The sequence below is a fragment of the Streptomyces sp. NPDC104307 genome, assembly GCF_055584045.1.
In genome coordinates, this window is the sequence record NZ_JBVJMU010000015.1 from 56437 (window position 1) to 111384 (window position 54948).

At 71.8% G+C, this 54948-nt stretch carries 57 protein-coding genes and 2 pseudogenes (3 of these 59 running past the window's edge); 38 read left to right on the plus strand and 21 right to left on the minus strand.

What is annotated here, in order from left to right; genetic code table 11:
• From ACZ601_RS29585 to ACZ601_RS29605, 5 genes are all read right to left on the minus strand, one after another.
• On the minus strand, positions 1-53 hold the 5' end (the start) of the coding sequence (locus tag ACZ601_RS29585; RefSeq protein ID WP_440576887.1) for a response regulator transcription factor. Its footprint begins 679 nt before the window's first position; 53 of the gene's 732 nt are visible here — the first part of the coding sequence; it begins with the start codon at positions 51-53; the stop codon falls past the left edge of the window.
• Between the two features lie 89 nt (positions 54-142).
• Complete coding sequence (locus ACZ601_RS29590; protein WP_469543682.1) at positions 143-1240, minus strand: S1C family serine protease; 1098 nt, start codon at positions 1238-1240, stop codon at positions 143-145.
• Between the two features lie 123 nt (positions 1241-1363).
• The gene (locus tag ACZ601_RS29595) at positions 1364-2101 is read right to left on the minus strand and encodes a DUF4232 domain-containing protein (protein ID WP_469543685.1); all 738 of its coding nucleotides are present in this window, start codon (positions 2099-2101) and stop codon (positions 1364-1366) included.
• Between the two features lie 192 nt (positions 2102-2293).
• On the minus strand, positions 2294-3340 hold the full coding sequence (locus tag ACZ601_RS29600) for a LacI family DNA-binding transcriptional regulator (RefSeq protein ID WP_440576890.1): 1047 nt from the start codon (positions 3338-3340) through the stop codon (positions 2294-2296).
• Positions 3341-3364: 24 nt separating this feature from the next.
• A complete protein-coding gene (locus ACZ601_RS29605) occupies positions 3365-4165 on the minus strand; it encodes a response regulator transcription factor (RefSeq protein ID WP_469543689.1) in 801 nt (266 codons plus the stop codon).
• A gap of 302 nt (positions 4166-4467) precedes the next feature.
• On the opposite strand from ACZ601_RS29605, the gene ACZ601_RS29610 reads away from it, so the two are divergent.
• The 8 genes and pseudogenes from ACZ601_RS29610 to ACZ601_RS29645 all read left to right on the plus strand — a co-directional run.
• Positions 4468-5364 carry an alpha/beta hydrolase family protein gene (locus ACZ601_RS29610; RefSeq protein ID WP_469543692.1) on the plus strand — a complete coding sequence of 299 codons (897 nt, stop codon included), beginning with the start codon at positions 4468-4470 and terminating at the stop codon, positions 5362-5364.
• A gap of 62 nt (positions 5365-5426) precedes the next feature.
• On the plus strand, positions 5427-5681 hold the full coding sequence (locus tag ACZ601_RS29615; protein WP_440576893.1) for a MoaD/ThiS family protein: 255 nt from the start codon (positions 5427-5429) through the stop codon (positions 5679-5681).
• A gap of 10 nt (positions 5682-5691) precedes the next feature.
• The gene (locus ACZ601_RS29620) at positions 5692-7242 is read left to right on the plus strand and encodes a hypothetical protein (protein ID WP_469543695.1); all 1551 of its coding nucleotides are present in this window, start codon (positions 5692-5694) and stop codon (positions 7240-7242) included.
• A gap of 163 nt (positions 7243-7405) precedes the next feature.
• Positions 7406-8101, plus strand: a complete 696-nt coding sequence (locus tag ACZ601_RS29625) for an LmeA family phospholipid-binding protein (RefSeq protein ID WP_469543698.1) — start codon at positions 7406-7408, stop codon at positions 8099-8101.
• A gap of 209 nt (positions 8102-8310) precedes the next feature.
• Positions 8311-8418 (plus strand): putative leader peptide, encoded by a 108-nt coding sequence (locus ACZ601_RS29630; protein ID WP_353962123.1) that lies wholly within the window; start codon positions 8311-8313, stop codon positions 8416-8418.
• Between the two features lie 154 nt (positions 8419-8572).
• A complete protein-coding gene (locus ACZ601_RS29635) occupies positions 8573-9418 on the plus strand; it encodes a sulfurtransferase (RefSeq protein WP_440576896.1) in 846 nt (281 codons plus the stop codon).
• 50 nt (positions 9419-9468) lie between these two features.
• Positions 9469-9756 (plus strand): DUF1416 domain-containing protein, encoded by a 288-nt coding sequence (locus ACZ601_RS29640; protein ID WP_018490348.1) that lies wholly within the window; start codon positions 9469-9471, stop codon positions 9754-9756.
• Positions 9757-9903: 147 nt separating this feature from the next.
• Positions 9904-10101 (plus strand): annotated as a pseudogene (locus ACZ601_RS29645) (DUF3099 domain-containing protein); the annotation flags it as partial.
• 223 nt (positions 10102-10324) lie between these two features.
• Here the strand turns inward: ACZ601_RS29645 and ACZ601_RS29650 are convergent.
• Positions 10325-10687, minus strand: a complete 363-nt coding sequence (locus tag ACZ601_RS29650; RefSeq protein ID WP_024489658.1) for a DsrE family protein — start codon at positions 10685-10687, stop codon at positions 10325-10327.
• Between the two features lie 181 nt (positions 10688-10868).
• Here ACZ601_RS29650 and ACZ601_RS29655 point away from each other — a divergent pair, with 181 nt between their 5' ends.
• The 6 genes from ACZ601_RS29655 to ygfZ all read left to right on the plus strand — a co-directional run bounded on the left by ACZ601_RS29655 (position 10869) and on the right by ygfZ (position 15659).
• Complete coding sequence (locus ACZ601_RS29655; RefSeq protein WP_469543705.1) at positions 10869-11603, plus strand: hypothetical protein; 735 nt, start codon at positions 10869-10871, stop codon at positions 11601-11603.
• The gene (locus ACZ601_RS29660; protein WP_469543708.1) at positions 11600-12421 is read left to right on the plus strand and encodes a hypothetical protein; all 822 of its coding nucleotides are present in this window, start codon (positions 11600-11602) and stop codon (positions 12419-12421) included. Before ACZ601_RS29655 ends, ACZ601_RS29660 begins: the two co-directional genes overlap by 4 nt.
• Positions 12418-13302, plus strand: a complete 885-nt coding sequence (locus ACZ601_RS29665; protein ID WP_469543712.1) for a hypothetical protein — start codon at positions 12418-12420, stop codon at positions 13300-13302. Before ACZ601_RS29660 ends, ACZ601_RS29665 begins: the two co-directional genes overlap by 4 nt.
• A gap of 263 nt (positions 13303-13565) precedes the next feature.
• A complete protein-coding gene (locus ACZ601_RS29670) occupies positions 13566-14138 on the plus strand; it encodes a heme-binding beta-barrel domain-containing protein (protein WP_440578371.1) in 573 nt (190 codons plus the stop codon).
• A 39-nt stretch (positions 14139-14177) separates the two neighbouring features.
• A complete protein-coding gene (locus ACZ601_RS29675; protein WP_469543716.1) occupies positions 14178-14666 on the plus strand; it encodes a Fur family transcriptional regulator in 489 nt (162 codons plus the stop codon).
• A 24-nt stretch (positions 14667-14690) separates the two neighbouring features.
• Entirely contained in the window at positions 14691-15659 is a 969-nt protein-coding gene (gene ygfZ / locus ACZ601_RS29680) for a CAF17-like 4Fe-4S cluster assembly/insertion protein YgfZ (protein WP_440578369.1), read from the plus strand.
• A gap of 48 nt (positions 15660-15707) precedes the next feature.
• On the opposite strand, the gene dtd is transcribed toward ygfZ, so the two are convergent.
• A complete protein-coding gene (gene dtd, locus ACZ601_RS29685; protein WP_440578368.1) occupies positions 15708-16157 on the minus strand; it encodes a D-aminoacyl-tRNA deacylase in 450 nt (149 codons plus the stop codon).
• Between the two features lie 114 nt (positions 16158-16271).
• On the opposite strand from dtd, the gene ACZ601_RS29690 reads away from it, so the two are divergent.
• From ACZ601_RS29690 to ACZ601_RS29735, 10 genes and pseudogenes are all read left to right on the plus strand, one after another.
• The gene (locus ACZ601_RS29690; RefSeq protein WP_440578367.1) at positions 16272-16895 is read left to right on the plus strand and encodes an RsiG family protein; all 624 of its coding nucleotides are present in this window, start codon (positions 16272-16274) and stop codon (positions 16893-16895) included.
• Between the two features lie 46 nt (positions 16896-16941).
• Positions 16942-17937 carry an asparaginase gene (locus ACZ601_RS29695; protein WP_469543722.1) on the plus strand — a complete coding sequence of 332 codons (996 nt, stop codon included), beginning with the start codon at positions 16942-16944 and terminating at the stop codon, positions 17935-17937.
• Positions 17938-18079: 142 nt separating this feature from the next.
• On the plus strand, positions 18080-19333 hold the full coding sequence (locus tag ACZ601_RS29700) for a GNAT family N-acetyltransferase (RefSeq protein WP_469543725.1): 1254 nt from the start codon (positions 18080-18082) through the stop codon (positions 19331-19333).
• Positions 19334-19366: 33 nt separating this feature from the next.
• Positions 19367-19912 (plus strand): GNAT family N-acetyltransferase, encoded by a 546-nt coding sequence (locus tag ACZ601_RS29705; protein ID WP_469543728.1) that lies wholly within the window; start codon positions 19367-19369, stop codon positions 19910-19912.
• A 39-nt stretch (positions 19913-19951) separates the two neighbouring features.
• On the plus strand, positions 19952-20593 hold the full coding sequence (locus ACZ601_RS29710; protein WP_469543731.1) for an HAD family hydrolase: 642 nt from the start codon (positions 19952-19954) through the stop codon (positions 20591-20593).
• Between the two features lie 100 nt (positions 20594-20693).
• A pseudogene (locus ACZ601_RS29715) lies at positions 20694-20885 on the plus strand (helix-turn-helix domain-containing protein); the annotation flags it as partial.
• A gap of 198 nt (positions 20886-21083) precedes the next feature.
• Positions 21084-21881 carry a transcriptional regulator gene (locus ACZ601_RS29720; RefSeq protein ID WP_469544043.1) on the plus strand — a complete coding sequence of 266 codons (798 nt, stop codon included), beginning with the start codon at positions 21084-21086 and terminating at the stop codon, positions 21879-21881.
• Positions 21882-22235: 354 nt separating this feature from the next.
• Complete coding sequence (locus tag ACZ601_RS29725; RefSeq protein ID WP_469543734.1) at positions 22236-22553, plus strand: hypothetical protein; 318 nt, start codon at positions 22236-22238, stop codon at positions 22551-22553.
• Positions 22550-22813, plus strand: coding sequence for a DUF7848 domain-containing protein (locus ACZ601_RS29730; RefSeq protein WP_469543737.1), 264 nt, complete (start codon positions 22550-22552; stop codon positions 22811-22813). Before ACZ601_RS29725 ends, ACZ601_RS29730 begins: the two co-directional genes overlap by 4 nt.
• Positions 22814-22856: 43 nt before the next feature.
• On the plus strand, positions 22857-23066 hold the full coding sequence (locus ACZ601_RS29735; protein ID WP_469543740.1) for a hypothetical protein: 210 nt from the start codon (positions 22857-22859) through the stop codon (positions 23064-23066).
• A gap of 33 nt (positions 23067-23099) precedes the next feature.
• On the opposite strand, the gene ACZ601_RS29740 is transcribed toward ACZ601_RS29735, so the two are convergent.
• Entirely contained in the window at positions 23100-23876 is a 777-nt protein-coding gene (locus tag ACZ601_RS29740) for an ABC transporter permease (RefSeq protein ID WP_469543743.1), read from the minus strand.
• Entirely contained in the window at positions 23869-24813 is a 945-nt protein-coding gene (locus ACZ601_RS29745) for an ATP-binding cassette domain-containing protein (RefSeq protein WP_469543746.1), read from the minus strand. Before ACZ601_RS29745 ends, ACZ601_RS29740 begins: the two co-directional genes overlap by 8 nt.
• Positions 24814-24949: 136 nt before the next feature.
• Here ACZ601_RS29745 and ACZ601_RS29750 point away from each other — a divergent pair, with 136 nt between their 5' ends.
• Together ACZ601_RS29750 and ACZ601_RS29755 are read left to right on the plus strand one after the other, a co-directional pair.
• Positions 24950-25750, plus strand: a complete 801-nt coding sequence (locus tag ACZ601_RS29750) for a TetR/AcrR family transcriptional regulator (protein ID WP_469543749.1) — start codon at positions 24950-24952, stop codon at positions 25748-25750.
• Between the two features lie 42 nt (positions 25751-25792).
• Positions 25793-26476 carry a TetR/AcrR family transcriptional regulator gene (locus tag ACZ601_RS29755; protein ID WP_469543752.1) on the plus strand — a complete coding sequence of 228 codons (684 nt, stop codon included), beginning with the start codon at positions 25793-25795 and terminating at the stop codon, positions 26474-26476.
• A 77-nt stretch (positions 26477-26553) separates the two neighbouring features.
• Here ACZ601_RS29755 and ACZ601_RS29760 read toward each other — a convergent pair whose 3' ends face one another.
• The 3 genes from ACZ601_RS29760 to ACZ601_RS29770 form a co-directional block, all read right to left on the minus strand.
• Positions 26554-27072: a DUF2199 domain-containing protein gene (locus tag ACZ601_RS29760; protein WP_469543755.1), complete on the minus strand. Its 519-nt coding sequence runs from the start codon at positions 27070-27072 to the stop codon at positions 26554-26556.
• 63 nt (positions 27073-27135) lie between these two features.
• A complete protein-coding gene (locus ACZ601_RS29765) occupies positions 27136-28716 on the minus strand; it encodes an MFS transporter (RefSeq protein WP_469543758.1) in 1581 nt (526 codons plus the stop codon).
• Positions 28717-28859: 143 nt separating this feature from the next.
• Entirely contained in the window at positions 28860-29348 is a 489-nt protein-coding gene (locus ACZ601_RS29770) for a MarR family winged helix-turn-helix transcriptional regulator (protein WP_469543762.1), read from the minus strand.
• 177 nt (positions 29349-29525) lie between these two features.
• Here ACZ601_RS29770 and ACZ601_RS29775 point away from each other — a divergent pair, with 177 nt between their 5' ends.
• Positions 29526-30644, plus strand: coding sequence for a DUF4037 domain-containing protein (locus ACZ601_RS29775; RefSeq protein WP_469543765.1), 1119 nt, complete (start codon positions 29526-29528; stop codon positions 30642-30644).
• Positions 30645-30837: 193 nt separating this feature from the next.
• On the opposite strand, the gene ACZ601_RS29780 is transcribed toward ACZ601_RS29775, so the two are convergent.
• The 3 genes from ACZ601_RS29780 to ACZ601_RS29790 form a co-directional block, all read right to left on the minus strand.
• Positions 30838-31794, minus strand: a complete 957-nt coding sequence (locus tag ACZ601_RS29780) for a formylglycine-generating enzyme family protein (protein WP_469543768.1) — start codon at positions 31792-31794, stop codon at positions 30838-30840.
• Between the two features lie 110 nt (positions 31795-31904).
• A complete protein-coding gene (locus tag ACZ601_RS29785) occupies positions 31905-34112 on the minus strand; it encodes an arylsulfatase (protein ID WP_469543771.1) in 2208 nt (735 codons plus the stop codon).
• Complete coding sequence (locus ACZ601_RS29790; protein ID WP_469543774.1) at positions 34099-35586, minus strand: sulfatase-like hydrolase/transferase; 1488 nt, start codon at positions 35584-35586, stop codon at positions 34099-34101. The genes ACZ601_RS29785 and ACZ601_RS29790 overlap by 14 nt, the downstream gene beginning before the upstream one ends.
• 154 nt (positions 35587-35740) lie before the next feature.
• On the opposite strand from ACZ601_RS29790, the gene ACZ601_RS29795 reads away from it, so the two are divergent.
• The 4 genes from ACZ601_RS29795 to ACZ601_RS29810 all read left to right on the plus strand — a co-directional run bounded on the left by ACZ601_RS29795 (position 35741) and on the right by ACZ601_RS29810 (position 45450).
• Positions 35741-37222: an MFS transporter gene (locus tag ACZ601_RS29795; RefSeq protein WP_469543777.1), complete on the plus strand. Its 1482-nt coding sequence runs from the start codon at positions 35741-35743 to the stop codon at positions 37220-37222.
• A 61-nt stretch (positions 37223-37283) separates the two neighbouring features.
• On the plus strand, positions 37284-38024 hold the full coding sequence (locus ACZ601_RS29800; protein WP_469543780.1) for a GntR family transcriptional regulator: 741 nt from the start codon (positions 37284-37286) through the stop codon (positions 38022-38024).
• Between the two features lie 206 nt (positions 38025-38230).
• On the plus strand, positions 38231-42031 hold the full coding sequence (locus ACZ601_RS29805; protein ID WP_469543783.1) for a S8 family serine peptidase: 3801 nt from the start codon (positions 38231-38233) through the stop codon (positions 42029-42031).
• A gap of 98 nt (positions 42032-42129) precedes the next feature.
• Positions 42130-45450: a S8 family serine peptidase gene (locus tag ACZ601_RS29810; protein WP_469543786.1), complete on the plus strand. Its 3321-nt coding sequence runs from the start codon at positions 42130-42132 to the stop codon at positions 45448-45450.
• Between the two features lie 73 nt (positions 45451-45523).
• Here ACZ601_RS29810 and ACZ601_RS29815 read toward each other — a convergent pair whose 3' ends face one another.
• A complete protein-coding gene (locus ACZ601_RS29815; protein ID WP_469543789.1) occupies positions 45524-46432 on the minus strand; it encodes an NAD(P)-dependent oxidoreductase in 909 nt (302 codons plus the stop codon).
• A gap of 54 nt (positions 46433-46486) precedes the next feature.
• On the opposite strand from ACZ601_RS29815, the gene ACZ601_RS29820 reads away from it, so the two are divergent.
• Positions 46487-46837 (plus strand): winged helix-turn-helix transcriptional regulator, encoded by a 351-nt coding sequence (locus ACZ601_RS29820; RefSeq protein WP_440578751.1) that lies wholly within the window; start codon positions 46487-46489, stop codon positions 46835-46837.
• 134 nt (positions 46838-46971) lie between these two features.
• On the plus strand, positions 46972-47949 hold the full coding sequence (locus tag ACZ601_RS29825; protein ID WP_469543792.1) for a nitronate monooxygenase: 978 nt from the start codon (positions 46972-46974) through the stop codon (positions 47947-47949).
• Positions 47950-47970: 21 nt separating this feature from the next.
• Here ACZ601_RS29825 and ACZ601_RS29830 read toward each other — a convergent pair whose 3' ends face one another.
• A complete protein-coding gene (locus ACZ601_RS29830) occupies positions 47971-48444 on the minus strand; it encodes a winged helix-turn-helix transcriptional regulator (protein ID WP_469543795.1) in 474 nt (157 codons plus the stop codon).
• Between the two features lie 102 nt (positions 48445-48546).
• Here ACZ601_RS29830 and ACZ601_RS29835 point away from each other — a divergent pair, with 102 nt between their 5' ends.
• Positions 48547-49854: an MFS transporter gene (locus ACZ601_RS29835; RefSeq protein WP_469543798.1), complete on the plus strand. Its 1308-nt coding sequence runs from the start codon at positions 48547-48549 to the stop codon at positions 49852-49854.
• Between the two features lie 123 nt (positions 49855-49977).
• Here ACZ601_RS29835 and ACZ601_RS29840 read toward each other — a convergent pair whose 3' ends face one another.
• On the minus strand, positions 49978-50490 hold the full coding sequence (locus ACZ601_RS29840; RefSeq protein WP_440575470.1) for a tetratricopeptide repeat protein: 513 nt from the start codon (positions 50488-50490) through the stop codon (positions 49978-49980).
• Positions 50491-50619: 129 nt separating this feature from the next.
• Positions 50620-51564 carry an NADP-dependent oxidoreductase gene (locus tag ACZ601_RS29845; RefSeq protein ID WP_469543801.1) on the minus strand — a complete coding sequence of 315 codons (945 nt, stop codon included), beginning with the start codon at positions 51562-51564 and terminating at the stop codon, positions 50620-50622.
• 130 nt (positions 51565-51694) lie between these two features.
• Between ACZ601_RS29845 and ACZ601_RS29850 the strand changes: the two genes are divergently transcribed.
• Positions 51695-52111, plus strand: a complete 417-nt coding sequence (locus ACZ601_RS29850; RefSeq protein ID WP_440575472.1) for a winged helix-turn-helix transcriptional regulator — start codon at positions 51695-51697, stop codon at positions 52109-52111.
• Between the two features lie 148 nt (positions 52112-52259).
• Here ACZ601_RS29850 and ACZ601_RS29855 read toward each other — a convergent pair whose 3' ends face one another.
• Positions 52260-53156 carry an aminoglycoside phosphotransferase family protein gene (locus ACZ601_RS29855; RefSeq protein ID WP_469543805.1) on the minus strand — a complete coding sequence of 299 codons (897 nt, stop codon included), beginning with the start codon at positions 53154-53156 and terminating at the stop codon, positions 52260-52262.
• Between the two features lie 207 nt (positions 53157-53363).
• On the opposite strand from ACZ601_RS29855, the gene ACZ601_RS29860 reads away from it, so the two are divergent.
• From ACZ601_RS29860 to ACZ601_RS29870, 3 genes are all read left to right on the plus strand, one after another.
• Positions 53364-53819, plus strand: a complete 456-nt coding sequence (locus tag ACZ601_RS29860; protein WP_311304116.1) for a helix-turn-helix domain-containing protein — start codon at positions 53364-53366, stop codon at positions 53817-53819.
• A 27-nt stretch (positions 53820-53846) separates the two neighbouring features.
• On the plus strand, positions 53847-54503 hold the full coding sequence (locus tag ACZ601_RS29865; RefSeq protein WP_469543808.1) for a hypothetical protein: 657 nt from the start codon (positions 53847-53849) through the stop codon (positions 54501-54503).
• Positions 54504-54626: 123 nt separating this feature from the next.
• A protein-coding gene (locus tag ACZ601_RS29870; protein WP_123527654.1) for a DUF2516 family protein crosses the window boundary here: on the plus strand, positions 54627-54948 show its 5' portion. Its footprint extends 14 nt past the window's final position; only the first 322 of its 336 coding nucleotides appear in the window; it begins with the start codon at positions 54627-54629; the stop codon falls past the right edge of the window.
• A protein-coding gene (locus ACZ601_RS29875) for a PP2C family protein-serine/threonine phosphatase (protein WP_469543810.1) crosses the window boundary here: on the minus strand, positions 54944-54948 show its end. Its footprint extends 1339 nt past the window's final position; only the last 5 of its 1344 coding nucleotides appear in the window; the start codon falls outside the window, past its right edge; it ends in the stop codon at positions 54944-54946. The genes ACZ601_RS29870 and ACZ601_RS29875 overlap by 19 nt on opposite strands.

Here is a 54948-nt window from a genome sequence, read left to right on the forward strand (position 1 = left end):
GGCTCGTCGTCGACGATCAGGATGCGCTGCGGATCGTCTTCGGCGGGGCTCATCGCTGCTTCGTCCTCTTCTCGATCCGTACGGGGCGGGGCGCTGCCCTCCAGTTTCTCAGCCTCGCACGGCCCGGCTGCGGCGGCGCGGGTCAGGAGCTGTCGCCCGCCCGCAGGGTGTCCAGGTCGGCCTTGAGGGTGTTCACCGGGATGGCGAAACCGAGGCCGACGCTGCCCGCGCCGGAGCTGCCCGAGCCTTCGGCGGAACTCGCGGAGTACATCGCGGAGTTGATGCCGATGATCTCGCCGTTCATGTTGATCAGCGCGCCGCCGGAGTTGCCCGGGTTGAGCGAGGCGTCGGTCTGGAGCGCCTTGTACGTGGTGGTGGAGTCGCCGGTGTCGCCGTTGAACTGCTTGCCGCCGAACTCGAACGGCCACTGCTGCCCGCCGCCCTGGCCGCCCTGCCCCTGTCCCTGTCCCTGGCCCTGTCCCTGGTCCTGGCCGCTGTCACCCTCCTTGGCGACGGTGACGTCCCGGTCGAGCGCGGAGACGATGCCGCTGGTGACGGTGCCGGTGAGGCCCTCGGGCGAGCCGATCGCGACGACCTGGTCGCCGACGGCCACCTTGGAGGAGTCACCGAGCGTCGCCGTCTTCAGGCCACTCGCGCCCTGGAGTTTGATCAGCGCGAGGTCCTTGTCGGGGTCGGTCCCGACGACGTCCGCGGTGTACTTCTTGCCGGTGCTGAGCGTCACCTTGACCGAGGAGGACCCCGCGACGACGTGGTTGTTGGTGATGATCTCGCCGTCGGACGTGATGATCACACCGGAGCCGGTGGACTGGCCCGCGTTCGAGGTCGCGCTGATCTCGACGATGGTCGGTGACAGGGCGGCGGCCACCCCGGAGACGGTGCCCTTGCTGCTCTGCGAGACCGTGGTGCCCGGGATGACGCCGCCGCCGGTGGTGTTGGTGCCGTGGTCGGTCAGCTGCCCGATCACGGTGGCGGTGCCGCCGCCGATGATCGCCGCCGCGATGGCGACCGCCGCGAGCAGCGCGACCGGGCGGCGGGCCCGGCGCCGGGCCGCGGGCTGCTCGGGCGCCGACTGCTCGGGGGCGGGCCACACGGGGTGTCCGGAGTCCGGGCCCACCGGCTGCGCGGGCTGGTATGACGGCGGCGGCGGGTAGGCCGCGTCGCCGTTGCCGTACGAGGGGTACATCGGGTACTCGCCGCTCGGGCGCTGGCTCTCTGTCATGTCTAGAAGAGTGTCCAGCGAAGATGAGAGGAGCGTGAGTACGCCCTGAGAAGCCCGGCAGAACCTCGTATGCCCGATATAAGGACCGGCTCGTCGGCTCCTTGACGAGGTCCGGTTCCCCGGCTACTTGCCGGAACCGGTGTGGTAGCCGATCGGGTCGACGAAGACGTCGGGGGACGTACCACCGGAGGCGGGGACGGTGATCGTCAGGCCGTCGAGATTCGCGATCGCCGAGACCTTCTCGTTGGGCGGGGTGACGGAGAGCCTGGTGAAGGTCTTGCCGGATCCGTCGGTGGTCGGGAGGTAGCGCAGCAGGAAGCGGGTCTCCTCGCCGGGCCCGATGGTGACGGTGGACGGCTCGGCGTCGGTGCGGGCGGCGTCCGGACCGGTGTCGCCCAGACCGTCGGGGCCCACGAGCTGGACGCCCGGGAAGCCATGCATGCTGCACGTGGCGGAACCGGTGTTCTTCAGGTTGACGACCACCTGGTTCTTGACCCCCGTCGAGCCGGTGCTGAATGCCAGGTCATCGGTCCGGCACATGGAGCCGGAAGCCGACGTGCCGCCCTTGGCGGTGAGGTCGCTGCCCTTGCCGGAGCCGGTGGAGGAGGAGCCGGACTTGGACGAGGATGACCCCGATCCCGAGGCCGACTCCGAGGCCGACCCCGATCCCGAGTTCTCGGCCTCGGTGGAGCCGCTCGTGTCGGTGGAGCCGGTGTCCTGGCCGCCGGCGGAGCTGCTCGCCGAGCTGGACGCGCCGGTGTCGGCGGCAGCGCTCGATCCGTCGCCGCCGCCGCACGCGGTCAGCGAGAGGCCGGCAGCGGCGACGACGAGGGCGAGGGCGGAGATCTTCTTGACGCGCATCGGGACTCCTGAGAAGCGGTGGGGGGAACGCCCGTTCCGGCTGAGCGGGCGTTGTCGCTTCATAGGACATCTATCGTCGGGCGAGCCGTTGCGGCGACAGTTGGATCAAGACGCCGCTGTGACACACGGGTCGACGCCCCGTTACGTGAAAGCGGAGGTAGGCGGACAGAGCCCCCTGTCACCTGGCCTTCTTCAGCTGTTCCGGGCCGCCGGGGGCTCACCGCAGCCGCAGGAACGCCGGACCACCAGCGCCGAGGGGAACTGCTTCAGCCGCTCCCGCCGCGAGCCCGACACCCGGAGCGAGTCGTCGAGCACCAGGTCCACGGCCGCCCGTGCCATCGCCGGGCGGTCGGAGAAGACCGTGGTGAGCGGCGGATCGGTGAGCCCGGCCTCCTTCACGTCGTCGAAGCCCGCCACCGCCAGCTCGCCCGGCACGTCGATCCGCAGCTCGCGGGCGGCCCGCAGTACGCCGATGGCCTGGTCGTCCGTCGCGCAGAAGATCGCCGGGGGGCGGTCCGGGCCCGCGAGGAGCTCCAGCGCCACCAGGTAGGCGTCGTAACGGTTGTACGGGGCCTGGAAGAGCCGGCCCTCCGTCGTGCGGCCCGACTCGTGCATCGCCCGGCGCCAGCCCTCGACGTGGTCGGCCACCGGGTCACCGACCGCCGGGGTCGACTCGACGCCGCCGAGGCAGGCCACGTACGCGTTGCCGTGCTCCAGCAGGTGACGGGTGGCGAGCTGGGCGCCGCCGACGTCGTCCGTGACGACCGCGACGTCGTCGATCGCCTCCGGCCGCTCGTGCAGCAGCACGACCCGGGCGTCCCACGCTTCTATCTCCGCCGCCGCGCGCTCGCTGGGGCCCTGGCTGACAAGGATCAGCCCGGAGACCCGCATGCCGAGGAAGGCCCGCAGGTAGTGGACCTCGCGCTCGTCGCGGTAGTCGGAGTTGCCGACGAGCACCATTTTTCCGCGCTCGGCGGCGGCCTGTTCGACCGCGTGCGCCATCTCCGCGAAGAACGGCTGCCGCGCGTCCGGCACGATCATCCCTATGAGGTCGGTCCGCCGCGAGGCCATCGCCTGGGCGACCCGGTCGGGCCGGTAGCCCAGCTCCTTGATCGCGGCGAGTACCCGCTCGCGCGTGGCCGGGGCGACCGGCCTGGGTCCGTTGTTGATGACGTAGCTGACGACCGCGGTCGACGTCCCCGCCAGTCTCGCCACATCGTCCCGCGTCACCTTGGCCACGCGCGGCAGTCTACGCGGATATAACTACCTCTTGGCTGGCTGGACCGGGCCTTCTTCCGTTGCCTCGACAGCCTCCGGCTGCTCCGAACGGGTGAGGCTCTCGGAGGCCGTCCTCGCGGCCGCCGACTTGGCCTCCTCCGCGGCCCGTTCCACCTTCTCGGGTGCGACGAACCGGTAGCCCACGTTGCGGACGGTGCCGATCAGCGACTCGTGCTCGGGGCCGAGCTTGGCGCGCAGCCGCCGGACGTGTACGTCGACCGTCCGGGTGCCGCCGAAGTAGTCGTAGCCCCAGACCTCCTGGAGCAGCTGGGCGCGGGTGAAGACCCGTCCCGGGTGCTGCGCCAGGTACTTGATCAGTTCGAATTCCTTGAAGGTCAGGTCCAGGACCCGGCCCTTGAGCTTGGCGCTGTACGTCGCCTCGTCGATCGACAGATCGCCGTTGCGGATCTCCATCGGGGAGTCGTCGGAGGTGATCTGCTGCCGGCCGGTGGCCAGCCGCAGCCGCGCCTCGACCTCGGCGGGTCCCGCCGTGTCCAGCAGTACGTCATCGATTCCCCAGTCCGCGGTGACGGCCGCGAGGCCGCCCTCCGTGACGACGAGGATCAGCGGGCAGCCGGGTCCGGTGGACCGCAGCAGCTGACAGAGGGAGCGGACCTGGGGCAGGTCGCGCCGTCCGTCGATGAGGATGACGTCGGCACCCGGGGTGTCGACGAGAGCGGGGCCTTCGGCGGGCGCCACCCGCACGCTGTGGAGCAGAAGACCGAGGGCGGGAAGCACCTCCGTCGACGGTTGGAGGGCATTCGTCAGGAGCAGCAGTGAACTCATCGCCGCCCACCTGCCTGGGTCGTAGGTCGATGATCGTGCACGGTTGGCTCGCCCATTACGTCGGTCCTCCTCGTTCCCTGCGAGAGGGGCACTCCCGGGCCGGGCCCGGGGGAGTATGCGGCACTGCTTCGTACGCTTATTCGTGTTGTTCCGTACGACGTTTCGTCATACGGGTTTTACCGGTACGGCCCCGCGCCCAGGGCCGCTGAGCTTGTTGAAACGTCTCCGTAACAACGCGCGGAAAGCACAAAAGGACCCGGGGGCTGCATTGCCCGGATCCTCTTCCCAGCAGAATAGCCCACATGAGTTCTGTGTCCGAGGGGCGATTTCGGAGTTCCTCTGTTCCCTTGATCACGCGCCGGCCGTCGCGGACCACGTTGCGCGCCGATGACGGCGTCCTGATCGAGGCGGTGTACGACCCGTGTACGGCGGATGACGGCGCACTCGCGGGTGGGGACGACACCGGTACGGCGATCGTCGTCGCGCACGGTTTCACCGGTTCGGCGGACCGCCTCGCGGTGCGGCGTGCCGTGGAGGTGTTCTCCCAGCGTGCGGCCGTGATCACGTTCTCCTTCCGGGGGCACGGCGGCTCCGGCGGCCGGTCCACGGTGGGCGACCGTGAGGTGCTGGATCTGGCCGCCGCGGTGGACTGGGCGCGGTCGCTCGGACACCGGCGCGTCGTTACGGTCGGGTTCTCCATGGGCGGCTCCGTGGTGCTCCGGCACGGGGCGCTGTATACGGCTCCGGCGGCGGAGCGCGAGGGCGTCCGGTCCGTTCCGGCGCGCGGGGGGCGCACGGAAGCGCATTTGGGGGCGTACGCCGATGCGGTGGTGTCCGTGAGCTCCCCGGCGCGCTGGTACTACCGGGGCACGGCTCCGATGCGGCGCCTGCACTGGGTGGTGACCCGTCCCACGGGCCGGCTCGTCGGGCGGTACGGCTTCCGGACCCGGATCGCCCGCGACGACTGGGACCCGGTCCCGCTCTCCCCGGTCGCGGCGGTCCCGCTGATCGCCCCGGCCCCGTTGCTGATCGTGCACGGCGACCGGGACCCGTACTTCCCGCTCGACCACCCCCGGATGCTGGCGGAGGCGGCGGACGGGGCCGCCGAGCTGTGGCTGGAGCGCGGGATGGGGCACGCGGAGAACGCGGCGGACGCGGCGCTCCTCGGCCGCATCGCCGACTGGGCGGCGGACCGGTGACCCCGGTGCACGATGATGGACAGCCGAACCCGAGCCGACGCGAGACGAGAGGAGCCGCCGCCATGCCCGCGGGAACGATCCGTTACTGGGCAGCCGCCAAGGCCGCTGCCGGAACGGCGGAGGAGCCGTACACCGCCGCGACGCTCAAGGAGGCGCTCGACGCGGCACGCGTGCGGCACCCCGGTGAGCTGACCCGAGTGCTGCGAAGGTGCTCGTTCCTCATCGACGGTGACCCCGTCGGGACCCGGAGCCATGAGACCGTACGCCTTGCCGAGGGCGGCACGGTCGAGGTGCTCCCGCCGTTCGCAGGAGGGTGAACCGCAGAACATGAGCAGCAGCGATCAGCAGCATCCGTACCCGGACCAGCCGTACGGCCAGGAGCCGCAGCCTTACGGGAACCAGCCTTACGGGAACCAGCCGTACGGGAACCAGTCGTCCGGGGATCAGCCGTACGGGAGCCAGCCGTACGGGGATCAGCCGTATCCGGACCAGTCGTACGGGGCCCAGGGCTACCCGGACCCCGCTCACGGGCAGCAGCAGCCCTACGGTGAACCGTCCTACGGTCAGCAGGCCCCCTACGCGGGCGAAGCGGCCCCGTACGCAGCCCAGCCACCCCAGGCACCCCAGGCACCCCAGGCACCCCAGGCACCTCAGGGCACGTACGAGCCGCCGCAAGGCACGTACGAGCCGCCGCAGGCCGCGCCACAGCCGTACCGGGCCGCACACCCGACCCACCAGTCCGTGCAGCACGCGTACGAGCCCCAGCAGGCGCAGCAGCCCCAGCAGCCCCAGCAGACGCGGCAGCCGCAGCAGCCGTACGAGCCCCAGCAGGCACCTCAGGCTCAGCAGCCCTACCGGGATGCGCAGGCCGGGGAGCCGGCGGTCGCGCAGACCTGGCAGGGCCAGACCTGGGACACCCAGTACCAGCCCACCCTCCGCCCGGCGCAGCAGCCCGCGCAGCCCGTGCAGGCATCGCAGACAGCGCCGGGCGCCTCCGGCGCCTACCCGCTGCCGCCCGAGGTCCCGGCGGCGCCCGCGGCTCCCGAGCCGGTGGCCGCCGCCGTGGACGCCGCGCAGGGCGACGACGGCTACAGCGCGCCCACCACGCTGGGCAACAGCCGCGTCACGGACGCCCAGCGGGCCCGCGCCGAGGGCCGCTCCCCGATCATCGCGCCCGGGATGCAGCCGGCCGCGATCACCGCCGGGCTCGGGCTGCTGCTCGCGCTCGGTGCGGCCATCGGCTCGTACGCCCTGGTCGTACCGCTGGTGCTGCTCCAGGCGGTGACCGCGGCCGGATGGTTCCGGCTGAACGGCATGTGGCCGGCCCGGCAGGGCATCGCGCTCGCGTTCGCCGGCGGCCTCGTCGCCGATGTGGCGCTGCTGGCCGCAGGCCGGGAGAACGGTCCGGCCGCGATCCTCGGCACGCTCGGCGTCTGGGTGCTGCTCACCGTCGTCCTCCAGCTGCGCAGCCGGGCGGGCGCCGACGAGCGGATGGAGGGGCTGATGGCCACCGTCGCCTCTGCCGCGCTCGCGGTCCTGGCCGCCGGGCACCTCGCGGCGGTCCCGGACGCGGTGACGGTCGGCGGGGTCGCGGTGGCCCTCGCGGTGCTCGCTCGGGCGCTTCCGCTGCCGGGGCCGGCCTCCGTGGTGGCGGCGCTGCTCGTCGCGGCGGCCGCGGGCGGGGCGGCGGGAGCCGTCACGGACCTGGGGGCGAAGGGTGCGCTGCTCGGCCTGGCCGCCGGTGGTTGCGCGCTGATCGGGCTGCGGGTGGCCAGCTACGACTACCCGTCGCGCTTCGTGCACATGACCGCCGGAGTGGCGCTGCCGCTCACCGCGGCCGCGCCCGCCGTGTACCTGATCGGCCGCGCGATCTCGTAACCCTGCGCACCTTGCGTCCCTCGCGTCACAGAGATGCCGAAGCCCTCCACGGGGAACCGATGGGGGGCTTCCGCTCGTCGATCACCCGGAGCGTGACGTGCGGCCGCAGTAGGCTCACGGTCGCCGAGCCGTCCGAACGGGCGCGGGCGGGGGAGGACAAGGCATGCGTGCACTGCGAATACTGCTGGTCATAGTGGTGATTCTGGCCGGAGTGTTCATCGCCATCGACCGCGCGGCGGTGTATTTCGCCGAATCGCAGGTCGCGGAGCGGGTGCGGGTGCCCGGGGCGGAGATCGGCTCGACGGACGTCTCGATCAAGGGCTTTCCGTTCCTGACGCAGCTCGCCGGCTCCGAGCTCGACGAGGTCGACGTGAAGATCACCGGACTGGAGACCAGTGCGAACGGCCGCACGCTCCGGATCAGCGAGATGAACGCCGACCTGCACCAGGTCCGGCTGACCGACGGTTTCTCCGGCGCGGTCGCCGCACGGGCGGGCGGGACGGCCGTGGTGTCGTACGCGGACCTCACCAAGGCGGCCAGCGCGGACGTCGCGGTCGCGTACGGCGGCAACGGCAAGGTGAAGGTGACCGGCACGGTCCAGGTCCCCGGTCTCGGCCAGGAGATCTCGCGCAGCGTGCTGTCCAGCGTCACCCTGGTCGACGGCCACACCGTGCGGGTGCACGCCGACAAGGTGCCGGGCGAGGGCATCCCCGGGCTGGAGGGCCTGGTGCGCAAGAAGACCGACTTCGAGCGCGAGATCGGCGGGCTGCCCAAGGGCCTCAAGCTGGAGAAGATCCAGCCGACCGCAGAGGGCCTGGAGATCTCGGTGACCGGCACTGAGGTCACGCTCGCCGGCTGACTCCGGCGGCGAGCCGCAGGCCGATAAGGGGCCTGCGCCACATACTGAGACGGCTGCGTCCGTTCCGCAGATGCCTGGCGGGCGCGGCGTCCCCGGGATCGGTCGCGGAGCAGGCGTGAACGCCCTCTCGTCTCACCCTGCGGACGATCGCGTCTCAATGGGCGACACGACGGTGACATGTCTGCCCGTACGTCCCTACGATCGGTCCCATGCAGTGCTCTATTAGCGGTCTCCCACAGCGGGGACGGGCGGATCTCACGAAGCGGCGGGCAGTGGACCTGTGCCGCGTCGCCGCCATGCTCTGTCGCACTGTCTGAGCGGGAGCGTCGACTTCCCGCATTCCCGGCCTTCCGACCTTTCGTCGGGGCCATCCCGATGCCTCTGTGCACGTGCCGAATTCCGCGCTCCGTACATCCGCATCCCGCACCGACTCGCATCATCTCGCCGCAGACTGCCCCGGAGGAGAACACAATGAGCCGCAGTGACGTCCTGGTAGACGCCGACTGGGTCGAGGCCCACATCGACGACCCGAAGGTTGCCATCGTCGAGGTCGACGAGGACACCGCCGCGTACGAGAAGAACCACATCAAGAACGCGATCCGGATCGACTGGACCAAGGACCTCCAGGACCCGGTCCGCCGTGACTTCATCGACCAGGCGGGCTTCGAGGAGCTGCTGTCCGGCAAGGGCATCGGCAACGACACCACGGTCGTCCTGTACGGCGGCAACAACAACTGGTTCGCGTCCTACGCGTTCTGGTACTTCAAGCTCTACGGCCACAGCGACGTCCGCCTGCTCGACGGCGGCCGCAAGAAGTGGGAGCTCGACTCCCGCGACCTGGTGGACGGCGACCAGATCCCGTCCCGCCCGGCCACCCAGTACAAGGCCAAGCCGCAGGACGAGTCGATCCGCGCCTACCGCGACGACGTCGTGAAGGCGATCGGCACCCAGAACCTGGTCGACGTGCGTTCGCCCGACGAGTTCAGCGGCAAGCTGCTCGCCCCGGCCCACCTCCCGCAGGAGCAGTCGCAGCGCCCCGGCCACGTGCCGAGCGCCCGCAACATCCCGTGGTCGAAGAACGCCAACGACGACGGCACCTTCAAGTCGGACGACGAGCTCAAGGCCCTCTACGAGGCCGAGCAGGTCGACCTGGCGAAGGACACCATCGCGTACTGCCGCATCGGTGAGCGCTCCGCGCTCACCTGGTTCGTGCTGCACCAGCTCCTCGGCCAGGAGAACGTCAAGAACTACGACGGTTCGTGGACCGAGTACGGCTCCCTGGTGGGCGTGCCGATCGAGCTCGGCGCCAACAAGTAACTCCGCACCACCCGGACCGGCACGACCCCCGACCAGAAGGACAGAACACCATGTGTGGAGCAAAGGCCGGCGGCCCCGACGCTTCGACGATCAAGCCCGGTGAGACCACCATCCAGGGCAGCGTGACCCGCGACGGCGAGCCCGTCACCGGCTACGTCCGCCTGCTGGACTCGACCGGCGAGTTCACCGCGGAGGTCCCGACCTCCGCGACCGGACAGTTCCGCTTCTACGCGGCAGAGGGCACCTGGACGCTGCGCGCGCTCGTCCCGGGCGGCAGCGCCGACCGCACGGTCGTGGCACAGACAGGCGGCCTCTCCGAGGTGGCCATCGCGGTCTAGCACCAGGCACGGCGGACCGGCCGAAGGGCCGTACCCCAGGGCGTTGGACGCCCTGTCGAACCGGGGTACGGCCCTTTGTGGCGTCCGGGTGAAGGTGCCTGCTCTCCAGGACCGGCTGGGCGGGCGAATCAGGCCTACGCTGGACTTATGTACGCCCGACGCCGTCGCGCATATTTCCTGATGATGGGCGGATGTCTCGTCCTCTTCGTCTCGTCCTGGGCCTTCGTGCGGCTCTGGTCGATTCCCGCCGCCATCAGCATGTGCGTGATCGCCATGGTCATCCCGCCCGTCGCGGCGATCGTGGCCAACCGGAAGGGCCCGGAGGACCGCTGGTGGGACGACCCGCCCCCGGACCCCCGGCAGCGGACGGACGAGCAGCGCACGGACGAGCAGCGCAGGAACGAGCAGCGCACGAACAGGCAGCGCACGGACAAGAAGAACCCCGCCGGCCCCGCCAACTCCTCCGGCCCCGCCAACCCCACCGGTGACCCGGAGTCCGACGAGTGGTGGGACGAGCTGGACGGCAGGAAGCGCCGCCGCTGACCCGTTCCACCCGCGACCGGCTCCGTCAGTAGACGAGGGCCTGTACGCCGTCCGCCATGATCTCGCTGACGAAGACCTGGGCCCCGGCGATCCGTACCCCGTCCAGGACGTCCTGCTCGGTGATGTCGCGCCGGGCCGCGCACTGGGTGCAGAGGGTGATCAGGCCGCCCGCCTGGATCGACTCGATCAGATCCGGCAGCGGCGCCGAATGCGGCAGTTCGAACTCCGCGGCCCGCCCCGGCAGGGCGAACCACGCCGACTCCCCGGTCAGCCAGAGCGAGACCTCCACGCCGCTGGCGACGGCGACCGCCGCAACCGTGAACGCCTGCGAGCAGCGCTCGGCGGAGTCGGCACCTGCGGTCACCTTGATCACGAGCTTCTTCGGCATATGCGGAACTGTAATCCTCGGGCGTACAACCTCGGCGGTGAGTGGCGGGTCAGTTGGGTGCGCGGATGACGGAATCTGCGCTTCAGGTCTCGTGGGGGGACCCATTTTGGATGAGATAGACACCATTCCACGCCTTGGGGAAGGGCCCGTCGAGGAGACGCCCGCCCCGGATTCGGGTGCGGTGCGACGACGTCCGCGCGGACGTACGGCCCTGATCGTCGCCATCGCCGCGGTGCTCGGGATCGCCGGCGGCACCGCGGTCGGCTACGGCGTGCAGGCGGAGCGGGCGCCGACCCCGCTGGGCGCATTGTCGCAGCCGGACCTGACGTACCCGGCGAAGGCCCTGCGGCCGGACCGGCTGCCGGACCCGCTCCCGGCCGCGCAGGACCGCCGCGCCCGCACGGAGGGGGATCTGCGCAAGCTGCTCATTCCGAGGCCGGCGGGCTGGAGCGAGGGCAAGGACGCGTTCGTGCAGGACGGCTGGATCGAGGTGGAGGACTACGCGCTCGACTTCGAGCGCGATGACGTCATGTTCGGCCGCCTCCTGGAGTCCGGCGTCCGCCGGATCGCCGCTGCCACCTGGAGGAAGGGCGAGTACCGCACGGCGAACATCGCTCTCGTGCAGTTCGCGCCCGGTACGGAGACACCGGCCGCCGCGCACGCCGAGGACCAGCGCGTGTACATGCCCGATGAGGATCACGGCGCGGGCAACAACGGCGACGCCGTCAAGGGCAGCCTCAACGGCCGCTACTACCTCTACAAGGCCGACCTGAAGCCGGGGTACCTGCCGTTCTACCGGGCCAGGGCGATCTTTGACCGGGGCGAGGTCATGGTCGACATCAACCTGTCCGACACCCGGCCGATCAGCAAGAAGGACATCCGGACGCTGGCCGAGCGACAGCTGGAGCGCCTGTGAACGACGACGACACCATCACACCCGCACCGCTGCCCGAGCCCGGTCCCGCCACCGCTCCCGCGCCCGCCCGGAAGGGCGGGAAGCGCCGCGCGCTCCTGGCCACAGGCCTGGTCGTGCTGGTACTCGGGGCCGTCTCCACCGCGGCTGTCTACACGAAGAACACCGTCGACAACGCCGACCGCACGGTGACGACCGAGCTGTGGGCCGGGTCCCCGCACGACACCACCGGCAAGGATCCGGCGGGCGATGTCTCCCTGGGCCGGGCGTCCACCGAACTCAGCAAGCTGCTGATGCCGGTCCCCGACGGGTACCGGCTCGGCCCGGACGAGGGGGTCCACGGCAACGACAGCGAGGTCAGCGGCCCCGAGGCCGCCGCCGAGATGAAGGCCGGAAACCGCGGCCTCGCCGGGAAGCAGCGGCGGGAGCTGGAGAAGCGGATCGACAAGCTCCACGTCCAGGGCCTCGCCGTCCGGACCTACGTCTCGGACGGGAACGACCTGATCTTCAGGACCGAACTGGTGCGGATGGAGGACAAGAAGGCCGTCCGGGACCTCTACGACTTTCGGACCAGGCTCTTCGACGCCATCGGCGTCTTCCGGGACGGGCCCTCGGTCAACGGCCACAAGAAGAACGCCAAGTGCTTCCTCCAGCCCAAGGACAGCGAGCACAAGATCGAGAGCATGGTCTGCATGGCGTACGACGGCGAGATGGTCCTCAGCTTCTCGGCCTCGGGTCCCAGGCCCGTCCGCAAGTCACTTGTCGCCGGACTGGTGAGGGACCAGCTGGACCACATCAAGTCCCCGGGGGAGTACGTATGACCGAGCAGACCGCCGCCGAAGCCGAAGCCGAAGCTCCTGCCGGCGGAGCTCCCGACGCCGCGGCGGCTCCGCCCATGCCGCCGCTGCCGCCCGCGCCGCCGCTGCCCCCGACGTCCCGGCCACCGCGCCGGGTGCTGCGGGCCGTGGCCCGGTGGACCGTCGCGGCGCTGGTGCTCGGCGGGCTGGGCGCGGGCTCGGCGTACGCCATCACCTCGAAGGAGCGCACCGACGTGCCGGGGCTGGCCACCAGGAGCGACGGGCGCTGGGCGTTTCCCCGGTTGAGCCTGCCCGCGCTCCCGCCCGGCGCGCCCCGCCCGTTCACCGAGGGCAACACCGCAGAGGTCCACCACGCGGACCTGCGCAGGCTGCTGCTGCCCGCCCCGGCCGGAGCAACGGCGGACAAGAAGCTGACGGGCGGCTGGATCAGCACGGAACGGTTCGTCTCCGAGTACGAGCAGAGCTCCCGAGCCGATATCGCCGCCGAGCTGAAGGAGTCCCCTCTCCGGCACATCGCGGCGCGTGGCTGGACCATGCCGGACGGCACGTCGAGCCGGATCTATCTGCTGCAGTTCAACTCGGCGGGCTATGCCGAGGCGTTCCACGACGAGCGCTACGGCGGCACCGCGACGGCGGGGGACCTGCCGGCCGGCGCGGCTCAGGTGGAGCTGGACGAGAGCTGGTCGGGCGGCGGGAAGGTGGAGCACACCGCGTCCTATCTGGCCGTGGAGCCGAAGCCCTTCGGCGCCGCACAGGTCAGGCAGGCGTATCTGGTCGCCGGTGACACCGTCGCGCTGATCGTCCAGTCCCGCCGGGGCGCCGGGGGCACGCCGCGCGTTCCCTTCCATCAGACGGTGATCCTGCAGAACCAGCTGCTGGGCTGAGCCGCTCCGCGGCAAACCCCGAACCGACGGGCCGGGCCTCCACCCATTAGGCTGGGACCCGGCCCGTACTGCTGCCATACCGCTCGTTCAAGGAGCTCCCGTGCTTGAGGCATTCTTCACCACCCTGCTGGTCCTGGTCTGTGTCGGCACCCTCGCCTTCGCCGGTCTGACCGTGAAGAAGCTGTACCAGGGTCAGCGCTGACCCCTCGGCTCCACGCGCGTCCTCCCCGTTCCGCCCGCCTCACAGATCGTCTGAGCCGCTCATGATCGAGATTCCGTCCGACCTCCACCCGGACCTCGTCCCGCTGGCCTTCCTCCTGGGCAACTGGGCGGGCGCGGGCGTGTCCGACTTCCCCGGTGCCGAGAAGTGCAACTTCGGCCAGGAAGTGACCTTCAGCCACGACGGCCGGGACTTCCTGGAGTACGTCTCGCACACCTGGGTGCTCGACGCCGAGGGCGAGAAGGTCCGGCCGCTGGAGTCGGAGTCCGGCTACTGGCGCATCGACAAGGACCGCAAGGTCGAGGTCGTGATGGTCCGCGACCAGGGCGTCATCGAGATCTGGTACGGCGAGCTGGCCCACCAGAAGCCGCAGATCGACCTGGTCACCGACGCGGTGGCCCGGACCGCGGCCTCCGGCCCGTACAACGGTGGCAAGCGGCTCTACGGCTATGTGAAGAGCGACCTGATGTGGGTCGGTGAGAAGTCCACGCCCGAGGTGGAGCTGCGGCCGTACATGTCGGCGCACCTCAAGAAGGTCGTCACCCCCGAAGAGGTCGCCGCGATGGCGAAGAGCCTCGGTGACCTGCCGGACGACGGGATCGCGTTCTTCAAGTAGCCGGGCTCCGGCGGTGGGCCCGGACCTACACTGGGGTCTGTGGTGAGCACCGACTGGAAGACCGATCTTCGGCAGCGCGGCTACCGGCTGACGCCGCAGCGGCAGCTTGTGCTGGAAGCCGTGGACGCGCTGGAGCACGCGACGCCCGACGAGATCCTCTCCGAGGTCCGCCGGACGGCCTCCGGCGTGAACATCTCGACCGTCTACCGGACCCTGGAGCTCCTGGAGGAGCTCGGCCTGGTCAGCCACGCCCACCTGGGCCACGGCGCACCGACGTACCACCTGGCCGACCGGCACCACCACATCCACCTCGTCTGCCGGGACTGCGGAGACGTCATCGAGGCCGATGTCGGCGTCGTCGCTGAGTTCACCGAGAAGCTGCGCGGAGCGTTCGGGTTCGAGACGGACATGAAGCACTTCGCGATCTTCGGCCGCTGCGCGGACTGCTCGGCGAAGGCGGCCGAGCGGCCCGTGGATCCGGCCGAGCGGTCCGCGGATCCCGCCGGGCGGTCCTCGAATCCGGCCTGAGGGTCCGAGTCGTACGCTGGTCGCATGAAGAGCCCCCTGCTGTCCCTGCCCGGTGCCGTCCCCGCCGAGGGCTGCGACGAAGGTGTCGCCGCGCACTACGGTGACCTGTTCCGCGAGCAGCGTGCCCTCGCCGACGGCTCCGGCCTCGTCGACCTCTCGCACCGCGGAGTGGTCACCGTCACCGGGAGCGACCGGCTGGCCTGGCTGCACCTGCTGATCACCCAGCACGTCACCGACCTCGCGCCCGGTCAGGCCACCGATTCGCTGATCCTCACGGCGAACGGGCACATCGAGCACGCCATGTACCTCGTCGACGACGGCGAGACCGTGTGGATGCACGTCGAGCCGGGCACCCAGGGCGAGCTGATCGCCTATCTGGAGTCGATGAAGTTCTTCTACCGCGTCGAGGTCGCGGACCGTACCGAGGACTTCGCGGTCGTGTACCTGCCGGCCGGTTCCATCGCCCCGGCGCCGGAGGGCGCCGCCGTGCGCGAGACGCCGTACGGCCGTGATCTGTTCCTGCCGCGTGCCGGTCTGGAGGCGTACGCGGCGGAGCATGGGCCGGCCGTCGGGGTGCTGGCCTACGAGGCGCTGCGCGTGGAGGGCCACCGCCCGCGCCTCGGTTTCGAGACCGACCACCGCACCATCCCGCACGAGCTGGGCCTGATCGGCAGCGCCGTCCACCTCCAGAAGGGCTGCTACCGGGGCCAGGAGACCGTGGCCCGGGTGCAGAACCTGGGCAAGCCGCCCCGCCGGCTGGTCTTCCTGCACCTGGACGGCAGCGAGGTGCTGCTCCCCGGGCACGGCACCCCGGTCCGGCTCGCCTCCGACGGGGCCGAGGGCCGTCAGCTCGGCTTCATCACCAGCTCCGCCCGCCACCACGAGCTGGGGCCGATCGCCCTGGCCCTGGTGAAGCGGAACGTGCCGGTGGACGCGGAGCTGCTGGCGGGGGAGAACACGGCCGCCGCGCAGGAGACGGTCGTCGAGCCCTGAGGGCTGTCTTCAAGACATTCCCTGGGGCCCGTACGGAGTGGTTGCGCGTCAGACCTCGACGACGAGGGTGAACGGGCCGTGGTTGGTGAGCGAGACCCGCATGTCCGCCCCGAACCGGCCCGTCTCCACCCGCGCCCCCAGCGCCCGCAGCTGCGCCACCACCTCGTCGACCAGCGGCTCGGCGGTGGAGCCGGGCGCGGCGGCGTTCCAGGTGGGCCGGCGGCCCTTGCGGGCGTCCCCGTAGAGAGTGAACTGCGAAATCACCAGAAGCGGTGCATTCACATCGGAGCAGGACTTCTCGCCCTCCAGGATGCGGACCGACCAGAGCTTCCGGGCGAGCTGTGCCGCCTTCTCCGGGGTGTCCCCGTGAGTGACCCCGACCAGCACACACAGGCCCTCGCCGATGATCTCACCGACCACCGCGGGGCCGCTGCCCTCGCCGTCGGCGTCGGCCACTGTGACGGTCGCGCCGTCCACCCTCTGTACCACTGCACGCATACAGACCAACCTATCTTGGGCTGAACGGGTACAGAGCACCTCCACCGGCACCCTCGGAGTGGCACGATGCACGGAGGCGGTGTGCCGACGCACCGGTCGAGGGGATGGACAAGCATGAGCACCCATGGAACCGGGCAGTCCCCGGGTACCGTGCCGGTCACGCGTGCCGGCGTCAACAGCAGTGCGGGTACGAGCACGAGCACCATGCGCCCGCCTGTGCAGCGGACCGGGCAGGGCTCCGACGACGGCCCGGCCGCGACCCAGCCCGAACTGGGCGCCCTGCGACTGCCTGAGCTGCGCACGCTGCGCCGCGATTCGCAGAGCGACGAGGCCGACCTGAGCTATGTGCGGCGGCTGGTCCAGGGGCGCGTGGACATCCTGCGGGCCGAGCTGGCCCGGCGCCGGGACCCCGAGTCGCCGGTGGTGGACCGGCTCTCCGAGATCCTCGCGGACCCCCCGTCGCTGCACCGCTCCTCGGCCCGGCACGTCACGCTGAGCACCCCGCGCAGCGACGAGTACCGGCAGCTGGCGGCCGAGACGCTCGCGGAGGTCGAGCTGTCCGACCTCGACGCCCGTACGGACGAAGAGCTGCACACCGCGATGGGCCGCCTGGTCCGCTACGAGCAGCAGGTGTCGCGGCGCCGCCACCGGCTCCAGCGCACGGCGGACGACTGCAGCGCGGAGATCGCCCGCAGGTACCGTGACGGGGAAGCACAAGTAGACGACCTGCTCGCCTGAGGCAACCCCTCCGGGGGCGGGTCCCGCCCGTCCCCGGAAGGCCATCATGACCTCCAGCGCAGCCCCGTCCGCCAGCTCCGACGCCATACCCGGACCGGTGCCCGCACCACCGGTGCTGGCCGAGATCGTGCGGTCCGGTTTCATCGAGGGCCACCACCGCGGCTCACTGGTCGTCCTGGCCGCCGACGGCAGCGTCGAGCTGACCCTGGGCGATCCGGCGGCGCCGGTCTTCCCGCGCTCCTCGAACAAGCCGATGCAGGCCGCGGCGGTGCTGCGGGCCGGGCTCGACCTGTCGGGGCAGCGGCTGGCGCTGGCCGCCGCGAGCCACTCGGGCGAGGGCTTCCACCTCGCTCTCGTGCGCGAGATGCTCGCCGAGCACGGGCTGTCGCCCGACGATCTCCAGACCCCGCCGGACCTGCCGCTGGACCCGGTCGAGGCGGAGGCGTACCTCGCCGCGGGCCACGTCCGGGAGCGGATCACCATGAACTGCTCCGGCAAGCACGCGGCGATGCTCGCGGTGTGCCTGCGCAACGGCTGGGACCCGGCCACCTATCTCGACCCGGCGCACCCGCTCCAGCAGCTCGTGCTCCAGGTGGTCGAGGAGGCGGCGGGCGAACCGGTCGCCTCGGTCGGTACGGACGGCTGCGGAGCGCCGCTGATGGCGATCTCGCTGGTGGGCCTCGCGCGGGCGTTCCGTACGTTCGTCACGGCGGCCCCGGGTACGGCGGAGCGCCGGGTGGCGGACGCGATGCGGGCGCACCCGGAGTACGTGGCGGGCACCCGCCGCCCCGACACCTGGCTGATGCGCGAGCTGCCCGGCACGCTGTCCAAGATGGGCGCGGAGGCGGTCCAGGCGGTGGCCCTCGCGGACGGCAGGGCGCTGGCCTTCAAGATCGACGACGGCTCGACCCGGGCGCTGGGCCCGGTGCTGGCCCGCGCGCTGGGCCTGCTCGGGGTGGACGCCCCGGTGGTGTCGCGGATCGGACGGGCGCCGCTGCTGGGCGGCGCCGTGGAGGTGGGCGAGATCCGGGCGGCGTTCTGAGCCGTCCCGGCCGCCCTGTCCCGGCCCCTGTCCCGTCCCGCGCACCGGGAAAAGGTCCCGTTCCGCGCACCGGGAAAGGTCCCGTCCCGCGCACCGGGAAAAGCGGGCGACATCCCGAACGGCCGTGTCTAGCGTGGAGCGTATGAACAGCCTTGAGGCCCGTACCGTCACCGAGTCCGAGTTCGCCGACTGGCTGCGTGCCTTGAACACCGGTTTCCTGCGCGCGCCGACCCCCTCGGACGAGGAGGTGGCCGGAAGGCTGCCCCATATGGATCTGGCCCGCGTCCAGGGGGTGTTCGACGCCGGGCGGTGCGTGGCGACGTTCCGTTCGTTCGCGCAGGAGCTGACGGTCGTCGGCGGCGCGACGGTGCCCACCGACGCGGTCACCAACGTCACCGTGACGCCCACCCACCGCCGCCGAGGGCTGCTCACCCGGCTGATGGCGAAGGACCTGGCGGCGGCCAGGGAGCGCGGCGACGTGGCTGCGACCCTGATCGCCGCCGAGTACCCGATCTACGGGCGGTACGGCTTCGGCCCCGCGGCCTGGACCACCGAGTGGGAGATCGACATACCCCGGGCGGGCCTCGACCCCCGGCTGTCCGGGACGTCGGCCGCGGACGGCGGCCGGATCGACCTGGTGGACGCGCCGGAGGTGCGCAAGCTGGGCCCGGCCCTCCACGACCGGCTGCGGGCCCGGCAGCACGGGGCGGTGAGCCGTAACGACCGCTGGTGGGACCTGTCGACCGGGAACGCGCTGTTCCCCAACGACCCCTGGACCGAGCCGTTCTACGCCATCCACCGCGACGCGGAAGGCACCGTGGACGGTCTCCTCGTCTACCGCGCCGACGACCACTGGGGCGACGCCAAGCAGCCCCAGAACCGGGCGACGGTGCGCAGCATGATCGCGACGACCCCGGCGGCGCAGCGGGCGCTGTGGCACTTCCTCTGCTCGGTCGACTGGGTCACCACGATCCGCACCGGCAACCGCGCCCCCGACGACCTCCTCCCGCTGCTCCTCCCGGACCCGCGCGCGGCCCGTGTGGTGACGCATGCGGACTTCCTGTGGGTGCGCCTCCTGGACGTCGTACGCGCGCTGGAGGCCCGTACCTACGCGGTCCCCGGCTCCCTGGTCCTGGACGTCCACGACACCACCGGCCTCACCGCCGGCCGCTTCCACCTGGACGCCTCGCCGTCCGGCGCCACCTGCACCCCGACGACGCGCAGCGCGGATCTCGCGCTGGACGTGCGGGAGCTGGGAACGCTCTACCTGGGCGACGAGTCGGCCCTGCGGCTGGCGGCGCTGGACCGGATCGAGGAACTGACCCCGGGCGCGGCGGCGCTGGCGGACGGGGTGTTCCGGGCGGGGCGGCGGGCCTGGTGCCCGGATGTGTTCTAGGGTGCGTCGTCCCACTGCGGTCGGCCGCGTGACATGCGCGATCGTGTAGACGCCTCCGCCGGCCTGGTGCTGCGGAGATGGAGGGCCGAGGACGTCCCGGCGGTGATGGCCGCGTTCGCGGATCCGCTCATGCGGAGTCAGTCCGGCGAGCCGGTCGACTCGGTCCGGTCCGCCGAGCGGTGGGTGGCGGCTCGTGGTGATCAGTGGGCCGCCGGCTCCGCCCACTCCTTCGCCGTCGTCGACGGCGGTGGTCTCGTTCTCGGCCAGGTGTGCGTCGGCCCGGTGGACCGGCGTCACGGCACGGGGTGGGTGTCCTACTGGACGGCATCACCGGCCCGAGGCCGAGGCGTTGCCTTCCGCGCCTGCCGTGCCCTGGCCCAGTGGGCTTTCGACGATGCCGGACTCTTCCGGCTGGAGCTCGGGCACCGGGTGAACAATCCCGCCTCCTGCGGAGTGGCTCGCGCGGCCGGCTTCGCGGTGGAGGGACGGCAACGGCAGAAGCTCGCGTACGACGGTGTCCGCTTCGACGTGGAGCTCCATGCCCGCCTGGCGACGGACAGGGGGCCGATGCCGTGGTGAGGCGGGCTCCGGTCTGTGCCCCCGCGTAGGGTCGGAACAGTGATTGAGACCATCGTCTTCGACGTCGGCGAGACCCTGACCGCCGATGACCGCTACTGGGCCGCCTGGGCAGACTGGCTCGACGTGCAGCCCCACACGCTCAGTGCGCTGGTCGGAGCCGTGGTGGTCCAGGGGCGTGACAACGCGGATGCTGTGCGACTACTGCGACCGGGCATCGACATCGCCGCCGAGTACGACGTCCGTGAGGCCGCCGGGCGGGGCGAAATGCTCGACGAGCGCGACCTTTACGACGATGTCCGCCCGGCCCTCGCGGCGCTGCGCGAGCTCGGTGTCCGCGTGGTCGTGGCCGGAAATCAGACACAGAAGGCAGCCACCCTGCTGCGCGCGCTCGATCTCCCCGCAGACCTCGTGGTCATGTCCGGCGAGTGGGGCGTCGCCAAGCCCTCCCCGGCATTCTTCGCCCGCGTCCTGGAAGTGTCCGGGGCGAGCCCGCAGGCGACCCTGTACGTGGGCGACCATCCCGCCAACGATGTCTTCCCGGCCAAGGCGGCGGGGCTGCTGACGGCCCACATTCGGCGTGGCCCGTGGGGGCACTGGTGGGCAGACGACCCGGCAGTGCGCGCCGAGGCGGACTGGTCGATCAACTCCCTCATGGATTTGGTCGGGATCGTCAGGCCGTGACGGCAAAGTAGCGGTACCCCGGGGGGTGAGGTGGCGCCGTTCGCGTACCCAGGGAGTGATTGCCCGGTACGGTTCGAGCGGACGCGTCGAACGGAGCACTATGCCGCCGCCCCAGCCCGCTTCTGCAGGCCGCCGCGTTGCGTACTACCGCAGTGTCGCTCGCCCGAGGCTGACCCAGCAGCAACTCGCCCACCGCGCGAACGTCGCACTCGGCACCATCCGCAAGATCGAGCGTGGAGATCGTGGCGTAACCGGCAGCACCCTTGATGCCATCGCCGGAGCGCTTGGCGTGGACCCGTCCCGTCTCGTCGCAGACCGAGAGCATGCTTCCACTCGCGTTCGAGAGGCGCTCCCAGGTCTGTCAGCGGCCATCGCCGCCTACGACGTACCGGAGGACGGGCCCGTCCGGCCGCTCTCCGAGCTTCGGTCCGCGGTCGCTGGAGCCACCGCGTGGCGCTTGTCCTCGCAGTACCTCCAGATCGTCCGGACGATGCCCGACCTGCTGGCCGAGCTCGCAAGGGCTGCGCAGATGTCACGATCCGCAGGCAGCGCCGAGCTCGCAACGCTCCTTGTGACGGCGTACCGGTGTGCGGACTCGGTTGCGTACAAGTACGGGGCGCACGACCTGTCCGCACGCCTCGTCGAACTGATGCGCTGGGCGGCGCCCGGGGCTGAGGACCCGCTGCTGTCGGCCGTAGTGAGCTACGTCCGTACAGAGACGTTCTTCGCCGCCCGAGCTCATGCCCCAGGGCTTCGTGCACTGGAGCAGGCCATCGATACCTGTCCCGGGCCTGTCAGCCCCGAGACGATTGCCGCCCGCGGGGCACTTCATATGCGGGCCGCTGTCATCGCAGGGCGAGCCGGGTGTGCCGACGCTGCCGACGCGCACCTGGCCGAAGCATGCGCGCTGGGAGACCGCGTTCCTGAAGGCGTCTACCAAGGAACCGCGTTCGGGCCGGACAGCGTCCGCGTACACAAGGTCAGCGTCGCAGTCAGTCTCGGAGACGACCGCGCGCAGCATGCCGTGGATGTGGCCCGTGAGTGGAACCCGCCGCTCGGGCTGCCTGCCGAGCGGCGCTCCGGCTTCTACATCGAGCTTGCCCGCGCGCAGCTGTGTTGCGGGCTCATGGATGACAGCTTCCAGTCGTTGAAGGCCGCCCGCCGGATCGCACCGCAGCACACCCGCGAGCATCCATGGGTGCGGGAGGACGCCGCGACGCTGCGCCGACTGAAACGCGCAGACTTCGAGACGCTGACGAACTTCGCGGAGTGGTGTCACGCGGGCTGACTGGACGTACCCCTGGCTGGGGTACTTTGCCCTCGCGCTGCGGCCCATGATCTGCCCTGTCGAACCAGCGGGCAGATGGGATCAGCCATGAGCGAGTCAGTAGCAAGGCCCTCCAATCCCGTCGAGGAGCCATGCAGTCTCGTCCGGGTGCACGGCGAGGTGTGCTCCCGCGGAGCGGTGGCCGCGACGGTGCGTGCCGCCGGAACGATGACGCTGACTGGTCGGGACCGCCTCCGGCCGATCGTCACCTGCAGCTGCCATTCCGGCACCACGCCGGGCCCCGTTCTGCCATGGCTCCCGCCGGACGGCACTGCGCGGGTAGTCGGGGCCGGCGAACATTGGGACGCGGTACGTGTGCCGTTCAGTCTCGGCCGTCCGGCCGTCGATGCGTTGAGCGGCGCCTGCGGTGCGGTGATCAGCGACTCGTGGTCCCGCACCCTGTACTTCCTGACCACGGCAGGCGCGACCGCGGGCTGGGAGGTGCAGGGTACCGTCCCCTGCGGGGCCACTACTTACGTCACGGTGCCGCCGCTGAACGCCACGAACACCGGTCTGCACTGGCTCCGCCCGCCGACATGTGACCGCGTCGGCATCGACCCCGTACAGCTGTGCGCAGCCCTGGCCGCGTCGACGGCGCTCATGCTCGGCCCGAGGGCGGGGCGACTCGTATGACGATCCGGTCAGTCATCCGATTCGCGGACTGGACGGTCAACGTGGACCGAACCCCTGGCGCCTCGGGTCCTGTGTACGAGGTGGAGTGCACGACGTGCCTGGAGCGGTCCGAGGGGCACGATCAGCGGACACCGCCCGAGTGCTGGGCGCTGCGTCATACCGGCCGCAACCCTGACCATCGCGGATACCGCGCGATCATCACGTCGTTCCTCCGCGTCACCCCCGCTCCGGGGAACCCGCTTCACCAGGAGGCACCGTGACGGAGGCGCTCGCGATCACCGCCTCGGGGGACGGGGTGCGGTCATGATCTGCGTCGACTGCGACCGGACGATCACAGGCGCGTACGTGGTGGTCGCGTACGGCGACTCCATGTCAGCCGCCCGACGGGACTCGTACGCCCATCCGCCGCGAACCCCGGAGTGCCTGCCCCGCACCCGGAGGCGGCTGGCGTTCCGGCGGAAACTCGACGAGAGCCATGAGCTCGGCATGCCGGCGCCGGACTCCCGCTCGTAGGCGCTCGGTGAGCGGCTGCGGACGGCTCCGTCCTCACCGCGTCCGCACCCTGAAAAGCGCCCCCGACAGTGCCATCGCCACCGTCAGGATGCCGCCCGCCCAGGTCAGCGCGATCCAGGGGGAGTTGCCCACCGGCTGGTCCAGCAGGAGGCCGCGGAGGGCTTCGATGGCCGGGGTGACGGGCTGGTGTTCGGCGAAGCCGTGGAGCCAGGTCGGCATGGAGTCGACCGGGACGAAGGCGCTGCTCGGGTAGGGCAGGAACAGCATCAGGAAGGTGAATCCGCCGGCCGCCTCCGGGGTTCTGGCGAGCAGGCCGATCGCGGCCGACAGCCAGGACAGGGCGACGAGGTACGCGATCAGGACGGTGAGGGCGAGGAGCCAGCCGGTGGCGGTGGCCGTGAGGCGGAAGCCGATCAGGAGGGCGATGCCCAGGACCAGGACGGTGGAGACCAGGTTGCGGGCCGTGCTCGCGGCGACGTGGCCGGCCAGGATCGCCGCACCGCCGATGTCGAGGGTGCGGAAGCGGTCGATGATGCCGCCCTTCATGTCCTCGCTGACGGCCACCGCGGTGGTGGCGGCACCGAAGCCGGCGCACAGCAGCAGCACACCGGGGACGACGTAGGTGACGTACGCGGTGTGCGGGATTCCGGTGTCGATCGCGCCGCCGAAGAAGTAGACGAAGATCAGCATCAGCATGACCGGCAGCATCAGTGAGGTGACCAGGGCGTCGGTGTTGCGTCTGCTGATGCGCAGGGAACGGGCGGCCATCGTGCCGGCCGGAGCGAGTGTGCCGGGGTGGTTTTCAGACATGGGCGGGCGGTGCCTCCTTCGGGTCCGTCGCGGTCAGGGCCAGGAAGACGTCGTCGAGCGTGGTGCTGTGCACGGTGAACCGCTCGACCTCCGTGCGGCTCGGGTCGATCTCGTCGAGGAGTGCCCGTACCTGGGCCGCCGAGCCGTCCGTGGGGAGCCCGAGGGTGAGGGTCGCGGGGGAGTGGTGCACGGCGCGGTGGGTGAGCCGGAGGTAGCTCGCGCGATCGGCCATGACCAGGTCGAGGCGGTGTCCGCCGACGCGTGACTTCAGTGAGGCCGCCGTGCCCTCGGCGGCCTTCCGGCCCCGGTCGAGGACGGCGATCCGGTCGGCCAGCCGGTCGGCCTCCTCCAGGTACTGGGTGGTGAGCAGGACCGTGGCGCCCTCGGCGGCGAGTTCGCGGACCACCTGCCAGAGCTCCTGGCGGCTGCGCGGGTCGAGGCCGGTCGTCGGCTCGTCCAGGAAGAAGACCTCCGGCTGCGGGCTGCCGACCAGGCCGGCCGCCAGGTCGAGCCTGCGCCGCATGCCGCCGGAGTACGTGCGGACGGTGCGGCGGGCCGCTGCGGTGAGGTCGAAGCGTTCGAGGAGTTCGGCGGCCCGGTGGCGCGCGTCCGCCCGGGAGCGGCTGGTGAGCCTGGCCATCATGCGCAGGTTCTCCTCGCCGGTCTGCGTCTCGTCGACGGCGGCGTTCTGCCCGGTGAGGCTGATCGCGCGGCGGACCCGGCCGCGCTCTGCCACGACGTCGTACCCGGCGACGCGGGCCGTGCCGCTGTCGGGGGTGGTGAGCGTGGCCAGGATGCGTACGGCGGTGGTCTTGCCCGCACCGTTCGGGCCGAGCAGCGCGAAGACGGTGGCGCGCTCGACGCGCAGGTCGATGCCGTCCAGGACGGGCGGTGCGCATGCCCCGTACGACTTCGTCAGGCCGTGGGTCTCGATCATGGCGGCCGGGGTTGGTGGTGTGCGTGTGGCTGGTGGCATGGGTGCGCCTTTCCGTGCACTCTCTGCGTATGGCGTACGCGTTACTGTGTAAGGGTTACGCATAACTAGGATGGCCGTCAAGGGAAGGCGGTTTCAGGTGACGGAAGAGAACGGCTCGCGGGGCGGTACGGGCCTGCCGGCCAGCATCGAGGCCGCCTGGGGGCTGCGGGCGCGCCCGGTGAAGGGGCCCAAACCCGGACTGAGCCTGGAGCGCATCGTGGACGCGGCGGTCGCGGTGGCGGCGTCCGAAGGGCTCGGCGGGGTGTCCATGGGGCGGGTCGCCAAAGACCTGGGCGCCTCGACGATGTCGCTGTACCGGTATGTGGCCGCCAAGGACGAGCTCTACGTGCTGATGCAGGAGGCGGCCATGGGCCCGCCGCCCCCGCTGCCCGCCCTGGAGGAGGGGGCCGGCTGGCGGGAGGCGCTCTCCCAGTGGGCCTGGGCGCAGCGCGGGGTCTACCACCGCAACCTCTGGATGCTCCGCATCCCCATCGCCGGACCGCCCGCGAGCCCGCACTCCGTCGCCTGGTGGGAGCAGGGCCTCCAGGCCCTCGAAGGCAGCGGTCTGGGGCCGGGCGACGCCGTCTCCGTCATCCTTCTGGTCAGCGGTTTCGTGCGGAACGAGGCGCTGCTGATGGGCGATCTGGACGCCGCCGTCGAGGCCCGCGGTGTACCGGCGTTGGAGGTCATGGAGGGCTACGCCCGTACGCTGACCCGGCTCGTCGACCCCGAACGCCACCCCGCGCTCTCCCGGCTGATGGCCACCGACGTGATGTGGGTCCCGGACGAGCCCGACTACGAGTTCCGGTTCGGCATCGAACGGGTGCTGGACGGGATCGAGGCGCTGATCCGCCAACGGGCACGCGAGGAGGGCCGGGAGGGCGGCGGCGGGGCATAGCGGTGGACGTCAGATCCGGTTGCGGCCAAGGGCGTACGCTGCATGGTCATGAGCGGAGAGAAGCCCAGGTCCGGCACGGTGGCGGACGAGGGCACGCCCCGTGGGCCGAACGCGCCGATGAGCCTGCGTGAGCGCAAGAAGCAGCTGACGTACCAGGCCGTGTCCGACGCCGCGATCGCCATGTTCCTGGAGCGCGGCTTCGACAAGGTCTCGGTGGCGGAGGTCGCGGCCGCCGCGGACATCTCCAAGCCGACGCTGTTCCGGTACTTCCCGTCCAAGGAGGACCTGGCCCTGCACCGGTTCGCCGATCACGAGGACGAGTCGGCCCGGGTGGTCGCCGCCCGCGCGGCCGGCGAATCCCCGCTCGACGCGCTGCGCCGCCACTTCCTGGAGGGCCTGGAGCGGCGCGATCCGGTCACCGGCCTGTGCGACGTGCCCGAGGTGCTGGCGTTCCACCGGCTGCTGTACGGGACTCCGTCCCTGGTGGCCAGGCTCTACGCGTACCAGGGCCGCTCGGAGGCGGCGCTCGCCCGCGCCCTGGGAGACGCGGCGGCGGACCGGCTGGCGGCGGGCCAGATCATCGCGGTCCTGCGCATCCTGGCCCTGGACAACTGGCGCCGGATCAGCGCGGGGCAGAGCGCGGACGAGGTGTACGGGGACGCGGTCGAGGCGGCGGAGCTGGGGTTCGTACAGCTGCGGTCGGGGCTGGGACCGGGCACGCGTTAGCCGTTGTCCTCGGCGTGCTGACCGGGCACGCGTTAGCGGTTGTCCTCGGCGTGCTGGGATCGGGGATCGGGCAGGCGTTAGCCGTTGTCCTCGGCGTGCTGCACCGCTTCGGCTATCTCCCGTACTCGGTCGAACGTGATTCCGCTGCGCTGCTCCACCGCCAGCGGATGGCCGGTGGGCTCCAGCTCGATGAGCGGGCGCCGGCCGATCTCGCGGGTGTGGGCGTTGGTCCTGAGGTTGGTCGTACGGGGGGAGTAGAGCCCCAGCTCGGTGGTCAGCCAGCCGAAGTACGGCTTCTCCGACTCCCGGCCCGGGGTCTCCCACACGTCGAGGGCGCGGCCGAAGTTCTCCCGGCTCAGTGACACCCAGACGCCCCAGGAGAACGGTTCCTGGCTGCCCGCCACGGGTATCTCGATCAGGCCCTTGATGAAGTAGTGCTCGTGTCTGACGATGCACTGGTCCGTCGAGAGCATGCTGTCCGGGTCGCTCTCCAGGCTCGCGTCCCAGACGTCGGGGGCCATGGTCGAGTACCCCATCGGGAGTTCCGAGTGGTGTCCGCCGCAGCGGGAGCAGGTGTAGCCGGGGTCGGGTGCCATGGGCGGGATCCTATGGCCGGAAGGGGCACCGGGGCCCACCCGCTGCCCGGCGCCCGCTGACGGCTATGCGGACCGGACCGCCTCTGCGGCTTCGGTCCGGTGAGCCGCCCCGAGCTCCGGCCGGCCTGAGCGGCTGGGATTGCCGGGGCGAGTGGAAGTGCCGGGGCGGGTGGGAGTGCTGGGCCGCGTTCGGCCCAGGACCGTGAGTGCGACGACGAAGGCGGCCGTGAGGAGCCCGCCGCCGACCGCGAACGCCAGGTGGTAGCCGCCGGTCAGCGCCTCGGGCCGGTCACTGCCCCCGGAGAGCAGCGTGTCGGTGCGGGAGGCCGCCAGGGTGGAGAGGACGGCGACGCCCGTCGCCATGCCGATCTGCTGGGTGGTGTTGAACAGCCCCGACACGAGCCCGGCGTCCTCCTCGCCCGCCCCTGACATGCCGAGCGCGGTGAGCGCCGGGAGGGCGAGGCCGAAGCCCGCGGCGAGGAACATCAGCGGCAGCAGGTCGGTGGTGTAGTGCCCGTGGGCGGGGAGCCGGGTGAGCATGCCGAGCAGGGCGATCAGCAGGGCGAGCCCCAGGAGCAGGACGTTGCGCTCACCGAACCGCGCGCTCAGCCGGGCCGAGGCGCCGAGTGACACGGCTCCGATGACGGCGGCGGCGGGCAGCATCGCGAGACCGGTGGCGGCGGCGCCGTGGCCGAGCACCCGCTGGAGGTACAGCGCGACCAGAATCTGGAACGAGAACAGCGCGGCCACCATGAGCATCTGGACCAGATTGGCGCCGGCGACGCTCCGCGACCGCAGGACGCGCAGCGGCAGCAGCGGCGTCCTGGCCGTGGCCTGCCGGACGACGAACCCGGCGAGCAGCGCGAGGGCGAGCGCGCCGAGGCCGAGCGTGTGCGCCGACAGCCACCCGTACGTCCCGACCTCGACGACCGAGTAGATGCCCAGCATCACCCCGGAGGTGACCAGGGCGGCACCGGTGACGTCGGCCCCGGCGCGCAGCCCTGGCCCTCGGTCGGCGGGCAGCACGCGCACCGCGACGAGGAGGGCCGCGACCCCGATCGGCAGGTTGATGAGGAAGATCCAGTGCCAGCCGACGGCGTCGGTGAGGACCCCGCCGAGCACCTGCCCGATCGACGCGCCAGCCGCTCCGGTGAAGCTGAACACCGCGATGGCCCTGGTGCGTTCACGGCTCTCGGTGAACAGCGTGACGAGGATGCCCAGGCCGACCGCGGAGGCCATGGCGCTGCCCGCGCCCTGGAGGAAGCGGGCGGTGATCAGCAGCGCGGGGGAGCCGGCCGCGCCCGCCAGTACCGAGGAGGCGGTGAAGACGGCGGTGCCGGTCAGGAACATCCGCCTGCGGCCGATGAGGTCACCGAGCCGGCCGGCGAGCAGCAACAGTCCGCCGAAGGCGATCAGGTAGGCGTTCACGACCCAGCTGAGGCCCGCGGGTGAGAACCCGAGGTCGTTCTGGATGGCGGGCATGGCGACGGTCACGATCGAGCCGTCGAGCACGGTCATCAGCAGGCCCGCGGCGATCACGCCGAGGGCGAGCCGCCGCGAACGGGCGGTTGCGGGGGCGGGGCCGGGGGTGGGCGCGGGGACTGATGTGCGGGCGGGTGGCTGGGCAGGCAGGGGTGCGGACATCGGACTCTCCTGTCGGTCGGGTCGACAAGAGAGACGCTAGCAGATGGTTTTGTTACGGACTATTTCTTTCGGTTCTGTTTTCGCGCATCTCGCGGGGTGGGTGGGGGTGCGGGTGGGGGTGTTGGCGCGGGCGTGGGCTGGGGTTACTTCTGGCTCTGGCGGGCGCGGCGGGCCGTCGCCGGGGTCTCGGCCGGGGTGGCGAGGCGGTCGCCCGTCAGCTGCTCCAGGGCGCGCAGCAGCGTCTCCCGGTCGCCGCGGTCCAGTCCGGCCAGGGCGCCCCGGTGCACCCGGTCGACGATCTCCTGGCTCCGGCCGGCGAGCGTCGCGCCCTTCTCGGTGACGGCGATGATCCGCGCCCGGCGGTCCCGGCTGGAGGGCCGGCGCTCGGCGAGGCCCGCGCTCTCCAGGGCGTCCACCGTTACCACCATCGTGGTCTTGTCCATGTCGCCGATCTCGGCGAGCTGGATCTGGGTGCGCTCCTCCTCCAGGGCGTGGACCAGGACGCAGTGCATCCGTGCCGTGAGCCCGATCTCGGCGAGCGCCGCCGACATCTGGGTCCGCAGGACGTGGCTGGTGTGGTCGAGGAGGTAGGAAAGGTCCGGTGCGGTGCGCGTGGGTGCCATGGCGGTCATGTCTGCCAGGGTAACAATTCGGTCTGTGGCGGATTGTCCGCAAGCGGACCGTCCCTGCATGGCCCGGCCGTCCCGGCTGGCCCGGCCGTCCCGGCTGGCCCGACCGGCCCCGCATGCCCCGGCCCGCCGGGGGTAATTTCGCTGGCCGATCCGATTCCGTCCCCGCAGAGTGTCCGTATGTCGCCCACCGAAGCCGCCTTCCTGCCCGGTCTGGAGCTCTCCCGGATCCTTTACGAGGAGGCGGTGCGGCCGGTCCTGGACGCCGCCTTTCCCGGACTGCCGTACGCCGCCGCGCGGATCGGGCCGGGCTCCGAGGTGCTCGGCTTCGACACGGCCCGCTCCGCCGACCACGACTGGGGCCCGCGGCTGGACCTCTTCCTCACGGCGGACGACGTCGCGGCACACGGCGACACGATCAGGCGGCTCCTGGCGGACCGGCTGCCCAAGGAGATCCGCGGCTGGCCCACCCACTTCCGCCCCGCCGACGACCCGCTCGACCCGGTCGGGCACATGGCGGCGACCGACGGACCGGTCAACCACCGCGTGGCCGCCCACGACATCGCCGGCTGGCTGACCCGGGAGGCCGGCTTCGACGCGTCGGCCGCCGAACCGTCCGTACGGGACTGGCTCGCGATGCCCCAGCAGCGGCTCGCCGGGATCACCGGCGGCGCGGTGTTCCACGACGGCCCCGGACTCCTCACCACCGCACGGCGGCGGCTGGCCCGGTACCCCGAACAGGTGTGGCGGTACCTGCTGGCCTGCCAGTGGCAGCGGATCTCCCAGGAGGAGGCGTTCGTCGGACGCTGCGCCGAGGTCGGTGACGAACTCGGCTCCGCCGTGGTCGCGGCCCGGCAGGTGCGCGACCTCATGCGCCTCAGCCTGCTCCTGGAGCGGCGGTACGCGCCGTACACCAAATGGCTCGGCAGCGCCTTCGCCCAACTGGACGCGGCCGAAAGGCTGTTGCCGTCTCTGCGCGGTGCGCTGGCGGCGACCGGTCACCCGGAACGGGAACGGCACCTCTGCGACGCGTACCGGGCGGTCGCGATCCGCCAGAACGAGAGCGGCCTCGTCGACCCGGTGGACCCGTCCCCGCGCCCGTACCACGGCAGGCCGTTCCTCGTCCTGCACGCCGAACGCTTCGCCCGCCCGCTCGCCGCCTCGGTCACGGACCCGGAGCTGCGCGGCCGGCCGCTGACCGGGTCCGTGGACCAATGGGCGGACAGCACGGACCTGTTGACGGGGGCGGACGGGGACGCGCTCCGGGCGGCGGCGGAGGCGGCCACGGCCCTCGGGTGAAGGCGTGTCCCGTCGCCCCGGGCGGCACGAACGGCTCGCTGGTGATGGGCGCGGCGGTCGTGATCGCGGGGGCCGGGACGCTCCCCGGGACGCCCGCGCCCACAACGGCGGCGGCTGAGTCGGGGCCGGCGCTCCGGGCGACGGCCGACACGCTACGTCCTGACACACGGTGACACGATCGGCGGCTCCTGGCCTACAGGGCCTGGCCCGTGGTGAGGTCGGCCCGTGGTGACCAGACGGCCCGGAAGCCGATGTTGCCGGCGGAGCTGTCCACGGTGTTGGAGGTGCGGGCGGCGACCCGGTAGCGGTTGCAGTACGAGTCGTGGCACAGGTAGGAGCCGCCGCGCATGGTGCGGCGGTCCGGGGTGCCGGGCTGCCAGGGGTCGGCGGACCACTCCCATACGTTGCCGGCCGTGTTGTAGAGGCCGAATCCGTTGGGTGCGTAGGCGTGGACGGGAGCCGTACCCGCGTAGCCGTCCTCTTCGGTGTTGCGGCTGGGGAAGGAGCCCTGCCAGATGTTGCAGCGGTGTTCGCCGTCCGGCGTGAGTTCGTCGCCCCAGGGGTAGCGGGCCTGGTCGAGCCCGCCCCGGGCGGCGTACTCCCACTCGGCCTCGGTCGGGAGCCGGGCGCCGGCCCACTGGCAATAGGCGACCGCGTCGCGCCAGGTGACGTGGACGACCGGGTGGTCGCCCCGGTCGCGTACATGGCTGCCCGGTCCTTCGGGGACGTCCCAGCGGGCGCCGCCCACCCCGCACCACCAGGGCGTCTGCTGCGGGCGGGGCGAGATCTTGCGCAGATGGCCGGGCAGGAACTTAGCGAAGACGTAGCTCCAGCCGAACTGCTCCGCCTCGGTGCGGTAGCCGGTCGCCGCGACGAACGCGGCAAAACGGTCATTCGTGACGGCGTACGCGTCGATGGCGAACGCCGCGACGCTCACCTCGCGCACGGGGCCCTCGCCGTCGCCCGCGTTGACGTCGGCGTCCTCGCTGCCCATGCGGAACGTGCCGCCGGGCAGCTCGAAGCGCCCGTCGTACGCCGCCTCCGGCGTACGACGGGCGACGGGACCGGTACTCAGGACGGGCTCGGCGCCGGCGGCCCGGTCCCGGGACGGGGCGCAGCAGCTCTTGGGGGCGTCGGTGCGGTTGCTCATCGCTGCCTTCTTCGTCGGGAAGCCGTCGACGAGGAGCACCGGACGGCCGGTACCCCCCGGGAGATCGTCACCATGACCGTGCGGCATCTTCGGTCAGGTGCGCCGGTGGCTCACTCGACGGCTTCCATGGTGTCGGCGACCTCCTCGATGTCCTCCGGGCCCGTGAAACGCAGGTCCACGTGGACCAGTGCGTCCCCCGGCTGGGGAAATTCGCCCGCGTACGCGGCGGACACCTGGCTCGCGGTGTCCCGTCCGACGTCGAGGCCGTAGCCGGACAGCCGTCCGGCCGTCATCGGTATCTCCGCGTCGGCGAGCGGTACGCCTCCCGCCTCCAGTGTGACGCGCGCCGACCGGTCGTCGCGGCACCGCAGCCGGAAGCCGGCCGTGAGCGTGGCGGTGGGCAGGGGGGAGGGTGAGGAACAGACGACGCGGTCGCCCAGCAGGTGGTGCTCGAAGACCAGATGCCGGTGCTTGATGTAGAGCACGTAGCCGCCCGCCGCGGTGCCGGCGGCCAGCAGGACGCCGTCGGCGGTGCGGCGCAGCAGTGCCGTCGCGCGCATCGACCGGTTGCTTCCCGTGACGCGGGTGGGCGCGGGGACGTGCGACGCGCCCGCCTCCAGCCGGATGTGCCCGGCGCCGTGGGTCCCCTGCCCGGTGTGCAGCGCCAGCAGCTCCTTGAGGGGGCGGTCGTCCAGCGGGAACACCCCGTGGCGCGCGGCCTCCTCCTCCCACATCCGGCACAGGCCGGCCAGCCGGCCGGGTTGGAGTGCCGCCAGGTCGTGGCACTCGGAGAAGTCCCGCCGGGTGTCGTACAGGCGCCAGACGTCGTCCTCGTAGGACGTGCCGGGGACATGCGTGGTGACCGCCTTCCAGCCCTCGTGCCACAGCGCACGATGTCCCAGCATCTCGAAGTACTGGGTGTTCCTGGGGGCGGGAGCGGTGGCGTTGGCGAGTACGGCGCTGACGCTGCGGCCGTCGAACCTCGATGCGTCGAAGGCGATGCCGACGGCTTCGAGCAGGGTGGGCGCCACGTCGATGGCGTGCACGAACTGGTCGCGGATCGCGCCGCGTTCGGGTATGCCGCGCGGCCAGTGCACGACCAGGGGAACGCGTACGCCGCCGAGGTCGGTGTACTGCTTGTACAGCCGGAACGGGGTGTTGCTCGCCGTCGCCCAGCCCTCCGGGTAGTGCGCGGGGCCCTCGGGACCACCGAGCTTGTCCAGGCGGGAGAGCTCCTGCTCGACGGTCTGGGGGATGCCGTTGTAGGGGGCGTTGACGTCGACCGCGCCCTGCGGGCCGCCTTCCCGGCTGGCCCCGTTGTCGGAGAGCACCATGACGATGGTGTTGTCGAGTTCGCCCCAGGCCCGGAGGGCGTCGACGACCCGGCCGAGCTGGGCGTCGGCGTGCTCCAGGAACCCGGCGTAGACGGCCTGCAGATGGGTGTGGAGGTTGCGCTGGTCCTCGGTCAGTTCGTCCCAGGGCGCGACGCCGGGATTGCGCTCGGTCAGCTCCGTGCCCCCGGGCACGAGGCCGGCCTCCGTCTGGCGGCGCAGCCGGTCGACGCGCGTGCGGTCCCAGCCCTTGGTGAACACGTCCAGGTAGCGGTCGATGTACGCGCGGGGAGCCTGGAGCGGTGCGTGCGTGGCACCGAGAGCGAGGTTCAGATAGAACGGGCCGGCGGAGCGGTACGTGCGGTGCTCGCGCAGGTACGAGAGTGCACGGTCGGCGAGGTCGGCCGACAGGTGGTAGTCCGGGTCCTGCGACGGCGGGACCGGGTGGTGGTCCTCGAAGAGCTCCGGGGAGTACTGGTCGGTGGCCCCGCCCATGAACCCGTAGAAGCGGTCGAAGCCGCGGCGCAGCGGCCAGTTGTCGTACGGTCCCGCGGGCGTGATCTCGTGCCCGGGGGCCAGGTGCCACTTGCCCACCTGGTACGAGCCGTAGCCGTGCGGGCGCAGCAGGTCCGGCAGCAGCGGGACGTCCGGGTCGATCCTGCCGCGCGAGTTGGCGAAACCGGTGTCGGTGTCCGCGATGAAGCGCATGCCGAGCCGGTGGTTGTTGCGGCCGGTGAACAGGCTCGCGCGGGTGGGCGAGCACATGGGGTTGACGTGGAAGTTGGTGAAGCGCAGCCCGTTCTCCGCCAGTGCGTCGATGGTGGGCGTGCGGATCTCGGAGCCGTAGCAGCCGAAGTCGGACCAGCCGGTGTCGTCGAGGACCACCGTCAGGATGTTGGGCCGGCCGGGCGGCGGAGGGGCGGGCCACCACGGTGTGGACTCGGCGGCTGTGCGGCCGGGGGCCGGTGCGGGGTCAGTGGAGCTCACTGGTGCCTCCGGTGGTCGGGACGGTGCTCTCGCGGTCCTTGCGGCGCCTCTCCTGGATGCGTGCCTCCAGGTTGTCGAGCCACTGGCTGGACTCGACGAGGACGGGTGGCCGGTCGTCGCGCCACGCCTCGTCGCTGTTGTGGCGCGGCTGGTCGAGGACGTGGGTACCGGCCCGGCCCGGCTCCTCGTGGGCGGCGAAGTACGTGTTCAGGGCGGAGTCCAGCTCGTCGCGCCGATCACGCAGCCCGGGGGCGTCGATCACGTTGACCGTCTCGCGCGGATCGTGGTCCAGGTCGAACATCTCGTGCGGGCCGTCCGGGAAGCGCCGGACCAGCTTGTGGTGGTCCGAGCGCACCATGCGCAGGTTCCCGTACTCCGCGAAGACCAGGTCGCCTGCCTCGGGCAGGGGCGCGCCGAGCAGGGCGTCGCGGTAGCTGCGGCCCGGGTACGGGGTCGATGGTTCACCGGGCAGCTCGGCGGCGGCGGTGTCGAGCAGGGTCCGGAAGGTGTCGAGGTGGCTGACGTTCTCCCTGCGCCGCTGGCCGCCGAGGATCGATCCGGGGTGGTTGACGATGAGCGGTACGCGGATGGACTCGTCCACCACGTTGTAGGGCAGGGTGCCGTTGCCCTTGCCCCAGATCCCGTGGTGGCCCATGTTGAGGCCGTGGTCGCTGGTGTAGATGACCAGGGTGTCCTCGCGGAGGTCCAGGGAGTCGAGCTCGTCCAGAACCCGGCCGACCTGGTCGTCGATGTCCGTCACGGCGGCGTAGTACTGGGCGAGCGCCTCGCGCGGGTCGTCGCGCGACGGGTACAGCGACTCCGAGCGAGGGCGGCCGAAGGGGTGGGTGACGTCCTCCGGGATGTCCCGGAACGTGGCCCGTCGGTAGCGGTTCACCAGTCGTTCGGGAGCCCCGGACCACGGGCTGTGGGTGGCGAGGTGGCCGACGAACAGGAAGAACGGCTTGTCCTCGTCCCGGTGGCGCAGGAACTCGATGGCGCGGTCGGTGATGGCATGCCGGTCATAGCGCTTCTCGACGGGCTCGGTGCGCTGCCAGGGGGTGTGGTAGGCCTCCGCCTCGGAGACGGGCGCGCTGCGCGAGTACCAGAAGTCGAAGCCGCGTGCCGGGCACTCGCCGTGGCCCAGGTGCCACTTGCCGCTCAGCCCGGTGACGTAGCCCCGCTCCTGGAGGGCCTCGCTGATCAGGCGCTCACCGGCGAGCCAGGCGGTGGAGCGGACCTCGGGGTCCGCCTCGGCGAGGTAGTCGTGCACACCGTGCTGCGAGGGCAGCCGGCCGGTGAAGAAGGAGGCTCGGGCCGGAGAGCAGACCGGGGAAGGGGTGTAGGCGTTGTCGAAGATCACGCCCGTCTGCGCGAGGTGATCCAGATTGGGGGTCTGCACCTCGGAATTCCCGTAGCAGCCGGCGGCCCACTGGGCGTGGTCGTCGGTGAGGAAGACAAGGATGTTCGACGTCATGTACGGACTCCAGCTCTGTTGAAACGCCCTCACAATTTAAAGATTGGACCTCTGGATGTCCATCCCTTGACAGGCGGGCGTACGCGCCCTTACATGGCCGAAGCATTGGACCACCAGAGGTCCAATCTCGTAGCTCTGTACTGAGGAGCCCTCGATGACCTCCGTCGATCGCACACCGGGACGCCGCACACCGGCGAGCCGGCGCCCGGCCACCGCATGGCTGGTGACGGCTCTCCTGCTTGCCGTGGGCAGCTATCAGCTCAACAACACGATGGTCGGCCCGGCCAACGCGAAGATCATCGAGAGTCTGCACACCGACACGGCGACCGTCGGCCTCGCGCAGACCCTCTTCTCGATCGTCGGCGCCATCTCGGCCATCGTCGTGACCCGGGTCAGCGACTGGACGGGGCGGCGCCGGGCCCTCCTGTTCAGCCTGGTCATGCTCGTCGTCGGAAACGTGATCGTGGCGCTCGCACCGGGCGTGGGCGTCTACATCGCCGGCCGCGCCCTGTCCGGCATGTGCGGCGCCGTCTTCGCCTTCGCCTTCCTGATCCTCCACGATCTGCTCGACCTCAAGACCTTCAGCAAGGCGCTCGCGGTCATCGCCGCCATCAAGGCGGGCCTCGGCGGCGTCGAGGCCGTCGTCAGCGGCAGCATCGTGGACTCCTTCGGCTACCGGGGTGTCTTCTGGTGCATGGTGGGCTTCACCCTGGCGGCGGTCGCCTGCGTCTACTTCGTCGTACCCGAGTTCACCCCGGCCGAGAAGCGGCGCCTCGACTGGAAGGGGTCGATCGTCATCGCCCTCGGCCTGGCCGGCCTCTCGCTGACCCTGTCCCAGGGCGGCAAGTGGGGCTGGTCGAGCCCCGGCACCCTCGCAGCCCTCGTCGGCGGCCTCGTCTTCCTGTGCAGCTTCCCCCTCGTCGAGAAGCGGGTGAAGGAGCCGTTGATCCGGACCACCGAACTCGCCTCGCGCAAGGCGTGGCCGCTGCTCCTCACCAACATCCTCACGCTCGCCGGCGCGGGCGCTGCCACGCTGTTCGTGCTGCCCCTGCTCGCGCAGAACGCGAGCGGCGGCTTCGGCATGAGCGCCACCACGGCGGCGCTGCTCTACACCATGCCGGTCTCCTTGGTCGGCTTCGCCTTCGCCCCGATCGCCGGGACGTACGCGCCCAGGATCGGCTGGCGCGTCATCCTGCTCACCGGCCTGGTCATCACGGTCGCCGGCCTCGCCGTGCTGGCCGCGTTCAGCGACAGTTCCAAGGTCGCCTTCGCCATGACGCTGCTGCTCGGCGCCTGCTACACCGGCCTGGTCCTCACCGCCCTCGACGGCCTGGGCGTGCTCCTGTCCTCCGCCGAGGCGCCCGGCGCGCTGACCGGCTTCAACACCGCCGCCTTCGGTATCGGAGCCTCGCTCGGCATCGCGGTCAGCAGCGGCATCATCACCCAGCACCAGGTGAACGGAGCCGCCACCCACAGCGGTTACGCCACCGCGCTGTGGACCTGCACAGGGCTGGCCTTCCTCGGTCTGCTCGTCTCCTTCCTCATCCCCCGGGCCCACGTCGGCGCGGTGGAGCAGGACGGGCCCGCACCGGCCACGGCGGGCGCCGCGTCCGGCTCGCCCGCCCCACGGCACTAGATTCATCGGGACCGACGCACGGCACGGCCGGCTGCGGGCGGCTCATGACGATGGAGAACCCTTGACACGGCTACGTACGCTCCGCGCCCAGGCTGCGGAAGAGCTCCGCACGCTCATCAACAGCGACTACAGCCCCGGGGACCGGCTGCCCCCCGAGACCGAACTCGCCCGGCGGATCGGCCTGAGCCGCAACACCGTCCGCGAGGCCGTCGCCCTCCTCGTCTCCGAAGGGCTCGTCCAGCGGCGCTGGGGCGTGGGCACGACCGTCCTCGCCCCGGTTCCGCCGGCCTCCTTCAGCGTCACCGACATCATCCCCGTCAAGGAGATCATCACGAACGCGGGCCACGAACCCGGCCTCTCCCACTGGAACCACGCCTCGGTCAGGCCCGACCCGGAGATCGCGGCCCGCCTCGACCTGCCCGAGGACGCGGAGACCTGGTACGTCGAGCGCGTCTTCACGGTCGACGGCCTGCCCGCGGTCCACCTGCGCGACTGGTGCCTCAAGACGATCGGCGGGCGCCCTGTGGACCTGACCCGTCTGCACGACGTGGAGGTCGACTTCATCGGCCTCCTCAGGCAGCAGTCCGGCGAGACCCTGCACCGCATGGAGGGCAAGCTCCAGGGCGCTCTCTCCGGAGAGGCCTTCGCCACGGCCGCACGCCCGCAGCCGGTCCCGCTCGTACAGATCACCCAGACCTGCTACACCACCGGCGGCTCGGCCGTCGTCTACTCGATCGTGCAGTTCGACACGAGCGTGGTGGACCTGACGATCCGCCGGGCGTTCACGGCGGCGGAGGTGTAGCGCCCCCACCGTGCGGCCCCTGGCGAAGAGGCGACATGTCGCACCCTCGCCACCGGCAACTCCTATGCCTCACCGCGACGTCGGCCCCAGGATGACCGGCACCGGACCACCCGGCCGTTCGAGCGGTCGCCCGGCCCGTGCCCGTGCTCCCGCTCGTCCGTCGCCCGGCAGCCGATGCCGCGGCCGCACCCCGCCAGGAGGCCGCGATGCACACCGCCCCTGTCCCGCGCACCGGACGAAGCACGCGCGGACCAGCCCCGCGCCGCGCCGGATCGCTCCGCACCACCGTCCTCAGCACCGCGTTCGCCCTCGCCCTCCTCTGCCCCGTGCTACCGGGCGGGGCAGCTGCGGCGGCCGGAGCCCCGCCCGTCGCCGTCAGCACCCGGAGCACCACGGCCGGGGCCCCGCACAGCGACACGGTCACCCTTGTCACCGGGGACACGGTCACCGTCAGTACCGACGCCGGAGGCCGCGTCTCGGTCGACGCCCAGCCGGTTACGGGGACGGCCACCACCTTCCGTACCGAGGAAGGGCCGTCGGGCGACACCTACGTCATCCCGGACAGCGCGGGGGAGGGGCTGGCCTCCGGGCGGCTCGACCGGGAGCTGTTCAACGTGACCCGGCTCGCCGCCGACGGGCAGGGCGGCGCCGGGCGCGACACGCTGCCGCTGATCGTCGACTACCCGGGCGCCCCGGCCGAGTCCACCCTCGCGGCGCGCGCCGCCGATGTCCCCGGCGTCACGCACCGGACCCCGCTCACCTCGATCGGCGCCACCGCCGTGGACGTCGGCAAGGAGTCGCTGCACGCGTTCTGCCGCGCCGTGCTTGACGGGCCGGAGGCGGTGGTACGACCGGACCGCAGGGTGCGGGCGACCCTGGACGTCAGCGTGCCGCAGATCGGCGCACCCGAGGTGTGGAGGAGCGGGTACGACGGCAGCGGGGTGAAGGTCGCGGTGCTGGACACCGGGATCGACTTCGGGCACCCCGACTTCGACGGCCGGGTCCTGGACTCGGAGAGCTTCATCCCCGGCCAGGACGTGCAGGACGGGCGCGGGCACGGCACACACGTGGCGAGCACGGTGGCGGGCAGCGGCGCAGCGTCCGGCGGGAAGTACAAGGGCGTCGCGCCGGGCGCCGGACTCCTCGTCGGGAAGGTGCTCGACAACACGGGCAACGGCGACGAGTCCACGGTCATCGCCGGCATGGAGTGGGCCGTCGACCAGGGCGCCGACATCGTCTCCATGAGCCTCGGCGCGCCCACCGAAGAGGGCAGCGACATACTCAGCGAGGCCGTCGACGCGCTCAGCGAGTCCTCCGGGGCGCTGTTCGTGATCGCGGCCGGCAACACCGGACCCGGCCGGTCCACCGTAGCCAGCCCCGGCACCGCCCGGACCGCGCTGGCCGTGGGCGCGGTCGACAGCCAGGACCGCCTCGCCGCCTTCTCGGGCCGGGGTCCGACCGCCTCCGGCGCGCTCAAGCCCGAGATCACCGCGCCGGGCGTCGGGATCGTCGCTGCCAGGGCCGCGGGCACCCACATCGGTACGGACGCGGGTGAGTACTACACCGGCCTGGACGGCACCTCCATGGCCACCCCGCACGTGGCGGGCGCGGCGGCACTGCTCGCCCAGCAGCACCCGCGGTGGCGGGCGGCCCGGCTCAAGGACGCGCTGGTCTCCGCCGCGAAGACCGCCCCCGACATCGACGTCTACGAGCAGGGCACCGGCCGGGTCGCCGTCGACCGGGCCTCCGCCCAGTCGGTCACCGCGACCGGGACCGCCGACTTCGGCGACCTGCGCGAACAGCAGCAGGCCGTGAGCCGGGACGTCGTCTACACCAACGACGGGGACCACGAGGTCACCCTGGCCCTGAGCCTCGATCCGGGGCGCGGTGCCACGGTCCCCGAAGGCGGCGCCACCCTCTCCGCCGACACGGTCACCGTCCCCGCCCACGACAGTGCGACCGTCACCCTCACCGTCGACCCCACCCGTACCGGCACCGGTCGTTACGACGGCTACCTGACCGCCACCGGCGGCGGCACCGGCCTGACCACCGCGGTCGGCTGGACCGAGCAACCCCCCAAGCACACGGTCGACTTCACCTTCACCGGCCGTGACGGCAAGGCCGGCGGCCAGACCAACCTCCAGATCCTCGGCCTCGCCACCGGCGACGCCGAACTCCAGAGCCTCACCTTCATGGGCGAGGACACCTGGCAGGCCCGGCTGCCGGAGGGCGACTACGCCCTGCAGGCCCTCGTCACCACCTATGACGCCAACCGCAGCCCGCTGGCCGTCGACACCTTCGCCGAGCCGGAGCTCACCGTCGACGGCGACCGCACCGTACGGATCGACGCGCGCCGGGCCCATGAGCTGACCGCCCGGGTGGACGGCGAACGCGACCCCCTGGAGCGCGCCGCCCTCGGCGTCACCGCCCGCCGCACGCTGGACGACGGCGCCACCGCCGCCATCGGGATCGCCAACGGCGTCAGCGACCGCACCACCCGGTACGGGGCCATCACCTCGCAGACCACTGCCCGGCAGGGCACCTTCGACCTCACCGCCGAACACCACCTCCGCGACCCGCTCGTCCAGGGCACGTGGAGGGCGGCAGGCCGTACGACCCACCGCCTCGACCTCCTCACCCCCGACCTCGGACAGCGGCTGACCGGAAACCGGAAGCTGACCGCCATCGACGTGGGCAGCGGCACCGAGGCCGACTACGCGGGCCGCGACCTGACCGGCAGACTGGCGGTCGTCCGCACCAACGGCTGGCTCGTGCCGACCCTCGCCACCGCCGCCCGGCACCACGCCGCCGCTGTCCTCGCCATCCGCCCCACCGAGGGCACCACTCTCGTCCAGGACGACGGGAACAGCACCGTCCCGGGCCTCGCCGTCAACCGTGAACAGGGCGCCGAGCTCCTCGCCGCCCTCGCGAAGGGCCCGGTGACGGTCACCTTCAACGGCCGCGCCGACAGCCGCTTCACCTACACCGCTCCGTTCCACGCAGCCGGCGCCATCCCGGAGCACACCGCCCTCACCACCCGCCCGGACCGGTTCGCCCGGCTCGTCAACACCTTCCACGCGGACGGCGACGCCCGGATCGCCGACGACGTCCTGACGGTCCGGCATCCGTGGGAGAAGGCCACCTTCCGGATCGGGGCCCGGCACCTCGCCCCCGGTACGCGTACCGACTACGTGTACGCCGCCGACAGCCAGTACGCGCAGACGGTCCGGGCGTCCGACCTGTCCGACACCTACCTGGAGGAGTACCCGGCGAGCCACCGCGCCCGCGCGACCCTGACCCGCGACTGGGGCGGCGCGCCCATGCACCCCACATTGCCGCGCCGCATCAGCTGTGCCCTGTGCCGCTCGGACCTCGGGGCCGGCTTCCTGCTGGCACCGTACGGCGACGGCGACCCCGCCCACTACGGCATGGGCGTCTCCACAAGCACATTCACGTACCGCCGTGACGGCCGACAGGTGCCCGCGGCGCAGCTGTTCGTGCCCGAGGAGGCCGAGTACCGCATTGACCAGAGCGTGGTCCGCCGGACGAACGCACTGGAAACCCTCGGCGTTCGCACCGACACCACGTACACCTTCCGCTCGAAGGCGCCGAAGGCCGGTGCCACCGCGCCCGGCTGCACCGAGGTCTACGGCCCGGACCATCCGTGCGGCGTCCTGCCGGTGATCCTCTTCGGCTACGACCTCGGGGTGGACGGCGCGAACAGCGCGCGGGCCGGCCGGGCCCTCCCGGTGCGCGTCAGCACCCTGCGCCCCGACGGCTACCGGGGTCCGCGCGTTACAGGGATGCGCGTCGAGACCTCGTACGACGACGGCGCGACCTGGAGCGGCTCCGTACGGCCGCACGTACGCGCCGACGGATCGGCCACCACCGTCCTGCACCACCCGCGCACCGGCGCGGAACACGTCACGCTCCGGGTCACCGCATGGGACGACGCCGGCAGCCGCACCGAGCAGACCGTGGTCCGGGCGTACGCGCTGCGGCGCTGACCGGCCGGGGCCACCCGGAACCACCCGGAACCACCCGGAACCACCCGAGGAGACGGCGCACCGCACGAGCATGCCTACCAGGAAGGGTTCGAACCTCCATGACACCGAGATCAGGCAGACCGGGCACCGGGACGCCGCGACGCACCTTGCCTCGCGCCCTGGGACTCCTGCTCACCGTGGGTCTCGCGGCGACCGGGCTCCCCGCCGCCGCGACCGCCCAGGCCGCACCCCCGGCCGGCACCGCCGGGCCCTCCGTCGAGCACGCCCTGACCAAAGATCTTGCGGACGGCGGCAGTTCGACCTTCTGGGTCTACTTGAGCGACGAGGCCGACCTCAAGGGTGCCGCGCAGATCAAGGACCGGGCGCGGCAGGGGCGCGAGGTGCACAGCCGCCTCCAGGAGACGGCCCGGACCAGCCAGTCCGCCCTCATCGACCTGCTGCGGGACACCGGTGCCTCGTACACGCCCTTCTGGATCGCCAACACCGTCGAGGTGAAGGGCGACGCGAAGCTGCTGAAGCGGATCACCGCGCTGCCGGACGTGGAACGCGTCACCGGCGATCGCACCTACGCCCTGCCGAAGCTCACCGAGACGCAGGACGAGCCGACCGTCGACGACGTCGAGTGGGGCGTCGACCGGATCGGCGCGCCCCAGGTGTGGAAGGACTACAAGGCCACCGGTGAGGGCGTCGTCGTCGGCAGCATCGACTCCGGGGTGCAGTACGACCACCCGGCGCTGGTGAAGCAGTACCGGGGCAACAACGGCGACGGCACGTTCACCCACGCCTACAACTGGTACGACACGACCGTCAGTTGCGGCATCGTCGTCTCCACGCCCTGCGACAACGTCGGGCACGGCACCCACACCGTCGGCACCATGGTCGGCGACGGCGGCACCGGCAACCACGTGGGCGTGGCGCCCGGCGCCAAGTGGATCGCCGCCAAGGGCTGCTCGTCGAGCACCTGCGCCCAGCGCGACCTGCTGGCCGCCGGTCAGTTCATGCTCGCCCCCACCGACGCCTACGGCAGGAACCCACGCCCCGACCTGCGCCCGCACGTCGTGAACAACTCGTGGGGCAGCGCCGCCGCAGGCGCCGACCCGTGGTTCGAGCAGACCGTGCAGGCGTGGGTGGCGGCAGGGATCTTCCCGGTCTTCTCCAACGGCAACGAGGGCCCGGACTGCGGAACCGACGGCAACCCGGGCAACCTGAAGGAGAGTTACGGGGTCGGCGCCTTCGACGCCGACGGCAACGCAGCCTCCTTCTCCAGCCGTGGCCCCTCGGAGTTCGGCGACGACCTGATCAAGCCGGACGTCTCGGCACCGGGGGTCGCCATCCGCTCCGCCTACCCCGGCGGCACGTACGCGGTCGGCAGCGGCACGTCGATGGCCGCACCCCATGTGGCTGGCTCCATCGCCCTGTTGTGGTCGGCCGCCCCGGCGGTCGCCCGGGACATCGACGCGACCCGCCGCCTCCTCGACGAGACCGCCGTCGACGTCTCAGACGTCTCCTGCGGCGGCACCGCCGAGAACAACAACGTGTACGGGCAGGGCAGGCTGGACATCCACGCGGCCGTCGAGAAGGCGCCGCGCGGCACGACCGGCACCCTGAGCGGCACGGTCACCGACGCGGCCACCAGCGAGCCGGTCGAAGGCGCCACCGTACAACTCAGCTCCTCCGGTGACCCGGTGGGCCTGCCTGTGACGACCGGCGCGGACGGCCGCTACACGGTGCTCGCCACCGTCGGCGACTACACCGTGTCGGCGTCCTCCCCGGCCTACACCACCACGAAGACAGAGGCGACGATCACCGAGGCAGCCGTCGCCACGGCCGACATCCGGCTGCCGGCCCGTCCCGGAAAGGTCCTGTCCGTCACCCCGGACGACGCCGACTTCGGCACCGTCCCCATGGGCACCACCGGCGGCCCCGTCGCCGTCACCCTGACCAGCCTCGGCAGCAATCCGGTCACGGTCCTCCACGTCACCGACCACGACGGTGCGTTCGTGGCCGACCCGGGCACCTGTGGCAAGGCGCCCTTCCGGCTGAAGCGCATGGAGCACTGCACGCTCGACCTCACCTTCCGGCCCACAGAGAAGACCGGCCAGGACGGGAAGATCACCCTCCTCGACGACGCGCAGGGCCTGGTGCACACCGTGCGCGTGCACGGCAGCGGTACCGCGATACCCGCCCGCACCGGTGCGGTGAGCACGTCCGTCCTCCAGCGGGACCTGCACGCCGCGGCCATCGACCCCGAGGGCCGGTATGCCTACTTCGGCACCGACAACCCCCGGGACCCACTGCCCGGTTACATCACCAAGGTCGACCTGAAAACCTTCAAGAAGGTCGGCACGCTCTCGGTGGGGGTCGGTCAGAAGATCATGCAGGACGCGGTCATCGACCCGGCCGGTAAGTACGGCTACTTCGCGGTCGCCGCTTACCCGGGCCGGATCGTCCGCGTCGACCTGGAGACCTTCACACTGGACAAGATCATCGCGCTCGGCGCGGACGACGGCAACATCCGCTCGGCGCTCATGGACCCGGCGGGGAAGTACGCCTACTTCGGGACCGGCACGGAACCCGGGCGGCTGGTCAAGGTCGACCTGGCCACGTTCACCCGTGTCGGGGCCGTCACCCTGGGCGCCGGCGACGACTTCCTGGACGCCGGAGTCATCGACTCCAAAGGTGAGTTCGCCTACTTCGGCACGGTGACCAGTCCGCAGGGCCGCGTCGTCAGGATCGACCTGGCGGCCATGGAGCAGACCGGCTCGCTCACCCTCCCTCCGGGCGAGGGGCCACTGCGGTCGGCGGTCATCGCGCCCGACGACAGCCACGCCTACTTCGGCACCGGAGAGGGCGGCAGCGGAAAGATCGTCCGGATCGACCTCACGTCCTTCACCCGGGACGGGGCCCTGGCTCCGTCCGGCGGCGGCGCGTTCTTCTCGGCGGTGATGGACCCGGCGGGACGCTTCGCGGCCTTCGGAACGCTGGAGGTGCCGGGCCATGTCGTCACCATCGACCTGGAACGCTTCGAGTCCACGGGCTACGTGACGCTCGGCGAGAACGAGGACGGGCTGATCTCCGGCGTGATCGACCCGCACGGCGCCTACGCGTACTTCGGTACGAAGACCGCGCCCGGCCGGGTCGTCAAGGTCAGGGTCGGCGCCCGCTTCGAGCTGACCGCCACGGCCAACCCGGGCAGGCTCCTGCGCACGGCAGCCCTCACCTGGAACGGGGCGACGGCGGCGAAGGTCCAGGTGGTCCGGGACGGCAAGGTGGTGGCCACCGTGCCGAACACCGGACGCTTCACCGACCTGATCACCGGCCGCCGGCTGCCCTCGTACACGTACAGGTTGTGCGACGCGGGCACAGACCACTGCTCCGGAGAGGCGAAGGCGGCCTTCGGCGGGTCAGCGTCCGGGTAGGGCGTGTCGACAGACCGCCGTCGCGCGGCGGACGGCGGTCCCGGCGTTCCTCGGGTAGGGCCTCGCGTCGGGATCACGCCGGACCGAGGCGTCCGAGCAGCTCCGCGATCCGGACGAAGCCGTCGGCGCCGTGTCCGTCGGCGATGGCCCGCCGCGCCAGTTCCCCGGCCGCGCGCATCACGCCCGCGTCGATGCCGTGGGCCTCGGAGGCGTGGGCGATATGGGCCATGGAGGATGCCGCGGAGGTGAGGGGATTGTCGTCGCCGGAGAAGTCCCCGTCGTCCAGCGCCCCCGCGTACTGCTCGAAGAGCGGGGGCAGGATGGCGCCGATTCCCTTGGCGAACGGGGCCAGTTCGCGGGCGGTGATCCCTTCCGCCCGTGCCACCGCGAGGGCGTGGGCGAAGCCGGTCATCGCGGTCCAGAAGATGTCCAGGAGCGCGATGTCGTACGCGGCCGCCCGGCCGGTCTCCTCGCTCAGATGGGTGTGGGTGCCGCCCAGCGCCTCCAGTACCGGCCGGTGCTCCCGGTAGAGCTCGGCCGGGCCGCTGTGGAGGAACACGGCGGCCGGGGTCCCGATGGTGGTGGTCGGTGTCATGATCGCGCCGTCCAGGTAGCGGACGCCGTGCGCGGCGGCCCACTGCGCGGTGGACCGGGCCCGCTCCGGGGTGTCGGCGCTCAGGTTCACGACCGTGCGCCCCTTGGCCGCGGCCGCGACCGTATCGCTGCGCAGGACGGCGTCGGCCGCGTCGTAGTTCACGACGCACACCACGGTCAGCGGGCTCGCGGCGACCGCCTCCCCGGCCGAGGGGGCGCCGGCCGCGCCGCGTTCGAGCAGCTCCCGGTCCCGGCCAGGTGTGCGGTTCCAGACCGTGGTCCGCAGACCCGCGTCCAGGAACGCACGGGCCAGGCAACGGCCCATCGGCCCCAGGCCGAGCACGGTGACGGCAGGCTGTCCGGAGGATGTAGAAGTGGATGTGGACATGGTTCAACTCCATGGGAAAGTGCGAACGTTGACGAAAGTGGTGAAAGGGCCGAGATGACGCGCAGCCGTGCGAAGGACCCGAATGTCTGCGGAGTGACGGCCGCGATCGCGGTGATCGACGGCAAGTGGAAGACCGTCCTGCTCTGGCTGCTGGAGTCGGGGCCGTGCCGCCCGGGGGAGCTGCGGCGGCAGCTGCCGGGGCTCAGCGAGAAGGTGCTGACGCAGGCGCTGCGCGAGATGGCGGACGACGGAGTCGTGCACCGGGAGGTGTACGACGAACTGCCGCTCAGGACCGAGTACTCCCTGACCCCGTTCGGGCGGGAACTCTCCGAGGCGCTGGCGCCGCTGTCCGACTGGGGACACCGCCGCCTGGACCGGCTGACCGGTTCCGCCCCGGCGGTCTGACCGGACTCACCTCCTTTCCCGAACCTCGCTTCCTGCCGAACGGGTTGCCCCGCCGTCTTCCGTATCCAGGCTCGCCCCGGCGGGTTCCGCTGCCAAGTACCCACAAAAAGGTGGGTACGGGCGATGCTGGCAGGATGGAACTGTCGACTGTGTTCACGGAGTTGCTCGGTGTACGGCACCCGATCGTGCTGGCGCCGATGGGCGGATCGGCCGGGGGCGCGCTGGCGGCGGCCGTCTCGCGCGGCGGCGGGCTCGGCATGCTGGGTGCCGGAATGGGCGACCCGGACTGGCTGGCCCGAGAACTGCCGCTCATGGCGGATGTGGCGGAGCCGTGGGGCGTCGGCTTCCTGAGCTGGGCGGCGGATATCGGCGCGGTCGAGCGGGTGCTGGAGTGCGGGCCCCGGGCGGTGATGCTGTCGTTCGGGGACCCCGGCCCGTTCGCGGGATGCGTCCGCGAGGCGGGTGCGGCGCTGATCATCCAGGTCACCGGTGTGGAGGAGGCCCGGCAGGCCGTGGATATGGGCGCCGACGTCATCGTGGCGCAGGGCACCGAGAGCGGTGGACACGGTGCCCGGCGCGGAAGGTCAACCCTGCCGTTCGTGCCGGTCGTGGTGGACCTGGCGGGGCCCGTGCCGGTGCTGGCCGCCGGCGGGATCGCGGACGGCCGGGGCGTGGCCGCCGCCCTGGCCCTGGGTGCCGCTGGGGCGCTCATCGGCACCCGGTTCCAGGCCACGGCGGAGGCCCTGGCCGACCCCTCGGCCGGCGAGGCGATCGTGCGGGGGAGTGGGCAGGACACGGAGCGCAGCCGCGTTCTCGATATCGCCCGGGAGTCGCGGTGGCCGGAGCGGTACACGGCTCGCACCCTCGGCCACCCCTACCTGGACCGGTGGCGGGACCGGGAGGAGGAACTCGCGGCGGACCCCGGGGCCCGGCAGCGCTATCGGGACGACGTGGCCGACGGCTCCGTACCGCCCGTGCCGGTATGGGCGGGCGAGGGCGTCGACCTCATCACCGACGTGCCGCCCGCGGCCGACCTCGTCGCCGCACTGGCGGCCCAGGCAGCCGACGCCCTGGAGCGGGCGGGGAGACACCGCGCGCACGAGGGGCGGTGAGCGGTGAGCGGCTCGGCGGCGTCACTCACCGGCCACCTTCCGCACCCGTGATGTCGCCGCCGTGACGGGCCGGCCGCTCCGGTCCAGAACGCGGAAGCGGGGCACGTCCCGCCCGTCGTCGTCGACCAGTACGGAGTGCTCCTCGCCGGGCGCGAAGGCGTGCCGCTCACCCCACTGCCTGAGCGCGACGACGACGGTGAACAGCTCCTGGCCGGACTCGGTCAGCCGGTAGGTGTGGCGCTTGGCCCCGGGCGGCGTGCTCGTGGCCAGGATGCCGTGCGCGGTGAGCTTCCGGAGCCGGTCGCTGAGGATGTTGCGGGCGACGCCGAGGCGGTTGCGGAAGTCGGTGAACGACGCCGCGCCGTCCATCGCGTCCCGGACGATGAGCAGGCTCCAGCGGTCGCCCACGAGATCGACCGTGCGCGCGACGGGGCACGCGGGATCGGTCCAGTCCAGCTCGGCCCCATCCCGCTCGGTCGGTACCGCGTCCGTCATCGGTCCCCCTGTGAGTTGCAGATTGAAACCATTGTGCCTCAAGCGGTGATGTCCTACTCTCGAACGGTTGCAGATTGAAACCAATCGATGGGGGTGGTGGGGATGCCGTCGAGAATCACGCGCGGTCAGCGGTTCGTCCTGGCGGCGGTGTGTGCGGTGGCGGTGTCCACGATCTACGCCATCCAGCCGGTACTGGAGTCCGCGGGCGGCGAACTCGGGCTGGCCGGACCGGAGCTGGGCCGGCTGGTCGCGGCCGGCCAGCTCGGCTACTTCGCCGGGCTCGTCCTGCTGGTGCCCCTCGGGGACGTACTCGACCGGCGCACGCTGATCGTCGGGCATCTGATCCTCACCGGGACGGGCGCGGCGATCACGTCCCTCGCTCCCGGCGGGGTGGCGGCCGGGGCAGGTCTGGCGCTCGCGGGCCTGTTCGCGGTGGTCGTGCAGATCACGGTCGCCTACGTCGCGGCCACCTCGCCCCCGGGAGAGCGCGGCCGCAACATCGGTACGGTCACCTCAGGGGTGGTGCTCGGGATCCTCGGCGTCCGGCTGCTCGCGGGCGTACTGGGGGACAGCCTCGGATGGCGCTCCGTCTACGCGGTACTCGCCGTGCTCTGCCTGGCTCTCGCGCTGGTCGCCCGCCTGACGCTGCATTCCGACGCCCGGCTGACGCTGCATTCCGACGCCGGGCTGACCCCGCACGCCGACGCCTGCCTGACCCTGCACGCCGACGCCGGGCTGACCCCGCACGCCGACGCCTGCCTGACCCTGCACCCCGACGCCCGGCCCGCGCGGGCCCGTTACCGGGACGTCCTGGCCGCCGCCGGACGTCTCGTCCTCACCGACCGGCTCCTCCTCGGCCGAGGGCTGATCGCGTTCTTCCTCTTCGCCTCCTTCGGCACGCTGTGGAGCGGCCTTGCCCTGCCGCTGGGGGCCGCGCCGTGGCACTTCGGTACGACGGTGATCGGGCTGTTCGGCCTGGCCGGCCTCATCGGCGCGGTGGCCGCCGCACGCGCGGGCAGCTGGGCCGACGCGGGCCACGCCCACGCCGTCACCGGCTGGTCGCTGGTGCTCCTGGCGGTGTCCTGGACGCTCACCGCGTGGACGTCCCCGAGCCTGTGGCCGCTCATCACGGGCGTCGTACTCCTCGACTTCGCCGTCCAGGCGGTGCACGTGAGCAACCAGCACCTCCTCACCGCCGCGCACCCCGAACGCTCCAGCAGCGTCATCGGCGCCTACATGGCCTTCTACTCGCTCGGCTCCGCCCTCGGCGCCACCACCACGACATGGGCGTACGCCGCCGCCGGCTGGCGGGCCTCCTGCCTGCTGGGCGCGGCCTACGCCGTCGCCGCCCTGGCGGTATGGGCGCTCACCCGCCGCACGAGCGCGTCCCCCACCCTTCCCCTTCGCTAGTGGGCATCGGCACCCTGCATCCGTCGCCGGAGCTCCGAGCCGGACCCGCCGCACCGCGACGACAACGACAACCCCTACCGCGCCCCGATCGCGGCGCTCGGGTCCCTGCCGGTCTCAGGGCTGCTATTCGGGGCGGCCGTCGGCGAGCCACTGGGCGAGGCCGCGCAGTCCGACCGCCCACCGCCCGAGGTCGGTGACCTCGGCGTGCCCGGTGACGACGGTCAGCAGTGCGGCGACCGCTTCGTCCGCCCGATGGGCGTCGTTGAGAGTCAGAGCGCGAAAGACGCGGACGGAGTCGGAGTCCGGGAACTCCTCGGCGGCGCGATCGAGCACCGCGAGCGACTCGTCGAGCTTGCCCAGCCACCTCAGCGTGCTGGCGTACTGGCACAGGCAGCGGCGCAGGACGTCACCGTCGAGGCCGAGGGCGAGTGCCCGCTCGTAGTAGCCGCGGGCGGTCTCCTCCTCGCCCGCGGTGTCGTAGGCGCCGGCCACCTCGTACACGAGGACCGGGTGGTCGGGATGGTCCGCGAGCAATGCCTGGAAATAGGCGATCGTCGGTGCCATGTCCGCCCGGTCGCGCTGCTCGTAGCCGCGCTGGATCGCCTCGGCCAGCTCTGGTGTCAAGTCGGTCGTCATCGCTTCTTCCCCCTTGGTACAAGCCTGAAGATCAACGCACCGTATCGCGCCTCGCCGCCGCTGCGGCGGTCGTGGAACCGGCCGACTTCGGTTACCTCGGCCACCAGTTGGTCCGCTGCGTCGACGGCGTCACCCCGCCGCGACGCTGAGGACCACCTTCCCGCGGGCGTGGCCGCGCTCCACCTCGGCCAGCGCCTCGGCGGCGCGTTCCAGCGGCAGGACGCGTCCGAGGTGCGGGCGCAGCGCGCCCCTGGCCGCGAGGTCGGCCAGCGCGCCGAGGTCCGCTGCGTCGGGGCGGAAGTACAGCTCCGTCAGCTCCACGCCGCCTGCCTCCGCCCGCTCACGGAGCCCGGTGCGGTCGACGCCGGTGCCACGCACGTCCACCAGCCGGCCGCCGGGGCGCAGCAGGTCCAGCGAGCGCAGCGCGTTCGCCCCGCTGAGGGGGTCGAGCGCGACGTCGAACCGCTCCGACCGTGCGAACACGTCCGGCGTGCGGTAGTCGACGGCCTCGTCCACGCCGAGGGCGCGCAGGAACGCCTGGTTGGCAGCCCCGGCGGTCCCGACGACATGGGCCCCGTGCGCCTTGGCGATCTGCACGGCCAGGTGGCCGATGCCGCCGGCGGCCGCGTGAACGAGCACGCGCTCGCCCGTGAGCACCCGTGCCGCGCCGACCAGCGCCTGCCAGGCCGTCAGCCCGGCGACGGGCAGCGCGGCGGCCTCGGCGTCCTCCAGGCAGTCGGGGGTCAGTGCCAGAGCAGTCTCCGGGACGGCGACGTACTCCGCGAAGGACCCCTGCGGCGGCACCACCACCCCGAAGACCCGGTCCCCGGCCCGGAACCTGCCGCCCTCCGCGGTCTCAGCCACGATCGTGCCCGCGACGTCCAGCCCCAGCCCCAGCGGCGGCTCCCCCAGTCGGCGCACCTCCCCGGCCCGGATCCGCCAGTCCGCCGGGTTAACCCCGGCGGCCGCGACACGGACCAGCACCTGTCCGGGCCCAGGCTGCGGCACCGGCATCACCTCGGCGAGCTCGACGACCCCCGGACCACCGAACGAGCGGATCAGAACGCTACGCATGATTCCCTCCCACAAGATCGTCTGCGCGATGCATTCATCTTCGCCACCAGCGGTATCCGCTGGGAAGAAGGCACCTGATTGATATTCAGGTACCTGGTGGATATTCAGGTACCTGGTGGATACTGACCTCATGGATGTCGCCGCCCGCCGTGCCCTCGCCGATGAGTACGCCGCCTACCGCCGCGACTGCCCGTCCCGCACCGTGGTCGAGGTGCTGGCCAACAAGTGGTCCCTCTACGTCCTCGCCGCCCTCCGCCGCGCCGAGCGGCCGCTGCGCTTCAACGAGCTGCGGCGGATCCTCGACGGCATCACCCAGAAGATGCTCACCCAGACCCTGCGCACACTCGAACGGGACGGCCTGGTCGCCCGCGCCGTCTACCCGACCGTCCCGCCCCGTGTCGAGTACGCGCTCACCGCCGAGGGCGGCGCGGCGGGCGAACTGACCACGGCCATCGCCGACTGGGCTGTCGACCACGCCCACGCCATCCACGCCGCCCGCGCCCGCTTCGACGCGCGAATGGCGGAACCGGTCCAACCGCTGCCCTGACGCTGCTCGCGGGATGCCGCGCGTCGGCCTGCTCAGGTGGCAGTCGGCGCGGTGTGGCGTTCCCGGGCAGCACAGGGACGGACCGGACGGGCTCCAAGGCGGCGCGGGCGCGGGCCGCGATGCGGCGGTCCAAGCACCGATGCCCCCATCAGCCGATGAGCGCCTCGGTGATCTGCCGGGTGGTCTGGGCGGCGACCCGAGGGCTGACGGCGGCGTAGGAGGTGTAGGCGTTCAGGCCGGTGGCCATGGCCCAGCCGCGGCCTCGCAACCATGTGGCGTCGTCCACGCCGAGCGTGCTGCGGAATGCGGCTCGGCTGCCGGCCGTCATCAGGGTGAAGGCGATCATCAGGTCACAGGCCGGGTCGCCGACGCCGAGCCCGCCGAAGTCGATGACGGCGCTGAGGCGGCCGTGGACGGTCAGCAGGTTGCCCGTGTGGAAGTCGCCGTGGAAACACACCGGAGGGCCCTCCCATCCGGGGGCGCTCATGGCCGCGTCCCACAGATCGGTCATGGCCGCGGCGTCGAAGACGCCGTCGACCTTCGCGATGGCGGCCCGCGTCGCGTGATCCCGGTCGGACAACGACCAACTGCTGAGATGTTCGTGGGCGGTTCTGGGCGTGCTGTCGGGCGAGAACCGCTGTAGAGCGGCCAGGAAGTGTGCCAGTTCGACGGCGGTCCCGGTGGAGTCGGCGTGCGCGTCGACCGTCGCCACTTCGCCTTCGAGCCAGCGGGACACCGCCCACGGCCACGGATAGCCGAAGCCGGGTTCCCCTACCTCTACCGGTACCGGAATGGTCAGGGGAAGGTGCGGGGCGAGTCGGGGCAGCCACTGGAACTCTTTCCTGGCCTGGCCGATTGCCCCGGCATGGCGGGGCAGCCGGACGCTCAGCTCCTCGCCCAGCCGGTAGATCACATGGTCGGAGCCGGCCGGGTCGAGCAGCTTCAGAGGCAGTCCCGCCCACCGCGGGAACTGGGTGTCGATCAGGCGCCTGACGAGTGCGGCATCGATCTCCGGTCGGATCTCCGCGGTTCTCGCGATTGCCACGACACCTCCTGCGCTCGGTCCGCTCCGGGCGGCGGACGGTATGGGCCATCACAGTGCGTCGCGGCTCTGCCTGTCGACCGGAATATCGCCGTGCGCAGCTACCCGGCGGAGCGTGGTTCGCTCCACAGCAGACCCGTACGAGTGGTTCGGAACACTTTTGCAAGCGGCTGCTTGCAAAAGTTAGCGCCGAGGGTCCACCATCGGTCCATGGCATCACTCAACGTCGGCAGCCTCGGCGAGTACCTGCGTGAGCAGCGGCGCACCGCGCAGCTGTCGCTGCGGCAGCTCGCGGACGCGGCCGGGGTGTCCAATCCCTATCTCAGCCAGATCGAGCGCGGGCTGCGCAAGCCCAGTGCTGAGGTGCTGCAGCAGGTCGCCAAGGCGCTGCGGATCTCCGCCGAGACGCTTTACGTACGGGCCGGGATCCTGGACGAGCGGGAGCGGGACGAGCTGGAGACGCGGGCGGTGATTCTGGCCGATCCGTCGATCAACGAGCGGCAGAAGAGCGTGCTGCTGCAGATCTACGCCTCCTTCCGCAAGGAGAACGGGTTCGAGGACGGGCCCGGGGGTGAGGAGGGGAGTGCGTCCGGTGCGGACGCGCCCTTCAATGCCGACGGCAGTGCTGCCGATACAGCTTCAAAGCCTTCAAAACCCTCACACTGAGTCTGATGATCCGGGAGGACCACAGTCATGGCCATCACCGATGACCTGCGCAAGACCCTCACCGACCCGACCCCCCTCTACTTCGCCGCCGGTACGGCCGATCTCGCCGTGCAGCAGGCGCGCAAGGTTCCGGCGCTGATCGAGCAGCTGCGGGCCGAGGCGCCGGAGCGCATCGAGGCCGTGCGCAACACCGACCCCAAGGTCGTGCAGGAGAAGGTGACCGGGCAGGCCAAGGAGGTACAGGCCGGCTTCCAGGCCAGGGTCACCGAGGTGATCGGGGCGTTCGACACCGATCTGAAGAAGCTGGGCGAGAGCGCCCAGGACCTGGCGCTGCGCGGCGTGGGTGTGGCCGCCGAATACGCGGTCAGGGCCCGCGAGACGTACGAGAAGGTCGCCGAGCGCGGCGAGCAGACCGTGCGCACGTGGCGTGGTGAGACGGCCGAGGAGATCGTCGAGATCGCCGTCGTCGTCGAGCCGCGCAAGGAGTCCGCGCCCGCCGCCGCCAAGCCCGCGCCCGCCGCCCCGGCCAAGGACGGGACCAAGGCGGCGCCGAAGCCGGTCGCCAAGCCCGCGCCCGCCGCCAGGGCCGTCAAGCCGGCCGCCAAGCCCGCGCCCTCGGCCGGCAAGAAGGCTGCCGCGCGCAAGCCCGCAGCCAAGAAGACCACGCCGCCCACCGCCAAGTAGCGCGACCGGCGTGACGGCCGGCCGGAGTGCCGGGGGACGGTCGGGCACCTTTCGGGGTGTCCCGGCCGTTGTCCCGGTACCTTGGCCGCGAGGCGCTCATCCACGTACTAGGCGGTGCACATCATGTTGCTCGAAGGCTTCAACTCAATCCTCGGGCTGATCTACACGGCGATGCTCGTCCTCGCCGTCGTCGCCCTGATCATGGCGGCGGTCGTCCGCGAGGACGCCTACCGGGCCGCCGACAAGAAGACCAAGCCGTTCTGGCTGATCATTCTCGGCATCACGGTGGTGGTGAACCTCTGGGTGCCCATGCTCTTCATTCAGCTCGCCGGACTGGTCGCGACCATCGTGTTCTTCGTGGACGTGCGGCCGGCGCTCAAGGCCGTCACGGGCGGCGGCAACCGCCGCGGCGGTTCCAGCAGCGACGGCCCGTACGGGCCCTACA

Bases quoted from the DNA above. Each gene is read 5' to 3' on its own strand.
- ACZ601_RS29590 (WP_469543682.1), bottom strand. From the start codon at position 1,240: ATGACAGAGAGCCAGCGCCCGAGCGGCGAGTACCCGATGTACCCCTCG.
- ACZ601_RS29595 (WP_469543685.1), bottom strand. From the start codon at position 2,101: ATGCGCGTCAAGAAGATCTCCGCCCTCGCCCTCGTCGTCGCCGCTGCC.
- ACZ601_RS29605 (WP_469543689.1), bottom strand. From the start codon at position 4,165: ATGAGTTCACTGCTGCTCCTGACGAATGCCCTCCAACCGTCGACGGAG.
- ACZ601_RS29610 (WP_469543692.1), top strand. From the start codon at position 4,468: ATGAGTTCTGTGTCCGAGGGGCGATTTCGGAGTTCCTCTGTTCCCTTG.
- ACZ601_RS29615 (WP_440576893.1), top strand. From the start codon at position 5,427: ATGCCCGCGGGAACGATCCGTTACTGGGCAGCCGCCAAGGCCGCTGCC.
- ACZ601_RS29620 (WP_469543695.1), top strand. From the start codon at position 5,692: ATGAGCAGCAGCGATCAGCAGCATCCGTACCCGGACCAGCCGTACGGC.
- ACZ601_RS29625 (WP_469543698.1), top strand. From the start codon at position 7,406: ATGCGTGCACTGCGAATACTGCTGGTCATAGTGGTGATTCTGGCCGGA.
- ACZ601_RS29630 (WP_353962123.1), top strand. From the start codon at position 8,311: ATGCAGTGCTCTATTAGCGGTCTCCCACAGCGGGGACGGGCGGATCTC.
- ACZ601_RS29635 (WP_440576896.1), top strand. From the start codon at position 8,573: ATGAGCCGCAGTGACGTCCTGGTAGACGCCGACTGGGTCGAGGCCCAC.
- ACZ601_RS29640 (WP_018490348.1), top strand. From the start codon at position 9,469: ATGTGTGGAGCAAAGGCCGGCGGCCCCGACGCTTCGACGATCAAGCCC.
- ACZ601_RS29650 (WP_024489658.1), bottom strand. From the start codon at position 10,687: ATGCCGAAGAAGCTCGTGATCAAGGTGACCGCAGGTGCCGACTCCGCC.
- ACZ601_RS29665 (WP_469543712.1), top strand. From the start codon at position 12,418: ATGACCGAGCAGACCGCCGCCGAAGCCGAAGCCGAAGCTCCTGCCGGC.
- ACZ601_RS29670 (WP_440578371.1), top strand. From the start codon at position 13,566: ATGATCGAGATTCCGTCCGACCTCCACCCGGACCTCGTCCCGCTGGCC.
- ygfZ (WP_440578369.1), top strand. From the start codon at position 14,691: ATGAAGAGCCCCCTGCTGTCCCTGCCCGGTGCCGTCCCCGCCGAGGGC.
- dtd (WP_440578368.1), bottom strand. From the start codon at position 16,157: ATGCGTGCAGTGGTACAGAGGGTGGACGGCGCGACCGTCACAGTGGCC.
- ACZ601_RS29690 (WP_440578367.1), top strand. From the start codon at position 16,272: ATGAGCACCCATGGAACCGGGCAGTCCCCGGGTACCGTGCCGGTCACG.
- ACZ601_RS29695 (WP_469543722.1), top strand. From the start codon at position 16,942: ATGACCTCCAGCGCAGCCCCGTCCGCCAGCTCCGACGCCATACCCGGA.
- ACZ601_RS29700 (WP_469543725.1), top strand. From the start codon at position 18,080: ATGAACAGCCTTGAGGCCCGTACCGTCACCGAGTCCGAGTTCGCCGAC.
- ACZ601_RS29705 (WP_469543728.1), top strand. From the start codon at position 19,367: ATGCGCGATCGTGTAGACGCCTCCGCCGGCCTGGTGCTGCGGAGATGG.
- ACZ601_RS29720 (WP_469544043.1), top strand. From the start codon at position 21,084: ATGCCCGACCTGCTGGCCGAGCTCGCAAGGGCTGCGCAGATGTCACGA.
- ACZ601_RS29730 (WP_469543737.1), top strand. From the start codon at position 22,550: ATGACGATCCGGTCAGTCATCCGATTCGCGGACTGGACGGTCAACGTG.
- ACZ601_RS29735 (WP_469543740.1), top strand. From the start codon at position 22,857: ATGATCTGCGTCGACTGCGACCGGACGATCACAGGCGCGTACGTGGTG.
- ACZ601_RS29740 (WP_469543743.1), bottom strand. From the start codon at position 23,876: ATGTCTGAAAACCACCCCGGCACACTCGCTCCGGCCGGCACGATGGCC.
- ACZ601_RS29745 (WP_469543746.1), bottom strand. From the start codon at position 24,813: ATGATCGAGACCCACGGCCTGACGAAGTCGTACGGGGCATGCGCACCG.
- ACZ601_RS29755 (WP_469543752.1), top strand. From the start codon at position 25,793: ATGGTCATGAGCGGAGAGAAGCCCAGGTCCGGCACGGTGGCGGACGAG.
- ACZ601_RS29760 (WP_469543755.1), bottom strand. From the start codon at position 27,072: ATGGCACCCGACCCCGGCTACACCTGCTCCCGCTGCGGCGGACACCAC.
- ACZ601_RS29765 (WP_469543758.1), bottom strand. From the start codon at position 28,716: ATGTCCGCACCCCTGCCTGCCCAGCCACCCGCCCGCACATCAGTCCCC.
- ACZ601_RS29770 (WP_469543762.1), bottom strand. From the start codon at position 29,348: ATGACCGCCATGGCACCCACGCGCACCGCACCGGACCTTTCCTACCTC.
- ACZ601_RS29775 (WP_469543765.1), top strand. From the start codon at position 29,526: ATGTCGCCCACCGAAGCCGCCTTCCTGCCCGGTCTGGAGCTCTCCCGG.
- ACZ601_RS29780 (WP_469543768.1), bottom strand. From the start codon at position 31,794: ATGAGCAACCGCACCGACGCCCCCAAGAGCTGCTGCGCCCCGTCCCGG.
- ACZ601_RS29790 (WP_469543774.1), bottom strand. From the start codon at position 35,586: ATGACGTCGAACATCCTTGTCTTCCTCACCGACGACCACGCCCAGTGG.
- ACZ601_RS29795 (WP_469543777.1), top strand. From the start codon at position 35,741: ATGACCTCCGTCGATCGCACACCGGGACGCCGCACACCGGCGAGCCGG.
- ACZ601_RS29805 (WP_469543783.1), top strand. From the start codon at position 38,231: ATGCACACCGCCCCTGTCCCGCGCACCGGACGAAGCACGCGCGGACCA.
- ACZ601_RS29810 (WP_469543786.1), top strand. From the start codon at position 42,130: ATGACACCGAGATCAGGCAGACCGGGCACCGGGACGCCGCGACGCACC.
- ACZ601_RS29815 (WP_469543789.1), bottom strand. From the start codon at position 46,432: ATGTCCACATCCACTTCTACATCCTCCGGACAGCCTGCCGTCACCGTG.
- ACZ601_RS29820 (WP_440578751.1), top strand. From the start codon at position 46,487: ATGACGCGCAGCCGTGCGAAGGACCCGAATGTCTGCGGAGTGACGGCC.
- ACZ601_RS29825 (WP_469543792.1), top strand. From the start codon at position 46,972: ATGGAACTGTCGACTGTGTTCACGGAGTTGCTCGGTGTACGGCACCCG.
- ACZ601_RS29830 (WP_469543795.1), bottom strand. From the start codon at position 48,444: ATGACGGACGCGGTACCGACCGAGCGGGATGGGGCCGAGCTGGACTGG.
- ACZ601_RS29835 (WP_469543798.1), top strand. From the start codon at position 48,547: ATGCCGTCGAGAATCACGCGCGGTCAGCGGTTCGTCCTGGCGGCGGTG.
- ACZ601_RS29840 (WP_440575470.1), bottom strand. From the start codon at position 50,490: ATGACGACCGACTTGACACCAGAGCTGGCCGAGGCGATCCAGCGCGGC.
- ACZ601_RS29845 (WP_469543801.1), bottom strand. From the start codon at position 51,564: ATGCGTAGCGTTCTGATCCGCTCGTTCGGTGGTCCGGGGGTCGTCGAG.
- ACZ601_RS29850 (WP_440575472.1), top strand. From the start codon at position 51,695: ATGGATGTCGCCGCCCGCCGTGCCCTCGCCGATGAGTACGCCGCCTAC.
- ACZ601_RS29860 (WP_311304116.1), top strand. From the start codon at position 53,364: ATGGCATCACTCAACGTCGGCAGCCTCGGCGAGTACCTGCGTGAGCAG.
- ACZ601_RS29865 (WP_469543808.1), top strand. From the start codon at position 53,847: ATGGCCATCACCGATGACCTGCGCAAGACCCTCACCGACCCGACCCCC.